Raw genomic sequence first — 57,671 nt, 5'->3', positions numbered from 1 at the left:
GTTTCTTTCACTATCAAAGAGGTCAGAGACAAAAACGGTTATCTTGACTCTTTAGGGAAACCAAGAATCGCCCAAGTCAAAAGAGATGCAGATATAGCAGAAGCGGAAGCTCTAAAAGAAACGCGTATCAAAAAAGCTCAAGCGGAAAAAGAATCACAAGCAGCTGAATTACAACGACAAACAGAGATCGCAGAATCATTAAAAGAAAAAGAACTGAAATTAGCAACCTACAAACAAGAACAAGATGTTGCTAAAGCAAAAGCAGACCAAGCCTACAATTTAGAAAGTGCCCGAGCACAACAACAAGTAATCGAACAGGAAATGCAGATCAAAATCGTAGAACGTCAAAAACAAATCGAATTGGAAGAAAAAGAAATTACACGTCGAGAAAAGCAATACGATTCGGAAGTGAAGAAAAAAGCAGATGCCGATCGGTACGCCAAAGAACAAGAAGCACAAGCTCAAAAAGTCAAAGAAGTGACTGAAGCCGAAGCAGAACGATTCCGTGTGGAAGCACTGGCAGAAGCGGAAGCCAATAAGACACGTTTAGCTGGACAAGCAGAAGCCGAAGCAGCACTAGCAAAAGGAAAAGCCGAAGCCGAAGCAAAACAAAAGATCGCCAATGCCTTCAAGGAATATGGCGAAGCAGCTGTCTTGAGTATGGTTATCGATATGCTACCGCAATTGATGCGCGAAGCAGCACAGCCACTAGGAAATATCGAAAAAATCTCTGTTGTCGATACAGGAAGCAGTTCAGGAGAAACCAGTGGAGCGAACCGAGTGACAAATTATGCCACAAATTTGCTTTCTTCTACTCAAGAAACACTAAAAGCGACAACAGGACTTGACTTGAAGGAAATCGTAGAGAATTTGTCGACACGTGGGACTACTAGCCAAGTAAATATGTATGAAGCGCCAAAAGAGGCAGAACAAAACTCGATGAAGGAAGAATAAAGTAGTATACTTCACCGTTCAATCAAAAATGGAGGAAGACTTTTTAAAGTTCTTCTCTCCATTTTTTTATTTTATTGCAAAAGAAAATTAGTCCTCGCTATTTTTCTTTTGTTTTTGGATCTTAGCTTCTATCTCTTGTAAATTTGTTCTTAGCAATCGTTCTTTCTTTTGGAGTTCGACCAAATCTTCTGATAGTTCTTCCTTCTTTTCTGTTTCAGGAGGACGAAGAAAGAAATTGATACCGATTGCAATGAATGTCCCTATAAAAGTATCTAGTACACGTTGGATAGCATACAAAGCGGATTCGCCTTGAGGGATGCTCAACGCAATCAGCAACAACGTAGCGATTGCGGAAATGATACCGGAATTATTGTTAATACCATCTGACACGACGATCACAATAATAACTAGAATAGGAAGAAAGATCAATTCTACCAAAAAATCATTGTGAAAATAGCTTTTGACAAAAAAATAAATGATAGCTAATGTACCACCTAATGTATTGCCGATGATCCTAGACTTTCCAAAAGAAACGGTTGTAGTCAAGTCCTGACGCAAAGAAAAAACAGCAGATAATGCAGCAATCATCGGGATTCCTCGTTGAGTCAAATGAAAAAACAAGATACATAAAAAAACAGCTAAGGCACTTTTGATCGTACGCATACCTAGTCGAAAACGGCCAAATTGCATAGAGATTCTCCTTTTTGGTCTTTTTACTATCATACCTAAACTTTTGTCTGATAGCTAGTTTTTCATTATTCAAGTATAATTAAAATAAAAAAAGGGGGAAGTAAATGCGTATAGGAATGCGAACAGTCAAAACAGTGATCAGTGTCTTCTTTTCGATGGTCACAGCGGGTAGCTTATCGCTGTTGTATTGGCCAGCTGCAGGGATCATTGCATTATTAAGTGTAGGAAATACCAAGCGCTCTACATTGCGTACGGGCATGAATCGAATCGCAGCCTTTATATTAGCTACGGCAACAGCACTGTTCAGTTTTTTTGCTGTTGGGTATACTATTTTTGGCTTCAGTCTTTTTTTATTCCTGTTCATCCCGCTTGCCTCTCGCTTCAAATTAACCGAAGGGATAGTAGTAAATTCGGTTTTGGTCACTCATTATTTAGTGGAGGAAAACATGTCTTGGCAGCTGATCGGCAATGAAGCGGGATTAATGGCGATTGGATTAGTATTTGCTTTGCTTGCAAATGTTTACATGCCAGATCGTACGAAGCAGCTGAAGGAAAACCAAATACAGATCGAAAAAGAATTTCGAAATATTTTGAGACAAATGGCAGAATTTCTTTTATCAGAAAATAAAGAAGATGTGCAGATCAAATGCGAACATTTACTGACATTCATTCGCGAGAGCCAAGAAGATGCCAGAGAACATCAAGAAAACTACTGGCTCAGACAGCCGCTATACTACGAAACTTACTTCTCTATGAGAAGAGCACAGGCCAATGTGATTAAAGACATGCTGGAAAATCTAGAGAGAATCCAGCAACCAGCTTATTATGGAAAACATATCTATGGTTTATTGATTTATACTGCAGAAACATTTTCAGAGTCAAATGATGGCAGACAAATTTTAGCACGTATTGAAGAAGTTTATGTATTGTATCGGCAAATGCCTCTGCCGACTAGTCGCCCTGAATTCGAGGATCGAGCAGAATTGTTCCAGTTTTTGCAGTCTTTTAAAAGTTTTATTGAAATCAAGGCAGAATTCTCCCAACAAAAAATCCAAAAATAGAGGTTGTGAATTCAGCTAATATTCAGGTCAAAAAGCTGATTTCACAACCTCTTCTTTAAACGGTGTTCTCCTGCCAACTCCTCGGTCACAAGTCACAATATTCAACAAACATGAGAAGCTGTTTTTTGAAATTGCTCCTTGTGACTCGGAGCTGAACGGCAGGCTCACGACCTCTTCCTTAAACGGTGTTCTCCTGTCAACTCCTCGGTCACAAGTCACAATATTCAACAAACATGAGAAGCTGTTTTTTGAAATTGCTCCTTGTGACTCGGAGCTGAACGGCAGGCTCACAACCTCTTTCTTAAACGGTGTTCAAAAGCTTGCCTCTGTGGTAATAAGTCCAGCCAAACGAAAAATAGGAGGAGCTATTTTTGTTTGGCTGTTCTTATTACTTGATGCAGAACAGCTTTTTCACAACCTTTTAAAATTACATATTTTTCCATAGAACTTGCATTTGATCCAAGATTTCGATGACATCTTTTGTCAAGAAGAGAGAGCGATTGGGCAAGTCACCTTCAATCATGTGTACCATATTCTTTATTTCGTAATTCATTGCTTCAGATGTATTCCCGCTTTCGATGAATTCCTTTGTACCATCTGTAAATAAGATCTCCGCACGATCAGCACGCGGGTAATCAGCAATCGTCACATAACCGTTCTCAAAGGCAACGATACCGACTTTTGGCATTTTTGCCTGAAAAGTCAAGCTGACAGCAGCAAGTTCATTTTCTTTGTTACGCAAGATAGTGACGGATTGTTCGTCCATGCCTGTTTCAAAAGGAACCATTGTAGAGGCAACTACTTCAGGTTGAGAGCTCAAAAAGAAACGAGCGAAAGATACAGCATACGTACCGATATCCAACAGAGCTCCTCCAGCTAATTCTGGATTGAAGAACCGGTTTTTAGGGTCTGGTTCTTTGTAACTGCCGAAAGGTGCTTGGATCATTTTTAAAGCCCCCAGTTTTCCTGTATCCATTATTGAGCGTAACTGCTGATAAAGTGGCATGTTGAAGATTGTCATCGCTTCTGCTAAGATCAAATTCTTTTCTTCTGCTAAGCGCATAGCGTCAGCCAGTTCTTTTTTATTCATCGTGATGGCTTTTTCACATAGAACGTGTTTGCCTGCTTCCAATGCTGCCAAGATATGGTCGATATGCTGTCTATTTGGTACAGCAATGTACACGATGTCGATTTCAGCATCGTCTAACATTTCTTGATAGCTTCCGTAAGCTTTTGGAATATTGTAACGGTGAGCGAAGTTTTCCGCTTTTTCTGAAGTTCTGGAAGCAACTGCTGTTAGTTCGCTCGTCTCTTGATTGAAGCTTTCGGCAAACTCATGTGCGATGGTACCAAGACCAACGATTCCCCATTGATATTTTTTCATCTGAAAACGCTCCTTCATAGTTGGATTGAGTTTCTTGTCTGTCTATTATTATAACAAAAATCACGAAGAATAAAGGGGAGAGGACTTGAAACATTAAAAAAAATGAAAGCAGCGATTTAAGAGGTGCTTTTTGATCAAAACTTAAGTAGAATAGTTAAAAGGAGGGGATAAACATGCATCAAGTATATATTGATCTTATTATGAGTGTATTATTAGAACAGTTTGAAACTGAAAAAAATTTTTTAGATGAATACTTGCTGATCAGTCCAGAACAATGGCAAAAATGGAAAGATGGCGAGAAAAATCTGCCATCTGAAGCGATGCAGAAAGTAAAAAATCTTTTCACTGATTATGAATGGATGCTAACGCAAAAGATTTTGCTTCAAACGATTATTTTTCCCGAAAAACGAAACGTTGCCGTTGCAGAGTACAAGCAAATCAAAACACGCATCGCGCAAAAATGGCTTAGCAGCAAAGCAGCAAAAGTCGAGCTGATCCCTTTGAAAAATAATCAGCAGGCTGGTAGATACCTTGACTTGAAAGTAAGTATTCAATATGATGAATGGGGCTATGATGATATTTTGAATTTTCGTCTGCCAGCAGATGTTCAAAAACAGATCGAAGGAGAAAAAATCGAACTTCTCGATTGGGTGAATGAAAATCTGGAAGAAACTTACGTTCATGAGGCGAATGGGGAACGTGAAGAACAACGAAAGGATTTTTCAAGTGAATAAATTTTTAGGATTTGGAGCAGTTGTGATTATGATCGCAGCAATGGGCTATGTTATTTTTAGCGATGATGATTCGCATGTTCAAGCCGGCAATCAAGCAGTCGAACGAACAAGCACCAAAACAACTGCTAGTAAAGAAAAGAACAGTCAAACAACCAGCAGCAAGGTAAAGGACAAAGAAACAAAAGATCGTACGTCCAAACAATTGTCAGATGTTAAAACAGACGATTGGAAGCTAGTTTTGGTTGGTCCAGATCACAAATTAGAAAAAGAAATCGATGAGTCTACTCAATTGGCATCATTAAGTAACGGATACTTGATCGACAAACGCATTGCTCCAGAATATGAAGCATTTGCCAAGGCTGCTGAAGCAGCTGGATTTCCATTAGTGATGGTCTCAGCTTACCGGTCTGTATCATCCCAACAACAAGTTTTCGAACAAAATGTCCAAGATGTGATGAGTCGTCAAGGTGTATCAGAAGAGGAGGCGACAAAGATTACTAAAGAAACGATTACGGAGCCAGGATACAGCGAACACCACACAGGTCTGGCAGTCGATGTCGTCGATCAAAACTGGTACAACAGTTATCCTTCTACTGTATTGGATGCAAGTTACGGAGATCAGCCTGGAGCTAAATGGATCGCAGATAATGCTGCGCAGTATGGATTTATCGTTCGTTATCCAAAAGGACACGAAGATATAACTAAGATCACATATGAACCTTGGCACTTACGTTATGTCGGTAAAGAAAATGCTGAGTATATCACCAAACACCAATTGACGCTAGAAGAATATCTGAATGAATTAAATGAAAAGTAGGAATTGATCATGGCGAAAAAAAAGTGGAAAAAGCAAAAGCGCAAGAATATCCGTTGGCCAGCAGTGGTTGCCGGTGTAGCAGTGATACTCTTAGCCTTTGTTTTTTCCTTGAAGAATCTGTCTTCTCCTTTTACTGATAATCAGCAAGAAAATGAAGCGCAATCCCATCAGCAATTTATTGAACGGCTTGTTCCGCATGCCCAAGAACTACAAGATGGTTATGGAGTGCTTCCTAGTATCATTTTAGGACAAGCTATATTAGAATCAAATTGGGGAAAAAGTACCTTGGCTAGCAAATACAATAATCTTTTCGGGATCAAGGCTTATGGGGATCAGAAGAAAGTAAGCCTGGAAACAAAGGAATTTGTTAACGAAGAATGGATAACTATCCAAGGAGACTTCAAAGTGTATGATTCATGGGAACAGTCCATGGATGACCATACACAACTGTTCGTCCAAGGAGTAGATTGGAATCCTGCGCTGTATGAAAAAGTGATTACGGCCACCAACTATCAGGAAGCCGCACAAGCATTGCAAGATGCAGGTTATGCGACAGACCCCGGTTATGCGCAAAAAATCATCCAGGTCATCGAGACGTATCAATTGAATCAGTATGACCGGAGATAGCAAAGGAGAAGTGGCTGATGGCAGAACAATTTACGCCAGAAATCATGACGGAATTGAGAAAAGATATCGTAAGAGTACCGGAAATCATTTTAGAAGCAAGCGGGATCAAGATATTTGGAAAATTGATCCGTTCGATCATCTTTACTACGGATATTGCAATCATACGTAATACAAATGCGAATGCAGTAATTGCTGTGTATCCTTTTACACCTCATCCAGCGATTACTAAAAGCATTATTGAGGCAGCTGACATTCCAGTTTTCTCCGGTGTAGGTGGTGGTTTGACACAAGGTGCTCGTTCTTCCTACATGAGCATGTTCGCAGAAGCGCAAGGTTCGTTAGGGGTCGTTTTGAACGGTCCTACGCCTTTAGAGACAGTAAAAGAAGTTTGTCGAGTAGTTGATATTCCAGTTATCAGTACGGTAACGTCGAAATATACAGAAATAGATGAAAAGTTAGCAGCTGGTATTTCGATTATCAATATCAGTGCAGGTAAAGAAACTGCAGACGCAGTACGCCATTTTCGTAAAAAATATCCTGAACTTCCTATCATTGCGACAGGTGGTCCAACGGAAGAAAGTATTGCTGAGACCATTCAAGCAGGAGCAAATGCCATCACATATACGCCACCAAGTAGCGGAGAGCTTTTTAGTCGTAAAATGGAAAAATATCGGGAAACTGAGAAAAAGAATCATGAATAACAGGTGAGAATCAAAAGACGAGGAAGAGCAGATAGTGGCTCTTCCTCGTCTTTTGTACTCCAGTACTATTTGTTCAGAATTCAAAAAAAAGAGAAATTTTTTTGTTTTTTTATCTGTAATGTACATAAGAAGAGTTAAAACCTTTTGTTATTATTAGCATTCTAACAAAAAAATGTCTTGATTTATTGAAGCGCTTTCTATAGAATGAAAAACGAATAAAAACTAAAAAAGGCACCCGACAATTTAATAGCAGCTAAATTGTCGGGGCTTGAAAAGTCAGCGGGAACTGACCAATCAAGTTGCCATAGTCAATGCTTGTGCATCGACGTGTATATTGTACCTAATTTCATACAGAATTACTAGTTATTTTTCTGTTTTTTAGGGAAGAGCGTACACGAAGAAGCATGCTTATTTAGCTATGTCAAGGACATTGGGCAGTTGTCTGATATCCTTTTTTCTTTGCGTAATTATCCTCCCATCATTGAAGCAAGAAGTGTTTTTAGCGATGAAAGAAGAATCAGCACTATCTAATTTTCCTTGAAAGTATTGAGTTGTTCATCCTAGGCAGAACGATAAGGCAAGTCTTGGTTTTTATTCCCCTTGAAAAAGATCGTTTAATAAATATGTTCTGTATAAAAATACAGTATATTGAAAAATAACAATGGAAGTAGAGGTGCAGAGAATGAAGAAAAGAATGAGAATCATCTTAGCTTTAAGTGTTATGTTATTCTTCTTGACGGCTTGTGGGCAAGAAGATGACAAAAAAATCACGCTGAACATGGCTTGGTGGGGTTCGCAAGTCCGACACGATGCAACAGTAAAAGTAATCGAGCTTTATGAAGAAAAAAATCCCCATGTGACGATCGATTATGAATTTTATGATTATGAAGGATATTACACAAAATTAGGTACACTAGCAGCATCAGATGATATCTGGGACATTTTCCAACTGAACAATCAATTTCCTCAATACATCAATCAGATTGAACCATTAGATGAATATGTGGAGCAAGGGATAATTGATATTTCTAATGCAGATGAATCCTATTTAGCAACGACGACTTACGATGGGCAATTAGTTGGACTGTCTAACGGGGTGAATTCGTTTGCGATTGCTTACAATAAAAATATATTTGAACAATTAAATATCCCTGAACCTGCTTCAAATTGGACATGGGATGAATTTGAACAAATCAGCTATCAAATCACTGAAGAATTAGGAATCTATGCTATTTCAAGATTCGAAGATTTTATAGCTGGCTGTATTATTCAAATACCACAAGTTGAGAAAGGATTGAATTTTTATAATCGGGAAGATCTATCTAACAGCTTGGGATTTGAAAATCCAGACTATCTAACAGATTTTTTCCAGCTGCGTAAAAATCTGGTAGACAAAGGTGCCCATCCGGAACCAGGTGGTGGAGCTGCAAGTACGACGGATCTGTCTTTTCAGGCGGTTAGGGATAGAGAAGCGGCAATGGTGTTTCTATCAAGTAACCAGTTGACAGAAATATTGTCAGGAGCGCCTGAAGATATGGAGATTCAGTTGATTAATCCACCTCGCAGAAAAGCAGATGGAGAATCTGGTATCCCTTTACGTTCTTCGCAAATGCTGAGTATGGCAAAAAGCTCAGCCCATAAAGAAGGAGCTGCTAAGTTTATTGATTTCTTTCAAAACAGTGAAGAAGCCAATGAAATTTTAAAAGGAGAACGTGGTGTGCCAATCATGTCGAATATTCGAGAACAGCTCGCTCGTGCAGATGATGCAACTTTGCAAGCGACATTTGACTATTTAGAAATGATTTCCGATATGGACAACGGCGAAGTGAATGTCTTTGATAGTGCTTTGAATCCGGAAATTCAAGACCAATACAATCTTTTAGTTGAAAAAGTCATTTATGAAGAAGTAACAGCAGAAGAAGCAGCAGAGAGTCTTTATGAGTTTGCGTCAAATATTCTAGGATAGCAGCAGGAGGAAGGCATGAAAAAAGAAAAACTAAAACGGTTCTTGGATCAAGACAATGTGGTCGGTTACGTATTTGCTTCTCCATTCATCCTAGGATTTCTATTGATAACAGTGATACCGATGATCTTGTCACTTTATTATTCGTTCACCGATTATCGTTTGGGAAATCCAGTCTCATGGATCGGCTTGGATAATTATATAAAGATGCTGAGTGATGCCCGTTTTTTGAACTCCATCCGAGTCACTTTTCTCTATGTATTTGCATCTGTACCTGTGAAACTGATCTTTGGTCTATTGATTGCTTATCTTTTAACGAGGAATATCAAAGGAACGACTTTCTTTCGTTCTTTGTATTATGTGCCTAGTTTGATCGGTGGCAGTATTTCTATCGCTCTAGTTTGGCGGGAGTTGTTTTCTAAAAACGGGTTAGTGAATATTTTTCTGGAACGATTAGGCGCACCTGCGCTTTCCTGGTTTAGCGATCAAAAACTGGTCATGATCCCTCTTGTTTTGATGTCTGCTTGGCAATTCGGTTCGGCAATGATCATCTTTGCTGCAGGTATCAAAGAGATCCCAGGCTCGTATTATGAAGCGGCAGAGATCGATGGAGCGAACAAATGGCAGACGTTTTACAAGATCACGTTACCTCTTCTTTCGCCGATCATTTTGTATAACTTGGTTATGCAGACAATCGCGGCGTTTATGACTTTTACGCAGGCATTTATCATTACCCAAGGTGGTCCGAATGATGCCACGAACTTTTATGCTCTTTATGTGTATAACCAAGCTTTTTCTTTTAATTCTATGGGGTATGCTAGTGCTATTTCGTGGATCATGCTGTTGATTATGGGAGCTGTCACCTTTCTGATTTTCAAATCATCAAAAAAATGGGTCGTTGTGTGAATGAGAGGAGGAAAAAATGAATAATACAGTAACGAAATGGTTTCAATACGATTTTATTTTGCTATTAGGTCTAGTCATGATTTATCCGGTCTTATGGATGATCGCAGGTTCTTTTAAAACGGATCAAGAGATTCTGAGTGGTTCGCTGAATTTGATTCCAGAGACTTTTCAATGGGAAAATTACGCAAAAGGATGGGCGGGGTTTGCTGGAATTTCATTTTTTACTTTCTTTAGGAATTCGTTTGTCATCTCTGCAGTTTCGACGATAGGGACAGTTCTGAGCTCGACTTGTATTGCTTACGCATTATCGAGAATTGATTTCAAAGGAAAAAGATTCTGGTTCGTCGTCATGTTAGTAACGATGATGATTCCTGCACAAGTGATTTTGATTCCGCAGTTTATTATTTACAATCGGCTGAATTTGGTTGGGACGTATGTGCCGCTGATTTTACCACATTTTTTTGGACAAGCATTTTTCATTTACCAGATCATGCAATTCATGGTCAGCATCCCCAAAGAGTTAGATGAATCAGCGATTATTGACGGATGCAGCAAGTATAGTGTCTTTACCAAAATTATTTTTCCTTTGCTGAAACCTTCGATCATCACGACGATCATCATCCAGTTTTATTGGAAATGGGACGACTTCATGGGACCATTGATTTATTTAAACAAGCCGAGATCTTACACGGTATCGATTGCCATCAAATTATTTGCAGATGCTGGATCTAGTACGACTTACGCGAGTATGTTTGCGATGTCTACGTTGTCGCTGCTACCGGTTTTTCTGATTTTCTTATTCTTCAATAAATATCTTGTCCAGGGGATCAGTACAAGCGGTCTGAAGGGCTGAATATGAAAAAGCCAATAGAAGAGATGTTTCTTTACAAGCTCAACTACTATTTCTGTCGGATTTTTTTAACCAGTCTTATCAGTAATGCTCTTTTCGCTTTAGTTCTAGGATGTTTGTTCACTTTAGGATTAGTGCTGTCTGCTCGTGTTGTCTATCTGATTTATTTTTTGATGATGTATCCTTCTTATTATCTATCTGTCCATTACTTGGCAGAAAAAAAGGTATGTTGGAGGAAAGAAAAAATCAAACGGATGTGTTTCATCATTACGTTGTTTCAGCTGTTTGTCATTATTTTTGCAGTTGATTGGTATTTATTAGTGGGAAAGATTGGAGCTTGGTATCTGATTCCTTTTCTATTGTGTCTGTTGCTTTTTGTATCCCATAGTTTTTTTAGTACGCTAATTGATATCTGCAAAGAAGATAAAGCAGATAGTCTTGTTTATTTGATCAAAAGGAATATCTGGCTGTTGTCAAAAAACGTCAAAGGGTTTCTGTGGTATTTATGCCTTTTGTATGGACTGTTCTGGTGTATACAGCATGATTTTTTACTCACTGCATTACTGTATCCAGGGCTGCCATTTGTCACAGTATTTTGCTTAAAAGAAAAGGAGAATGACTTTAAATGAAGAAAAAATATGTACAAGTCGGACTTGGTGGGAGAGCGCGTTTTTTTTATGAGGCAATTGCCTCTACGTATCATCAAACTTGTGAACTAGTCGGTTTTTGTGATGTATCTCAAACAAGGATGGATTATGCAAATCGGATACTTGTGAACAAGTATGGACAGAAAAAAGTAAAGACATGTATGCCATCACAATTTGAGCAACTACTGGATGACGTACGGCCGGCTGAAGTCATTATTACGTCAGTAGATCGAACGCATCATGATTATATCATTCGTGCAATGAAAAAAGGATATGATGTTATTTGCGAAAAACCTCTGACTATCGATGAGGAAAAAGCTCAAGAAATAATAACGGTCCAAAAACAGACGGGAAGAAGCCTGCGAGTCACTTTTAATTATCGTTATGCACCGTATCACACGAAGATAAAGGAACTGATAGAAAGTGATGTGATTGGTGATGTGTTTTCTATTCACTTCGAATGGCTGTTAAATACGCAACACGGGGCAGATTATTTCAGAAGATGGCATCGAAATAAGCACAATAGCGGCGGGCTTCTTGTTCATAAATCTACCCATCATTTTGATCTAGTGAATTTTTGGTTGAACAGCCGTCCCAAAAAGGTATTTGCATTCGGTGGATTAAACTTTTATGGGATGCATAATGCGGAGAAACGCGGAGTAGAAACATTTTACAGTCGATGCTATGGAAGAGAACTAGCTAAAGCTGATCCATTTGCTATAGACCTGTCAGCCAATGAGGAATTGCGAGAAATGTATTTAGAAGCAGAAAAAGACAGTGGATATATTCGTGACCGCAGTGTATTTTCCGATGATATCTCTATTGAAGATACACTAGGCGTAACGGTCAAATATGAAACTGGTGCGATTTTGACGTATTCGCTAAACGCGTATATGCCGTGGGAAGGATTCAATGTTTCTTTCAATGGCAGCAAAGGACGGATCGAAATGAAAGTGATCGAAAAGTCTTACATCAATGCAGGTGGAGATAAAAAGGATGAAGGAGCAGCCGTTCTTCAGTCCATCCATGTCTATCCGATGTTCGGTGAGCCATATGAGGTAATCGTCGAACAAGAAGCGGGCGGACATGGCGGAGGAGATACGCGTTTATTAGATGATCTATTTGGTGAAGAAAAAGAAGAAGATCCGTGGAATCGGGCAGCAACTCACGTAGATGGTATTTTGTCGATTTTGACAGGAATCGCAGCAAATCATTCTATTGCTTCAGGAAAAGCAGTAGTGATTGACGAGCTTGTCAGCTTAAAAGAATAAGAATAGATTTACGGAAATTACTTCCCGTAGTTTATAAAATCTTGCCTTATTGCCGATAGGCTGTCTTTTGAACACTATTTATTCGGAAAAAGGGGCTATGACATGCTTTTTGTCATGCCTTCTTTTTATGTGGGCTGCTTTTTTAGATAGGAGAAAATAAAAATAACTATTTAAACCCGAACAAAAAGGAATAATGCATTAAAAATCATTAGATTTTACAAAAAAATAAGTAAACCACGTTGTCAGTTTCAGAAAGTAGTGTTAGACTGTTTTCAATATTTGAAACAACATTTTTTATTCAAATATGGCAAACTGCCTTCACGTGCAAAACAGTTGCAAGAAAATGAATTTACACTATTATTAGTTTTACATACCTACTTATATATCGTCATAATATGGATGACAGTTTCTAGCCAGTACCGTAAATGCTGGACTATAAGTAAAAGATTGGCTATTTCACCCTTCTTTTCTTATGATAAAGTGGAGGGTGTTTTTCTTTAACAGAAACATAGTAGGTTTTTGCACAAAAGCGGTTATTTCGGTATTAATAAATGATAAAGGAGCAAATAAAGTGAAAGAATTAGTTGAACGTATTCAAAAAGACGGACGTATATTAGGCGAGGGCGTATTAAAAGTCGACAGCTTCGTCACTCACCAAGTAGACCCTGTATTGATGGAACAAATGGGAAAACGGTTTGCAGAAGTATTTAAAGAACAAGGAATCACGAAAGTTGTGACCATTGAAGCTTCTGGGATCGCACCAGCTTTATTTGCTGCAAAAGAATTAGATGTTCCAATGATCTTCGCTAGAAAAGCAAAAAGTTTGACGATGGATGAAGAATTATTGACAGCTTCTGTTTATTCTTTTACGAAACAAGTGACAAGTACGATTTCTATTTCTCGTAAATTCTTATCTTCAGAAGACAAAGTATTGATTATCGACGATTTCTTGGCAAACGGACAAGCGGCAAAAGGATTGATCGAATTATGCCAGCAAGCTGGAGCTCAAGTAGAAGGAATCGGGATCGTCATCGAAAAGTCTTTCCAAGATGGACGTCAGTTACTTGAAGAAATGGGATTGAGAGTCGTTTCTCTTGCGCGTATTGCTTCCTTGACGAATGGACAAGTTGAGTTTCTTGAGGAGGACGCATAATCGTGGAAAAAGAAACACAAAATGGAAAAGCTGCGGTTTTAGGGCTGCAGCATCTGCTAGCGATGTATGCAGGAGCAGTAGCGGTGCCTCTTTTGATCGGTACAGGACTAGGCTTTAATCAAGAACAGATGACTTATTTGATTTCAATTGATATCTTTATGTGTGGATTAGCGACATTATTGCAATTGACAGTTAACCGATTTTTCGGAATTGGCTTGCCTGTCGTTTTAGGATGTGCGATCCAAGCAGTAGCTCCACTGATCTTGATCGGAACCAATGAAGGAGTAGGAGCTATCTACGGATCTATTATCGCTTCTGGGATCTTTGTTGTGTTAGTTTCTGGTGTCTTTTCTAAAATTAAAAAACTATTCCCTCCTATAGTAACAGGAACGGTTATCACCGTTATTGGTTTGACTTTGATTCCTGTAGCAATCGAGAAAATGGGTGGAGGTAATGCAACAGCAGCTGATTTTGGTGACAAAACAAATCTACTACTTGCATTTGTGACGATTCTCCTAATTGTAGGCGTGCAAATGCTGGCAAAAGGGTTCATTCGTTCAATCGCGGTATTGATTGGTTTAGTCGGAGGAAGCATCTTAGCTGCTTTCATGGGAATGATTGATCTGAGCGCGATTGGAGATGCGCCGTTGTTCCATGTTCCACAACCCTTTTATTTTGGTAAACCAACTTTCGACGTATGGTCGATTTTACTAATGATCATCATTTCCATGGTCAGCATGGTAGAATCAACAGGTGTATATTTTGCACTTGGTGACATTACTGGGAAAAATGTTGGAGAAGAAGAATTGAAAAAGGGATATCGTGCAGAAGGACTTGCCGTTATCTTAGGCGGTATTTTCAATACATTCCCTTATACTGGCTTTTCTCAAAATGTCGGATTGGTTCAACTTTCGGGAATCAAAACAAGAAAACCCATCTATTTCTCTGCATTCTTCTTGATTGTTTTAGGATTATTCCCTAAAATCGGTGCGTTAGCACAAATCATCCCTGAGCCGGTACTTGGTGGAGGAATGTTAGTCATGTTCGGGATGGTGGCAGTCCAAGGAATCCGTATGCTGTTGGAAGTTGATTTCAGCAATGATAAAAATCTATTGATTGTTGCTGTTTCTGTTGGATTTGGGCTGGGTTTCAATGTTACGCCGACATTATTCAGTCAAATGCCGCAAACATTGCAAATGTTCACTGGAAATGGCATCGTAATGAGTAGCATTACGGCTATCATATTGAATTTGATCTTTAATGGATTGAAAAAAGATGAAGAAATATTGGAAGAAGCCTTCAAGAAGTAATAGAGCAAAAGAAAGGTTGTGAAATCAGCGTTTTGACCTGATTGTTAGAGAAACAAACGGAAAAATAGTTCCTCGTATTTTGCCGTTTGTTTGAGCTAATACCGAGGGTCAGCTGATTGAACACCGTTTATCCATAAAAAGGAATGTGACCTAACTTTTGTCACATTCCTTTTTTTCATCTTTAATAAACACGAACAATAAGATGTTTTTCTTTGTTAACATTCGAAATTTCTTTGACATCAAAAAATGTGATTGTTAAAATATGAATGTAGAAAAACTGGGAGGAAAAACAATGACAGCAAAAATCTCTGTGATTATGGGGAGTACTTCAGATTGGGAAACAATGAAAGAAGCATGTCAAATATTGGATGAATTCGGTGTGTCTTATGAAAAAAAGGTCGTTTCTGCTCATCGAACCCCAGATTTGATGTTTGAATATGCACAAAACGCTCGAAAAAAAGGAATCAAGATCATTATTGCAGGGGCAGGGGGAGCCGCGCATCTGCCGGGTATGGTCGCATCAAAAACAACTTTGCCGGTTATCGGTGTACCGGTCCAATCACGAACATTAAATGGTTTGGATTCGCTTCTTTCGATTGTCCAAATGCCTGGAGGAGTACCTGTAGCTACTACAGCAATCGGAAAAGCGGGAGCAATTAATGCTGGACTACTTGCGATACAGATGCTTTCCATGTATGATTTAGAATTGGAGGCTAAATTGGCTGAAAGACGTTCAATGTTGGCTAAAACTGTTATAGAAAGTAGTGATCAACTTGGTTAAACCTTTGTTGCCTGGTTCAACGATCGGGATCGTCGGTGGCGGTCAATTAGGTCGTATGATGGCGATTAGTGCAAAAGAAATGGGCTTTAAAGTAGGTGTGCTGGATCCTGTGAGCGATTGTCCAGCCGCACAAGTTGCAGATTGGCACATTGAAAGTGTCTATGATGACACCTTTGCGCTGAAAGAGCTTGCCAGAAGAACAGATGTCATTACCTATGAATTCGAAAATGTCAGTGTAGGGGCGTTAAATGCGATTTTACCCATGTCATTTATTCCTCAAGGGACAGACTTGCTTGCGATTACGCAAGACCGCCTGTTAGAAAAATCTTTTTTGGAAACGAACAACATCGTGATTGCTCCTTATGCAACGATCGTCAGTCCGACGGATATCCAAGATGCGATTGACGGGATTGGCTATCCTTGTGTTTTGAAAACCACTCGAGGCGGCTATGATGGCAAGGGGCAGTATGTTTTGAAAAGTCGGGCGGATCTAGCTCCTGCCATGGACCTTTTAAGAGAAGGAACCTGTGTTTTAGAAGCATGGATCCCGTTTGAAAAAGAGATTTCGATCATGGTGGCAGGAAATGGTCAAGGAGATTTCACGACTTTTCCGGTCGTGGAAAACATCCACCACAACAATATTCTTCATGAAACGATTGCTCCAGCCGCGATTGATCAGGATGTGATCGAGGAGGCTGAGCGTATTGCCCGTGTGATTGCAGAAGCAGTGAGCCTTTCAGGTGTTTTAGGGGTAGAAATGTTTTTAACAAAAACAGGCGGGCTATATGTGAATGAATTAGCTCCTCGTCCTCACAATTCTGGACATTATTCTATCGAAGCTTGTTCTATGAGTCAGTTCGATGCCCATATTCGAGGTATTTGCGGATGGCCATTAGGAGAAAAAGTGCGTCTGACAAGCAATGCAGTGATGGTCAATGTTTTGGGAGAACAACTGCTGGAAAGCTATCGCTTGATCGAGAATAAGCCAGACTGGCAATTTCATTTCTATGGAAAAAAACAAGCAAAAAAAGGTCGCAAGATGGGACATATCACTATCTTGACAGAAGATATCCAGCAAACGCTGGAAGAAATCAAACAAACGAATATTTGGGATTAGAGGAGAAAAAACATGTTAGAACGTTATACACGCCCTGAAATGGGGAATATCTGGACGGAAGAGAACAAATACCGTGCGTGGCTTGAAGTCGAGATTTTAGCAGATGAAGCTTGGGCAGAACTTGGTGAAATCCCGCAAGAAGATGTGAAAAAAATTCGTGAGCATGCATCATTTGATATCGATCGGATCTTGGAAATCGAAAAATCAACACGCCATGATGTCGTTGCGTTTACACGAGCGGTTTCTGAAACATTGGGAGAAGAAAGAAAATGGGTCCATTATGGTCTAACAAGTACGGATGTCGTAGATACTGCTTATGGCTATCTCATCAAGCAAGCAAATGATATTTTACGGGAAGACTTGAAACGTTTTACGGAAATCATTGGCGAAAAAGCAAAAGAACACAAATATACTGTGATGATGGGTCGGACACACGGTGTCCATGCTGAACCAACTACTTTTGGATTGAAACTTGCCACATGGTATTCAGAAATGAAACGGAACATCGAACGATTTGAACATGCGGCAAAAGGAGTAGAAGCAGGAAAAATCTCAGGAGCAGTGGGGACGTTCGCAAATATCCCGCCATTTATTGAAGAGTATGTATGTAAACAATTGGGGATCCGTCCGCAAGAAATCTCTACTCAAGTTCTCCCTCGGGATCTACATGCTGAATATTTCTCAGCGATGGCGCTTATTGCTACAAGTATTGAACGTTTTGCAACAGAGATACGCGGATTGCAAAAATCCGAAACACGTGAAGTAGAAGAATTTTTTGCGAAAGGTCAAAAAGGTTCTTCTGCTATGCCGCACAAAAGGAATCCGATCGGTTCAGAAAATATGGCTGGTCTAGCCAGAGTGGTGCGCGGACACATGGTCACTGCCTATGAAAATGTCACATTATGGCATGAAAGAGATATTTCTCATTCTTCAGCAGAACGAATCATCTTGCCTGATACCACGATTTTATTGAATTACATGTTAAATCGTTTTGGCAATATCGTTAAAAATCTAACGGTCTTTCCTGAAAACATGAAGCGGAATATGTCTGCAACATTTGGCTTGATTTATAGCCAGCGCGTTATGCTGAAATTGATCGATAAGGGAATGACAAGAGAAGAAGCTTATGATCTTGTTCAGCCAAAAACTGCGTACGCTTGGGACAACCAAGTGCAGTTCCGCCCGCTGTTAGAAGAAGATCCAACCATCACATCGGTATTATCAAAAGAAGAAATAGACGATGCCTTTGATTATCATCATCATTTGAAAAACGTTGACGTGATATTCAAACGAGTAGGTTTGGAATAAAGAAGAGTGAGTTGCAAAATTCAATTAAAATAGAATAGCAAAAATAACCAAAAAAGAAGCAGAGCCGTTAGCGGTTCTGCTTCTTTTAGTTTATTATGTTTTCTTATCAATGATAGGAACCTGACTTTAAAAGCGACATACTACTGCTTTATCGTACCTTTATCTATACAAAATGTAGGAGTCAAGCATAAATGGCTTGGCTATTATAACTAAAATGCTGGTTATGGAGATGTTGCAGCAAGTTTTCGAGAAAAGCGTATTCCATCTCTTGTCCATTGAATAAGATCTGGATACGATAATGATTTTTGAAACGCTTCTGTTCATGAATCTGACTGATTAAAAGTTCGCCTTTGTGTTCTGTCTGATAAAGAAAAGTCCTTTTACGGCATTCAGCACAGCGCTTGGTTGCTCGGCGGATTTTTCGGAATGTATAAAAACTAGTATCTTTATTGCATAAATAAACGTCTTTGATCGACAGCAAATCATTATATAGACAGGAACGTTCTTCAGCTGTTAATTCTGATAAAAAAAGCTGACCTTGTTTTATTGCATCTTCCATCGGCAAGTGCCTCCTCGAACCCATTATCCAAATTTTTAGTTAATTCTAATATACCATCATTAAGTATAAATGTAAACGCTTGTTGATGGTATAAGATTTTCGTTTCTGATAAAACACGAACATTAAAAGAATCTAATGCCTTAAATGTACATATTTTTGTTGATTTATAAAAAGATGATTGCTAAAATTTAAAGTGAAAACACGAACAAAAAACGATGTATTTGCTTTTAATGTAAATAAAAAGGAGAGACGTACATGGAGAAGAAAGAACTTTTGTATGAAGGGAAAGCCAAAAAAATATATCTTACTTCTGATGAGAACTTGATTTGGATTGAATATTTAGATCAGGCAACTGCGTTGAATGGAGCGAGGAAAGACCAGATAAGTGGAAAAGGAGAATTGAATAATCAAATCACAAGTGCAATTTTCCGTTATCTGACTCAAAGAGGAATAAAAAATCATTTTATTGAACAATTGTCTAAAACCGAACAATTAGCAAAAAAAGTACAAATTATCCCTCTGGAAGTGGTTATCCGAAATATTGCAGCAGGAAGTTTCTCAAAACGTCTAGGTGTTCCCGAAGGTAAAGAATTAGTCAAACCAATCATTGAATTCTACTATAAGGATGACCAGTTGGATGATCCATTTATCAATGAAGAGCATATCTATTTCTTACAACTTGCAAAACCGGAAGAAATCAGTGAGCTGAAAGCCCAAGCGTTGGCTATTAATGAAATTTTGACCGAATTATTTGCTAAGGTCGGTTTGGTTTTAGTAGATTTCAAGCTAGAGTTTGGCCGGTCGAATGGACAAATTTTGCTTGCGGATGAAGTAACACCGGATACTTGCCGATTATGGGATGAACGTACGAATGAACATATGGACAAAGACGTTTACCGCAGAGATCTAGGTGATTTGATCCCAGTCTATCAAGAAGTATATAACCGTCTATCGGAACTAACTGAAGAAAAGGAGCGAGTATGATGTATTTCGTAAAAGTATATGTAACCTATAAAGATTCAGTGTTAGATCCTCAAGGGGAGGCAGTAAAAAAAGCAGTCCATCGTATGGGATATGAAACAATCGAAGATATCCGAATAGGAAAATACTTTGAGATACAACTTGCTGATGCAGAAGAACCGATCGATACAGTGATTGAAACGATTTGTGACAAGCTGCTTGCAAATGTAAATATGGAAACATATCGATATGAAATCAAAAAAATGGAGGAAGTATAACATGAAATTTGCGGTCATCGTTTTTCCAGGTTCAAATTGTGACGCAGATATGTTATGGGCAGTTCGCGAGATCATGGGCGCTGATGCCGAATTTGTACGGCATGATGAGTCCTCTTTAGAAGGATTTGATGGGGTTTTACTGCCGGGAGGATTCTCATATGGAGACTATTTAAGATGTGGCGCGATTGCCCGGTTTTCTACAATCATGGAAGAAGTGATTCGTTTTGCTGAAGAAGGGAAACCAGTATTCGGTACATGCAATGGATTCCAGATATTGACAGAAGCAGGACTTTTGCCAGGTGTACTGAGACGAAATGAGTCTTTGCATTTTATTTGCAAAACTGTACCATTGAAAGTCAACCCTAAGACGGCCTTTACTTCAGAGTATGAAGCCGACGAAATAATCTATCTTCCAGTTGCTCACGGGGAAGGAAATTATTTCTGTGACGAAGAAACACTTCAAGAACTAAAAAAAAATAATCAGATTGCCTTTACTTATAATGACAACATCAACGGCAGCGTGGAAAACATTGCAGGGATTACGAACAAAGCAGGGAATGTGTTAGGAATGATGCCTCATCCAGAACGTGCAGTAGAAGACTTGCTAGGATCAGAAGATGGGAAACGGTTCTTTGCTTCCATTTTAAAAAACTTCGGAAAGGTGACCGTATAGATGAAAACATTGAAAGAACCGACAGCTGAAGAGATCAAGAAAAAAAGAATCTATGCCGAATGGGGATTGACTGATGAAGAATATCGAATGATCGAAGAAGATATCTTAGGAAGAATGCCTAATTATACGGAAACTGGACTGTTTTCTGTTATGTGGAGCGAACATTGTTCCTATAAAAATTCTAAACCGGTTCTACGCAAATTTCCTACTAGTGGACCTCATGTGTTGCAAGGCCCTGGAGAAGGCGCAGGCATCGTCGACATCGGTGATGGACTAGCAGTTGTCTTCAAAGCAGAAAGTCACAATCATCCTTCAGCCGTGGAGCCTTATGAAGGAGCTGCGACAGGAGTTGGCGGAATCATCAGAGATATTTTCAGCATGGGGGCTCGTCCAATTGCGTTGCTAGATTCATTGAGGTTCGGCGAATTAGATAATCCAAGAACGAAATATTTACTAGAAGAAGTAGTTGCAGGTATCGGCGGATACGGCAATTGTATCGGCATACCGACTGTAGGCGGCGAAATTGCATTTGATCCTTGTTATGAAGGAAACCCATTAGTCAATGCAATGTGCGTAGGTTTGATTGAACACAAACATATCCAGAAAGGGCAAGCCGCTGGCGTCGGTAATTCGATCATGTATGTAGGTGCAAAAACAGGTCGCGACGGTATCCACGGAGCAACTTTTGCCTCAGAAGAATTTAATCAAGAAGAAGAACAGCAACGTTCTGCTGTACAAGTAGGCGATCCTTTTATGGAAAAGCTGCTGCTTGAAGCGTGTTTGGAATTAATCTTGCATCATTCGGATTCTCTAATAGGTATACAGGATATGGGAGCAGCAGGACTTGTTTCATCTAGTGCGGAAATGGCTTCAAAAGCTGGCTCAGGACTTATATTGACATTAGATGAAGTCCCACAAAGAGAAACTGGGATGACACCTTATGAAATGATGCTATCGGAATCACAAGAACGGATGTTGATTTGTGTCAAATCAGGAGAGGAAGAAAAAATCCAAGAACTATTTCAGAAGTATGATCTAGATGCAGTCACTATCGGTAAAGTAACAGACGACGGGCAATATCGGCTATATCATCAAGGAGAAGAAGTAGCAAATCTGCCAGTCGATGCATTAGCTGAAGATGCACCAGTTTATCATAAAGAAATGAAAGAACCAGCTCGAATCGTAGAATTTCAGCAGTTAGCTCCTTATCAGCCAGTTATCGAAGAACCTGGACAAGTATTGCTTGATCTGCTGCAGCAACCGACGATTGCTTCAAAACGTTCAATCTACGAAACTTATGATTCACAAGTACAAACAAATACAGTTGTCCGTCCAGGAAGCGATGCTGCTGTGATGAGGGTTAGAGGGACGAATAAAGCATTAGCGATGACCACAGACTGCAACGCTCGCTATCTCTATTTGGATCCAAAAATCGGAGGACAAATAGCAGTGGCAGAAGCTGCTAGAAATATTATTGCTAGCGGTGGCAAGCCCTTGGCGATCACCGACTGCCTGAACTATGGTTCTCCTGATAAACCAGAAGTTTTTTGGGAATTATCGACTTCAGCTGATGGAATTGCTGCTGCGTGTGAAACGTTAGGAACTCCTGTTATTTCAGGAAATGTCTCTTTATATAATGAAACGGATGGTCAAGCAATCTATCCAACACCAATGATTGGTATGGTCGGATTGATTGAGGATCATAAACATATCACTACTCAGGAATTCAAAAAATCAGGGGATCTAATCTATATATTAGGTAAGACGTTTGCAGATTTTGATGGCAGTGAATTACAAAAGATGCAGCTTGGAAGAATCGAAGGTGTGATCCGAAACTTTGATCTATCCATTGAAAAGAGAAACCAAGAGTTAGTATTGACAGCCATCCAAAACGGATTGATTGAAAGTGCTCATGACTGTTCAGAAGGTGGCTTGGCAATTGCACTGGCAGAATCAGCTTTCAAACATCAGCTAGGGATATCTGTACAGTTTGAATTGTCCTCTGCTCAATTATTTGCAGAAACTCAATCAAGATTTGTGTTGACAGTCGCACCGGAAAATAAGACACGATTCGAAGAAATGATGGGTGATTCTGCTATTTTAGCAGGAAAAGTGACGGAAGAAGCGATGATCGAAATTTCAGCAACTGACGGTCAGATCAAAATAGAAACTGCAGTAGCAAGAAAGTGCTGGGAGGATGCAATCGTATGTCTTATGAAGTGAAGAGTTTAAATGAAGAATGCGGGATCTTCGGCGTTTGGGGTCATCCGGATGCCGCTAGTGTGGCATACTTCGGGCTCCATAGTCTTCAGCATCGAGGACAAGAAGGTGCGGGCATCGTGTCCAATGATCGAGGAAAGCTTATGGGTCATCGAGATCTGGGGCTGCTTTCTGAGGTATTCAAAGATCAAAGAAAACTGCAGCAGTTAACAGGAGAAGCTGCAATCGGACATGTACGTTATGCAACAGCAGGCAATGGAAGTGTGGACAATATTCAGCCTTTTCTATTCAAATTTCATGATCAGTCGATCGGCTTAGCGCATAACGGCAATTTGATCAATGCTCGTTCACTTAGAAAAGAGTTAGAGGAAAATGGGGCGATCTTCCATTCTAACTCCGATACGGAGATATTGATGCATTTGATCCGACGAAGTGAAGAAACAGATTTTTTAAATAAATTGAAAAGTGCTTTAAATGAAGTCAAAGGTGGATTTGCCTATTTATTAATGACAGAAACGGCAATGATTGCCGCTTTGGACCCAAATGGTTTTCGTCCATTAGCAATCGGACAAATGAAAAACGGAGCATACGTGATTGCCTCGGAAACTTGTGCATTAGAAGTTATCGGGGCACGTTTTATAAGAGATGTCCAGCCTGGAGAGATAGTGATTATCAATGACGAAGGAATCCAGATTGATTGCTTTACGAAGAATACGCAGCTTTCCATTTGTTCGATGGAATATATCTATTTTGCCAGACCAGATTCAAACATCGCAGGGATCAATGTGCATACTGCACGGAAAAATATGGGACGGAATTTAGCGAAAGAATCGCCAGTAAAAGCAGATATGGTCGTCGGCGTACCTAATTCTTCTTTGTCAGCCGCAAGCGGTTATGCGGAAGCTAGTGGAATCCCTTATGAAATCGGATTAGTAAAAAATCAATACATTGCCCGAACATTTATCCAGCCAACGCCTGAGCTAAGAGAGCAAGGTGTTCGAATGAAATTATCTGCTGTACGAGGAGTGGTGGAAGGTAAAAAGGTGATTATGGTCGATGATTCAATTGTTCGGGGTACGACAAGCAGACGGATCGTCCATCTTTTGAAAGAAGCAGGAGCAAAAGAAGTCCATGTGAGGATTGCTTCTCCTCCTTTGAAATATCCATGTTTTTACGGGATTGATATTCAAACGCGTAAAGAACTCATTGCGGCAAATCACACGATTGATGAAATCAAAGAATGTATCGGTGCAGATTCTTTAGGATTTTTAAGTGAAGAGGGTCTGATCGAATCGATTGGACTGAAAAAGGATGGCCCGTATTCAGGATTGTGTATGGCTTATTTCAACGGAGATTATCCAACGCCGTTATATGACTATGAAGAAAAGTATCAGGAATCGCTAAAAGAAAAAGTATCGTTCTTTTAAAAGCAGACCAAGAAGGGAGTATATGAATTCAATGGCAAATGCATACGCAAAAGCTGGCGTAGATGTCGAAGCTGGATATGAAGTAGTAGAACGGATCAAGAAGCATGTCAAAAAAACGGAACGTTTAGGTATGATGGGCGCTATAGGAGGATTCGGCGGTTGTTTTGATTTATCGGTCTTTCAATTAAAAGAGCCAGTCCTTGTCTCGGGGACCGATGGTGTGGGGACAAAATTAGCAGTGGCAATCGAAGCAGACAAACACGATACAATCGGGATCGACTGCGTAGCGATGTGTGTCAATGATATCTTAGCACAAGGCGCAGAGCCGTTATATTTCTTAGACTACTTAGCAACGGGGAAAAATGATCCGATACGTTTGGAAAATGTAGTAAAAGGTGTAGCAGATGGATGTGTTCAAGGAAATATGGCGCTGATTGGCGGAGAAACAGCTGAAATGCCTGGTATGTACTCAGGTAATGATTATGATCTAGCCGGATTTGCTGTAGGGATAGCTGAAAAATCTCAATTATTGACAGGAGAAACGATCAACCCAGGAGATGTGTTGCTTGGAATAGCATCTAGCGGGATTCATTCAAATGGGTACTCTCTTGTTCGCAAAATTTTCTTTGAGCAGCAGCAGTTTTCTTTATCATCAAAACTGCCAGAATTGAAAAAAACACTTGGCGAAGAATTGCTTGAGCCAACGAAAATCTATGTTTCTTCTTTGCTTCCGCTGATCAAAGAAAAGAAAATAAAAGGAGCTGCACATATCACTGGTGGAGGGTTTGTAGAAAATATCCCGCGAATGTTACCAGAATCTATGGCTGCACAAATCAAACTTGGCTCATGGCCGATTCTTCCAATATTCGGCTGTTTACAAAAATATGGTGAAATTCCTGAGATGGAGATGTATGAAATCTTCAATATGGGCATCGGCATGGTCCTGGCAGTCGAAGAATCGAAAGTAAAAGAAATAGTACACGAAATTGAGCAAGCTGGCGAAAAAGTTTATGAAATCGGGAAAGTGATCGCCAAAGAAAAACATCGTGTGGTGTTTATAGGAGAAGAACGATGAGAATCGCTGTTTTTGCTTCTGGAAACGGAAGCAACTTTCAAGCGCTAGCCGATTATCTATCGAAAAAAGGATTGGAATCTTCGATTGACTGGTTGTTTTGTGATCAGCCTGAAGCATATGTTTTGAAACGTGCAACTGCGTTGAGTGTACCGGCAGATTGTTTTTCACCTAAAGAATTTGATTCAAAAAAAGAGTATGAAGAAGCAATTTTGCATAAATTGAAAGAAAAAAAGATCGATTTGATCGTATTAGCTGGATATATGCGAATCATTGGACCGGTATTGCTGAAAAATTATGATAAAAGAATCATCAATATCCATCCGTCTCTTTTACCTGCCTTCCCTGGTTTGCATGGCATACGTGATGCCTTTGAAGCTGGAGTAAAAGAAACGGGTGTCACAATTCATTATATCGACCAAGGTGTAGATACTGGACCAATCATCCGGCAGGAAAAAGTGAGAATTGAACAGGAGGACACGTTCGATTCTTTAGAAGAAAAAATCCATAGAGTAGAGCATCGAATCTATCCAGAAGTGATTAGTGAAATTATTGAAAATGGAGGCTATCTGAAATGACAAGAGCATTGATCAGTGTATCAGATAAAACTGGGATTGTAGCATTTGCCCAAGGTTTGATTGAACAAGGAGTAGAAATCATTTCAACAGGAGGAACAAAGCATGCGTTGGATAAAGCTGGGATCAAAACGCTTTCGATCGAAGAAGTGACAGGGTTTCCTGAAATGATGGATGGCCGTGTCAAAACACTTCATCCTAAAATCCATGGTGGTCTTTTAGGAAGACGCGATCTCCCTAGCCATATGGAGGCAATGGAAACGGAAAATATCCAACCAATCGACTTTGTTTGTGTCAATTTATATCCTTTCAAAGAAACGATTATGAAACCAGATGTCGAAATAGCAGAAGCTATTGAAAACATTGATATCGGTGGTCCTAGTATGCTCCGTAGTGCAGCAAAAAACCATGAATTTGTCACCTCTGTTGTTGATCCATCTGACTATGAAGAAGTACTTTCAGAATTACGTCAGTATGGGCATACTTCACTTTCTTTCAGACAAAAACTAGCGGCAAAAGTCTTTCGTCATACTGCGGCATATGATGCACTGATCGCTCAATACTTAACGGATTGGGTGGAAGAAAAAGAACCGGAAAAATTGACACTTACGTATGAACGAAAACAAACGCTTCGTTACGGTGAAAATAGCCATCAAGCCGCTGCCTTTTATCAGTCCGCTCTTCTGGAAAAATATTCGATCGCAGCAGCAAAACAACTCCATGGGAAAGAACTTTCTTATAATAATATCCGAGATGCAGATGCTGCGCTACGGATCATGAAGGAATATGACGAGCCAACGGTAGTCGCCTTGAAACACATGAATCCTTGTGGTATTGGGACAGCATCTACGATTTTAGAAGCGTGGGAAGCAGCGTATGAAGCAGATCCTGTTTCAATCTTTGGTGGGATCATCGTTTTGAATCGAGAAGTAGATCTGCCAACAGCAGAACAGATGCATAAGCTGTTTCTAGAAATCATCATTGCCCCTTCTTATACACAAGAAGCTTTGGAATTACTGCAAAAAAAGAAAAACATCCGATTACTGACAATAGACTTTGCGCAGGAAGAAAATCAAAATCGAGAAGAAACGGTCTCAGTCTTAGGTGGACTTCTTGTACAAGATCAAGATCTGGCAATAGAAAATGAAGAAGAGTGGAAAGTCGTGACAAAACGTAAGCCGACTCCAGCAGAAGCAAAAGCATTGGTGTTTGCTTGGAAAGCTGTCAAACATGTGAAATCTAATGCGATCGTACTGGCAAACGAACGTCAGACAGTAGGAATCGGAGCCGGGCAGATGAATCGAGTCGGTTCAGTAAAAATTGCGATTGAACAAGCGAAAGAGAAAATGGAAGGTGCAGTTTTAGCTAGCGATGCTTATTTTCCAATGGATGATTCGGTTGAATATGCAGCCAAACATGGTATAAAAGCAATCATTCAGCCAGGAGGAAGCATCAAAGACCAAGATTCTATTGATATGGCGAATAAATACGATCTAGCAATGGTCTTTACTGATGTTCGGCATTTTAGACATTAGAGAGGAGTCGGATAAATGAACGTTTTGGTAATCGGTGCAGGTGGTCGTGAACATGCAATAAGTAAAAAACTTTTAGCCAGTCCGAAGGTGGATACGGTGTATTGTGCGCCAGGAAATCCGGGGATGACAAAAGATGGTATCAATTGTGTCGCTATCAGTGAGCGAGATCATTCAGCGTTAATCCATTTTGTTAAGAAAGAGGCTATTGATTGGAGTATCGTTGGTCCTGAAGTTCCTTTGTTAAATGGGATCGTCGATGATTTTATGGCGGAAGGATTGAAAATCTTCGGTCCGACAAAAGCAGCAGCTCTGATCGAAGGTTCGAAAAGTTTTGCTAAACAATTAATGGATACTTATCAAATCCCGACAGCTAAATCCAGAAGTTTTGAATGTTACGAAAAAGCAGCAGCGTATATCAAAGAAAATGGTGCGCCAATCGTAGTGAAAGCGGACGGCTTAGCAGCTGGGAAAGGTGTAGTCGTGGCTACCACAGTGAAGGAAGCGCTGGATGCGGCAGAACAAATGTTGAACCAGCATCGATTTGGGGATAGCAGCAAAAAAATCGTCGTAGAAGAGTTTTTGGCAGGAGAAGAATTCTCCCTTTTGGCGTTTGTCCGTGATACCAAGGTGTATCCGATGGTCATTTCGCAAGATCATAAGCGGGCATTTGATAACGATAAAGGGCCAAATACAGGCGGAATGGGTGCTTATTCACCAGTACCGCAAATTTCAAAAAAGATGATTGAAAAAGCTATGGAAGAAGTTTTAAAACCAGCGGCTTTGGGAATGAAAGAACTAGGACGCTCTTTCACGGGTGTTTTATATGCGGGTTTGATTGCTACGAAGGAAGGACCAAAAGTGATCGAATTCAATGCGCGTTTCGGTGATCCTGAAACGCAAGTCGTTCTTTCTCGGTTGAAGAGTGACTTTGCGCAAGTAATCGATGATTTATTAGAGAATCGTACAGTAGAGTTAAAGTGGCAGCAAGAAGGATACAATGTAGGCGTTGTGGTTGCAGCTGCCGGTTACCCCGAAGAATATGAGACAGGAATGGTTCTACCAGATTTTCCGGAAGAAGAGCTTTCTGTTTACTATGCTGGAGTTTCCTCAAATAACGGCAAACTAGTTGGAGCAGGAGGACGTCTTTATTTAGTAGAAGCATACGGTGAGACGATCAAAGAAGCACAGAAAAAAATCTACACCGCGTTAATGGATAAAACGACAGATAGAACATTTTATCGTACAGATATTGGAGAAAAAGCTGCCAATAGCGAACTGATCGTGAAGTAAATCAGCTGCTTCCATTTATAAAAAATACAACAAACATAATCGGAAGCGCCGATTTTAGTGAAGCCTTTTCATAAAGAGTGTGGTACACTTTTGTTGTGTATATAAATAAGGAGGAGTTCAGATGAAAAAAATTCAATTAGGTACTTCTGATCAGAAAGCAGCTGCAGTGATCTTAGGCTGTATGCGTATCAACAATGCGGAAGATCCAGTAAAAGTGATTGAGACAGCTTATGAAAACGGCATTGATTTTTTTGACCATGCAGATATTTATGGAAACGGTGAATATGAAGAAATCTTTGCAGATGCTCTAGCAAAAACATCAATCAAACGAGAAGATCTTTTTATTCAAACAAAATGTGGAATCGTTCCAGGTGTGATGTTTGATTTTTCTAAAAAACATATCATTGAATCTGTAGAAAAAAGTTTGACCCGTCTGAAAATGGATTATGTGGATGCTTTACTTCTTCATCGTCCAGATACATTGGTAGAACCAGAGGAAGTAGCTGAAGCGTTTGATGAATTGGAACGGTCAGGAAAAGTTCGTTATTTTGGCGTCAGCAATCAAAAACCAATGCAAATCGAATTGCTGAAAAAATATGTTCGTCAACCATTAGTAGCTAATCAGCTGCAATTTGGCTTGAAACATACTGGAATGATCGATCAAGGGATTCATGTCAATATGACAGATGAAGCAAGTATCGATCATGACGGTAGTGTACTTGATTATTCCCGATTGCATGATATGACGATCCAAGCATGGTCACCATACCAGTATGGATTTTTTGAAGGTGTATTTATCGGGAACGAAAAATTCCCTGAATTAAACCAAACATTAGAAGAACTAGCAGCTAAATATCAAACGACACCAACTGGCTTGGCTTCTGCTTGGATTTTGCGCCATCCAGCCAATATGCAAGTGATCGCCGGTACGATGAACATAGGGCGAATCAAGGAAATCGCTCAAGCTTCAGAAATTAATATGTCTCGGGAAGATTGGTACGAATTGTACCGTGCTGCTGGAAACATTTTACCTTAAAGATTGTCATAAGCAGGTCAAAAGGGCTATAAATTAAAAAGACAGAATAACTTGAAAGCTGTTTTCAGCTTCGAGATATTCTGTCTTTTTTAATTGCAAATGGAAAGAGTATCATTGTACGGATTTCGTTTATTGGTTATTTTTGTTTTTAAGGAAAAGCTGTGTCCGATATTCTTTTGGAGAAATCCCTTGTTTTTTCTTAAATAAATAACTGAAATAGTTAGGGTCATTATAACCAATTTCAAAAGCAATATCTGAAATACGATAGTCTGATTGCTGCAATAATTTTTTTGCTAATTCGATTCTTTGTTCTGTCAGATAATCGATGAATGTTTGGTTAAACGATTGAGAAAAAATCGTACTGAAATGAGAGGGACTTAATGCAACTTGTTGAGCGACCCAAGTTAAGGACATATCTGGATCGGTAAAATTTTCTTTGATAAAATCCAATGCATGGTTCAAAATTGGCTGATATTTGTTCCTTGAAGGCTGTGAGGGCAGAGCAGTTAAGAAAGAAATGAACATATAAACTGTCGAACGGTAAAGCGAGTCGTCGGCGCTGATTGCTAAGCGTTGACTGGTGGATGTGCAATGAACCATTTCTTGCGGGATTTTCTTTTCTTTCAGGCAGACATGCTGGAGTAGCTTAGTCAAGACAAATAAACGATATAATCGTGTTCGAGTTGGTGTGCCTTGTGGTTTCGTCAAGTGTTCGATGTACTTAGATACTTCGTTTTTCGATAATGAAGACAAATCAAGTGAGAGGTCAAAGTAAAAGACAGAATCAACTGGAAGTTTCGCTTCTTGAATCAAATCCTCATAGCTGATAATTTGTTCTTTAAGGGAACTGGCGGTTTCAAGTATCATCTGCGTGATCTCAAAAGATGCAGGTAATTCGCTGATTCTTTCTGCGACAGGACCAATGGCGACAGAAAAATTATTTTTTTGTCCCTTTTCTAATTCATGGACCAACGTTTGGGCTACCTGATAACTGGTCTCGATCACATTTTCTTCAAGAGAATCAACTATTAAAAATTTGATGAATCGAGAGGAAACAGCAGAGAAGATCACTTGTTGATTCTCCCTAAATAAAAACTTCAAATAATCACTGAGATGAGCGTAATCTTCAAAGTCTGTACTGACTTGGTTTGCTGCTAATAATACGGTCATTTTTTTCCCTGCTAAAGAGCGATTGAAAGATTCAGCAAGTTTCAATGTTTCACTGATAGTAAGTGAGCCTTTGAACAAACCGTTCAAGAAATGATTTTTTTTCAATTCGAAAACAAGATCAGAAGAAGTGTGCGTTTCTTTTTGCTGCAAATCTAAAGCAGTTACTGCTTTTTCTATTGCTTGTTTCAATTCGTTACTTTTAATCGGTTTAAGCAGATAATCATCTGCCTGTACCTGGATTGCTCCTTTCATATAATCGAAATCGTCGAATCCACTAATAAATATGAGACGAGTCCAAGGAAGTAGTTTCCTTGCTTCTTTTGAAAAAGTCAACCCGTCCATGAAAGGCATTTGGATATCAGTCAGAATGATGTCGGGCTGTAAGTCGATAATTGAAGACAGTGCCATCTCACCATCTCCAGCTTCGCCGACATAAGTGATTGGATAATAAGAACCAAGGACAGTTATTTGTTCCCGCAAGTTATTGCGAATGAGGTATTCGTCTTCGATGATAAAAACTTTATACATGTTTGTTTCCTCCAATTGTTTTGGGAGATAGAGGGATCATCAGTGTGACAGTTGTTCCTTCTCGGTATTTGCTGTCAATCGTGATAGGTTTTTGATCATTTCCGTAATAAAGAAGGAGACGCTTGTTTACGTTGTAAAGTCCGTAGCCGATACTGAAATCTGAATCGATACCTTTGGCTAACTCTTTACGTATTTCTGCCAGTTTTTCTGCAGGGATGCCAATCCCGTTGTCTGTGACTTTGAATTGGATCATCTCATCGATTTTGCATGCGGTAATACGAATAAATCCTTTGTGACGGACGTACTTCGTTCCATGGTATACAGCATTTTCAATCAATGGCTGCAAGATCATTTTTAAAATAGAAACAGGAAAAAGTGTTTCTGGTATATCGATCTTATAGTCAAGCATATGGCCGTATCTTATTTTTAAGATGACTAGATAATCATTGATATGGCTAATTTCTTTTTCAAGAGGAATCCAGTCTTGTCCTTTGCTTAAAGACGTACGAAAAAAGCCGGAAAGTGCATGGGTCATAGTCAGAGCTTCTTCAAAGCAGTCTTGTTCGATCAAAGAAATAATGGCATCCAAACTGTTATAAATAAAATGGGGAGTAATCTGAGCTTGCAATACACGAACTTCACTTTGTGCTAAATGGTATTGTTTCAAAGCGTTCTCCCGTAAAGACTGGTTTAGATCTTCCGCCATTTTATTCATGCTAGCGGTAAGTGTTTGTAATTCCAGTGTTTCCGGCAGGGTTAAACGAAAGCCAAGGTTCCCTGAAGAAAGTTGTTCTGACATCTCGATCAGCTGATTGATCGGTTCTTGGACCTTTCTCTCTAAAAAGCGACGATTCTTTTTCGCATAGAAAAAAATGGTACTAAGAACTCCAAGTTCCACTATTGTTAATAGAATGAGCGAGCGGACAAGTGTCGTATTTTTTTTGCTTGCTAAGTCGATCTCCACACGAACAAAATCTTGTAAGATATCTGACAGCAGTTGAGTGACAGAATCTACCTGATTGATGATCTCTTCATTGGTATCCATAAAATCTTTTGCCAAGATATTATTGATCAGCTCGTTTTGATAATCTTCCAGTGTATCGATCGTACGTAGCGATACATCTAACGTACTAATTTCTTTAAGTGTATTTGTATTATTTTTGATCTCTCGAATATCATTCCTAAGTTCTTCTAGGATATTTTCCTCATTGAACTCATCTACGGTTACTTGGCCAGAAATCAAGTCCCACATACTTTCCAAAACTTTTTGATCAACCTTCAAAGCAATTGCATCTGCTTTTTGGATATTTGCGATCGTCTGTTGATAAATCAAAAGCTGTTGCGAATATAACAGTATGCTCAGTAGCAAAGGGATAACAGCAAATAGAAGCATGGCTTTGTTTGCTTGGGCAAAAATCTGTTTTATGCTTAAATTTTTTGTCATGATACTTCTCCAGTCAATAATTTCTGGTTGGAATATTAGTCATATTCTGTTGGGAAAAGACAGTCTCGGAAATAAAAATATCTTTAGGTAATGTTTTTCCTGTTTGAATATTTCCAAAATAACGAGTAACGGTATTGGCTACATACCAGCCGACATCAGGTTTACACTCGACTACGCAATTGACGATTCCTGACCGCAGCTTCTCGATCATATCTTCTTGTCCATCAATCGTTACAATAATCAAATCTTTTCCAGGTTTAACCGATGTTTCTTTTATCGCAGCTAAAGCACCGTGGGTCATTTCATCACTATGGCTGTATAATACATCGATTTCGGATAAATCATTTGTTTCTAAATATCGTTTCATCTGGTCTTTTCCTTTCATCCGAATAAAATCACCGACAATTCGGTGAACAATAGTCATTGGAGGTTTATGGTCGATGGTTCCATCTTTTTTTAGGGTTGGTTTACGATTGATTGATTCCAAAAATCCTTCGGAGCGTAGCTTGGTCGGTGTGGAGTTCTCTGAACCAGCAAGTTCTAGGATTCTGATTTCCTGTTTCTTTGAATTTGTGAAGTGATTGCTGACAAATAAACCCGCCCGATTTCCTTCTGCTTTGAAACTGGGGCCAATGTGGGTGACGAAAAGCTCGGGATCATTCGTTTGAATATGTCTGTCGACAAGTATGACAGGGATCCCTGCTCGCTTTGCTTCTTTTAATACAGAGTCCCACCCGGATTCTTGCAAAGGAGTAAAAATGATCATATCCACTTTATAGGCAATGAACGTCCGTATATCTTGGATTTGCCGTTCCTGATTCATGTAGCCATTTCGGTAGAGAACTTGGTAATCTTCTTTTTCAAGCGCAGTGATAATTGATTCAGTATGCTTTTTCCGCCAGCTACTCTCCGTTCCTGATTGCGAAAAACCAACGACTAGTGGGTCAGGTGCATCCTTTGTATTAAGTGTACACCCCATCATTTGGTAAGCGATTACAACAAGGGCTAAAAAAAATAAAACACGTTTCACTTTAAATCACTCCATCTGGACTTGTTAGTACTATCTTATCAGATAAAAGGGAAAATCAAAGTCAAAAGGAATCAATCGAAAAAAATCCAAGAAACTTAAAAAAATCCAAGACAAAAAAAGTACACCTAAAAAATTTAAAGTAAATCCCATAAAAAAATCAATGTTAACGCTTTCTTTATTAGCTATACTCGGTGTATCAATTGAAATGGGGGATAAAAAATGAAAAACAAATTTAGAAAGATTGTTGGGAGTATCGTTATTTTGACCGCAAGCATTCTATTAAGTGCGTGTGGCAATTCAGGATCTGCAGATGATAGTACGGGGTATGTAGGAATCGCTATGCCGACCAAATCAGCAGAAAGATGGATCGCTGATGGGAACAACATGGTCTCGGAATTAGAAAAACTGGGTTATAAAACAGATCTTCAATATGGAGAAGATAAAGTAGAAAATCAAGTAGCACAAATCGAAAATATGATTACAAAAGGGGTAGATACACTTGTGATTGCTTCTATCGATGGTTCGGCTTTAACTGATGTGTTAGCTAAAGCAAAAGAAGCAGATATCAAGGTGATCGCCTATGATCGTTTACTGATGAATTCAGAAAATGTCGATTATTACGCGACTTTTGATAATTTTGGAGTAGGTGTATCGCAAGCAGCTTATATTGAAGAGCACTTAGGATTGAAAGAAGGAAAAGGACCATTCACGATTGAATTATTTGGTGGCTCGCCTGACGACAACAATGCACTAATTAATTACAACGGAGTGATGTCTGTTTTACAACCATATATGGACAACGGTCAGTTGGTTGTGCCATCTGGACAGACGAGTTTCAGTCAAATCGCTACGCTTCGCTGGGATGGTTCTACGGCGCAAGCAAGGATGGATAATCTGTTAAGCGCAAATTATACTGACCAAACATTGGATGCTGTTTTGTCGCCATATGATCCAATAAGTTTAGGGATCATTTCGTCATTAAAAGGCGTGGGGTATGGGAGTGAAAGTAAACCTTTACCTGTGATTACTGGACAAGATGCGACAGTTGCTGGCGTTAAATCGATCATTGCCGGGGAACAAACACAAACGATCTTTAAAGACACACGTATCTTAGCAAAAAATACGATTGAAATGATCAAAGCAATCAGTGATGGAGAAGAGGTCCCGGTCAACGATACTGAAACTTATGATAATGGGGTGAAAACTGTCCCTACGTATTTAGCAAATACAGTATCTGTCGATAAAGATAATTATCAAGCAGAGCTGATCGACACAGATTATTATAAAGAATCCGATCTGAAAAATTAAGAGGAACCAAACAAGGAACTAAAGAGATCTAAGTCAGAGAGAGGATAAGAATTATGGCGGATTGTATTTTAAAAATGGCAGATATCACCAAAAAATTTTCTGGAATCCGAGCGTTAGATTGCGTGAATCTGATGATTGAACGTGGGGAAATCCATGCATTGTGCGGAGAAAACGGAGCGGGAAAATCAACATTGATGAATGTCTTGAGCGGCTTGTATCCATATGGCTCCTATGACGGGGAAATCTTTTATGATGGAAAGCTGTGTCAATTCAAAGATTTGAAAGATAGTGAAGAAAAAGGCATCGTCATCATTCATCAAGAATTAGCACTAAGTCCTTATCTTTCAATAAAAGAGAATATTTTTCTCGGAAATGAACAAGCAGAAAGAGGCGTGATTGATTGGGAACTGACAGAAAAGAAAACGTATGAACTGCTGAATAAAGTCGGTTTATCTATCGACCCGAATCTTCTAGTATCCCAGATTGGCGTAGGGCAACAGCAATTAGTTGAAATAGCTAAAGCATTATCAAAATCCGTCCGTCTGTTGATTTTGGATGAGCCTACCGCTGCATTGAATGAAGAAGAAAGCGCGAATTTGCTGAGATTGATCCGAGAGTTGAAAGAGCAAGGTGTAACCTCCATCATTATTTCACATAAGCTGAATGAAATTGTGGATATCGCAGATCGAATCACCATTTTACGGGATGGACAGACGATTGAGACGCTAGAAAATGAAATGATCAGCGAAGAGCATATTATTCGCGGGATGGTGGGCAGAGATTTAGTTGATCGTTATCCTGAAAGAAAACCGGATATTGGAGAAGTTTATTTTAAAGTAGAAGACTGGACGGTCTATCACCCTCTTGATCATGAGCGAATCATAAACGACCACATCAACTTGTATTTGAAAAAAGGAGAGATTGTAGGAATAGCTGGACTGATGGGAGCGGGCAGAACTGAATTCGCTATGAGTCTATTTGGACATTCTTATGGAAGCAAGATATCCGGACGTATATTAAAGGAAGGGGCAGAGATATCAGTTAAGACCGTTCCTTCAGCCATTGCAAACGGACTCGCTTATGTCTCGGAGGACCGAAAATCTTTAGGACTGAATCTGCTGATGGATATTCGGGAAAACGTGACGCTGAGCAGTTTGGATAAAATAAGTCAAAAAGGAGTATTAGATAAAGAAAAAGAAGTAACTGAGGCAGAAAATTTCCGGAAAAAGATGCGTATAAAAACAAACTCCATCCATCAAATTGTCAGTAGTCTTAGTGGTGGGAATCAACAAAAAGTCGTTTTATCCAAGTGGCTGATGACACAACCCGATATTCTTTTTTTGGATGAGCCAACCCGTGGGATAGATGTTGGGGCAAAATATGAGATCTACACGATTATCGAAGAAATGGCAGCAAATGGCAAAGCTGTCTGTCTTATCTCTTCTGAACTTCCTGAAATATTAGGGATGTGTGATCGAATCTATACGATGAACGAAGGACGTATTACAGGAGAAGTCTCGCGAGAAGATGCAGATCAGGAAGTCTTGATGAAATTAATGACGAAAGAAGAGGTGGGTTAAGTTGGAACAGGCAAAAAATCTTACGGATAAAAAAGAGAAAAAACTAAATTTGAAAAGTAGAGCAGCTGATCTTTTTGGTCGCTACAGCATGGTGATCATTTTAGCGGGACTACTTATTGCGTTTCAATTGATGACGGATGGTATTTTCTGGCGTCCATTGAATATAACTAACCTTGTTCTGCAAAATAGCCATATATTAGTACTAGCTGCAGGGATGTTATTAGTTGTGCTCTTAGGTCATGTGGATTTGTCGGTAGGGTCAGTGATGGCGTTTGTTGGTGCAATTGCGGGCATGATGATGGTCAATCGCCAAATGAACCCGTGGATGACAGTTATCGCATGTCTTGCAGTAGGCGGGCTGATCGGCGCATGGCAAGGTTTTTGGGTAGCTTATGCAGGGATACCGGCGTTTATCGTGACTTTAGCAGGATTGCTGATGTTTCGTGGACTGACACAAGTTGTTCTAGGAGGCCAATCTCTAGCACCTTTTCCAGCTGTTTTCCAAAAAATGTCTACGGGTTATTTACCAGACTTAAGCGAAGGAAGCAGCCTTCACTTCTTGACATTGATTTTAGGAATGATCATCACGATCGTGTTAGTTGTTGGTCAATGGCGAACAAGAAATCGTCGGAAAAATCATTTATTTGAAGTGGAATCTCCAGCAGCTTTCTTGGTAAAGGCGGTATTTACAGCAGTCGTTGTACTAGGAATAACTTATATCTTTGCCTCTTATCAAGGGTATCCGATTATTTTGATCATTCTTGGTTTGATCGTTGCAGCATATGGGTTTTTGACAAATAAAACAGTAGCAGGTCGACAGATTTATGCGACGGGCGGAAATCGAAAAGCGGCTGAACTATCAGGGATCAAAACAAAGCGAATCACGTTCTGGGTATTCGTCAACATGGGAGTCATGGCAGCTTTAGCTGGATTAGTTTTAGCTGCTCGATTGAATGCGGCAACACCTCAAGCAGGTACATCGATGGAACTGGATGCAATGGCGGCAGTATATTTTGGTGGTGCTTCGACTTCCGGCGGCATTGGAACAATCATGGGTGCGATTGTCGGTGGCTTGGTCATGGGTGTATTGAACAATGGCATGTCGATTTTAGGCGTCGGGGTAGACTGGCAGCAGGCAATCAAAGGATTGATCTTGCTTTTAGCCGTTGTGCTAGACTTGTATAATAAGAAAAAACGAACAACGTAGGAGAACGCCGGTTATCCAGAAAAAAGACTGTGACAAGACATTTGTCACAGTCTTTTTTTCGCTAAAAGCGAACATTTGTCACTTTGTTAAAGTAGATTAAAAATAATATTTGTTTTTTTATTATTCGTATAATTTGTCTTTTTTTCTCTTGATTTTTTCGCTTAATTGAGTTAAATTACATAGGGCGCTAAAAAAAGCCTTGATTAAATTAATAATGTTCGTGTTTTGCTGGATGTGAACATCAGGAGGATAATGTAATGAAAGTATTTGATTACGAAGATATTCAATTAATTCCTAATAAATGTATCGTAAATAGCCGTTCTGAATGTGATACAACGGTCACATTAGGTAAACATACATTCAAAATGCCAGTAGTGCCTGCCAACATGCAGACGATTATTGATGAAACAATCGCAGAATTCTTAGCGGAAAATGGTTATTTCTATATCATGCATCGGTTTGATGAAGCAGCTCGAATTCCGTTTATCAAAAAAATGAAAAAGCGTGGATTGATTACCTCAATCAGTGTTGGCGTCAAGAAAGAGGAATATTCCTTTATAGAGAAGTTGGCAGAAGAATCGCTAAATCCTGATTATATCACTATCGACATCGCACATGGACATGCTAACTCAGTTATTGATATGATTCAGCATATTAAAAAATATTTGCCTGAAACTTTTGTGATTGCCGGTAATGTTGGTACACCGGAAGCCGTCCGTGAATTGGAAAATGCGGGCGCAGATGCAACAAAAATCGGGATTGGTCCAGGAAAAGTATGTATTACAAAAATCAAGACAGGCTTTGGGACTGGAGGCTGGCAACTGGCAGCTCTTAGATGGTGTGCGAAAGCAGCTCGCAAGCCGATCATCGCTGACGGTGGGATCAGAACACATGGCGATATTGCAAAATCTGTCCGTTTTGGTGCGACAATGGTCATGATTGGTTCATTGTTTGCCGGTCACGAGGAATCTCCTGGCGAAACAAAAGTCGAAAATGGAATCGTGTATAAAGAATACTTTGGTTCTGCTTCAGAATTCCAAAAAGGCGAAAAACGAAATGTTGAAGGAAAGAAAATCTGGATCCAGCATAAAGGATCTTTGAAAGATACACTAGTGGAAATGCAACAAGACCTTCAATCATCTATTTCTTATGCTGGAGGAAGAGATCTGGAAGCCATTCGAAAAGTTGACTATGTCATCGTGAAAAATTCGATTTTTAATGGAGACACAATCTAAAAAATAAATAAAATATTAGGATGTTGTGAAAAAGTTGTCCTGCATTAAGTAATAAGAACAGCCAAACAAAAATAGTTCTTTATATGTTTTGTTTGGCTGGACTTATTATCGCAGATACAAGCTTTTGAACATCATTATTCAGAATAAGGGACTGTGATAAGATTTTTGTCACAGTCCCTTATGTTTTGCAAAAAAAGTTTTTCTTTTTTCTCGTAAATTCGGTAAAATCAAAAGAAAAAATAGACAATAGAAAAGAGAAGCTTATGTGGGAAAAAGTAGAGAAAAAACAAGGACCGATTTATCGTCAAATCATGGAACAGATTATGAGAGAAATCGAAAACGGAAGGATCAATCCTGGAAGTCAACTTGAATCAGAACGAAAACTAGGGCAACTTTTTGGTGTGAATCGTTCCACCGTTGTCCATGCATTGGAAGAGCTTAGGGAGCTTGGGGTACTAACGAGCAAACGTGGCAGCGGATGGTTTGTTAATCAGACTGAATGGGGGAAATTCGCTGTTCCAAGAATCGATTGGCGGCAAATGATCTCTCCTCGTTATGAGCAGACGGACTGGTATGAGCAAAAAATAAGAGAAGCAAAGCAGATCCAAAAAACATCGTTTCTTGATTTATACGCTAGCGAGATGCCAGATGAGCTTTTGCCGAATTTTGAGTTTCCTTCTTATTCTCTTGAAGAAATCTTAGCGGAAGAAAAAGAAATGGATCTTTTAGGCTATACTCCGTTACGTAACAAAATCAAACGGTATTTGGAAAGTAAATTTGAATTGGCATTTTCCCCCAACCAGCTTCTTGTGACTGGTGGCGGTCAGCAAGCAATCTTTTTGATTTTACAAACGATTCTTTCAGCTGGAGAGGGGATAGCTGTAGAGTCACCTTCTTTTTTTTACCGATTACCTCTTTTCAAAGCTTCAGGAACGCGTTTATTTGGGATACCGATGGATGAAGAAGGGATCGACTTAGAAAAACTGAAAGAATCGATCCATAAAAATAAATTGAAAGCAGTGCTTATCAACCCGAATTTTCAAAACCCTACAGGAAAAGTGATGAGTCAAAAACGACGAGAAAAGCTAGTAGAATTGTGTCGACAGTATCGGCTTCCAATTATTGAAGACGATGTATTTACGGATCTTTCATTTCTAAACCAAGAAGAAGTCCTTCCTATACGAACGATTGATCCGGATAATGTGTTATACGTCGGTTCGTTATCTAGGGTTTTAGGAAAAACAACAAAAATCGGTTGGGTGATAGGACCTGAGACTTTTATCTCGCAACTAGCTCAAGCGCAAGAAATGATGGAGTTTTCGATGAATATCCTTACACAAATCACAGTGGCTAATGTATTTAATGAAGCAATTGATTTGAAAATGCAAGATGTAAGAAAAAAGTTGAAAGAAAAAAGCCGACTGATAAGCGCTTGGGGAGATTCACAATCGTTTTTCAAGCTTCATTCAATTTTAGGTGGTTACTATTCCTGGATTACTTGGGATGGGAAAAAACTAGACCCCGAACTAGCAGAAAAAGTAGTAGATATGGGTCTTGGAATTGCACCAAGTCTACTTTTTGGGCAAGATATAAATGGAATCAGAATCAATTACAGTAGGCTGGATGAAAACCAAATACCGTTGTTTTATTCAAAGATGAAAATTCTAGAAAAGTGGTTAACAGAATAATTTCACAAAGTAAATAGATTTAAGAATATAACAGCTTGGATTTAAATTTCAAGCTGTTTCTTTTTTTTTCGGAAAAAGAATACGATATAAAGAAACTAAAAAAAAACCATTATTTGTACGTCCGTTCACGATGTGTAAATAAAATAAATATTTGCAACAAAACTGTATAACACCAACGTTTCTAAATAGAAACAGATGGTTGTAAGTTTGATTAGAAAATAGAAAAAATGCAGATGAAATATAAAACGCTTTCCTTATTGTGATTTTATTCACTAATACTGTTAATATGCGGATTGGCATAATTTCCTTTCATCGTGAAAATTTGTGCTTTTAGCTTGTATTTCTCATAAATCCATGATAATTTATTAATGAAGACGGTTAAATAGTGATACAGTTTTATTCGCTGTTTCAATCGCAGAATGAAGAGATTTTCTTATAGATGAGAGAGGAATGTGTGACAAATGGCAAACAAAAAAGCACCGATCGACTTCCAAGCACTGCTAGATGAAGTCAATGCAGATTTCCCAGTATATCAAGCACTTGATCAAGATGGAAACGTAGTTAACAAAGATTTAGTACCTGATTTATCCGATGATGAACTCGTTGAATTAATGACTCATATGGTATGGTCTCGTGTATTAGACCAACGTTCAACAGCGCTGAACCGCCAAGGACGCCTAGGCTTTTTTGCACCAACTGCTGGACAAGAGGCAAGTCAGCTGGCTAGTGCTTACGCATTTGATAAAGAAGATGTTCTTCTTCCAGGTTATCGGGATGTACCTCAACTAGTAAAACATGGTTTACCTTTATCTCAAGCTTTTTTATGGTCTAGAGGACATGCTGCAGGTAATTCTTATCCGGAAGAATTGAAAGCTCTACCACCACAAATCATCATCGGTGCACAATATGTACAAGCAGCCGGTGTTGCATTAGGTTTGAAGAAACGAAACAAGAAAAATGTCGTCTTCACTTATACTGGTGATGGCGGTTCATCACAAGGTGATTTTTACGAAGCAATCAATTTCGCTGGCGCTTACCATGCAAATGCCGTATTTTATATCCAAAACAACGGGTATGCGATCTCTACACCTCGTGAAAAACAAACTGCAGCAAAAACACTTGCACAAAAAGCTGTCGCAGCTGGGATTCCTGGTATTCAAGTCGATGGAATGGATCCGCTTGCAGTATATACTGTATCTAAAATGGCACGGGAATGGGCGATCAGTGGAAATGGACCAGTCCTAATCGAAACACTGACTTATCGTTATGGACCACATACACTATCTGGTGACGATCCAACCCGCTACCGTACAAAAGACACAGATGACGATTGGCAGAAAAAAGATCCATTGATCCGCTTCCGTAAATATTTGACGGAAAAAGGACTTTGGTCTGAAGAAAAAGAAGAACAAGTCATCGAAGCAACTAAAGAAGAAATCAAAGCAGCTATTGCTGAAGCCGACAAAGTACCAAAACAAAAGGTTTCAGATTTCTTGAAAAACATGTTCGAAGTATCTCCACAATCAATCAAAGAACAAATTGCAATTTATGAAGCGAAGGAGTCGAAATAATCATGGCACAAAAAACAATGATCCAAGCAATCACAGATGCCTTAGCACTTGAACTAGAAAATGACGAGAATGTCGTTGTTTTTGGTGAAGATGTTGGGAAAAACGGAGGAGTTTTCCGGGCAACTGAAGGATTGCAGGAAAAGTTCGGAGAAGACCGAGTATTCGATACTCCTTTAGCTGAATCTGGAATCGCAGGATTGAGTTTCGGTCTTGCGTTAGAAGGATTTCGTCCAGTTCCTGAAATCCAATTCTTTGGTTTTATTTTCGAAGCAATGGACGAAGTAGTAGCTCAAATGGCCCGTACAAGATATCGAATGAGCGGCACTAGAAATCTACCCATCACAATTCGTTCGCCATTTGGTGGCGGTGTTCATACACCAGAATTGCATTCGGATAATTTAGAAGGTTTGATCGCTCAGTCTCCTGGTATTCGAGTAGTGATTCCTTCCAACCCTTATGATGCAAAAGGACTATTGATTTCTTCTATTAGAAGTAACGATCCGGTTGTTTTCCTAGAACACATGAAACTATATCGCTCATTCCGAGAAGAAGTGCCGGATGAAGCTTACGAAGTTCCTTTGGATAAAGCAGCAGTTACTCGTGAGGGAACAGATGTATCTATTATCACATACGGGGCAATGGTGCGTGAAGCAATCAAAGCAGCAGACAATCTTGCAAAAGAAAATATCTCTGTTGAAATCATTGATCTTCGTACAGTTGCGCCATTAGATGTAGAAACGATCATTCAATCCGTGGAAAAAACTGGTCGCGTAGTTGTTGTCCAAGAAGCACAACGACAAGCGGGCGTTGCCGCGCAAGTAGTTTCTGAGATCTCAGAACGCGCTATCCTTTCATTAGAAGCCCCAATCGGACGAGTTTCTGCACCTGATACAGTCTTCCCATTTGGACAAGCAGAAAATGTCTGGTTGCCAAATGCAAAAGATATCGAAGACAAAGTAAAAGAAATCGCGGAATTTTAAGAAAAGAAGGGACGAAACAAAGTCATGGCTTATCAATTTAAATTGCCGGATATCGGTGAAGGAATCGCAGAAGGTGAAATCGTCAAATGGTTCGTCAAACCAGGAGATACGATCAATGAAGATGATACATTACTAGAAGTTCAAAATGACAAATCAGTAGAAGAAATCCCGTCACCTGTTACAGGAACGGTTAAAAATGTGATTGTTCCAGAAGGTACCGTAGCAAATGTTGGGGATGTATTAGTAGAAATCGATGCACCAGGACACGAAGACAATGAAGGGGACAGTGGTGTAGCCGCAGAATCCCAAACTCCAGCTAAACCGGCTGCTGAACCCACTGTTGATACAGAATCAGCTGGATCGTCAAGCGAAGGAGTCTTCCAATTTAAGTTACCGGATATCGGTGAAGGAATCGCAGAAGGTGAAATCGTCAAATGGTTCGTCAAACCAGGAGATACGATCAATGAAGATGATACATTACTAGAAGTTCAAAATGACAAATCAGTAGAAGAAATTCCGTCACCTGTCACAGGGACAGTTAAAAACGTGATTGTTCCAGAAGGCACTGTAGCAAATGTTGGGGATGTATTAGTAGAAATCGATGCTCCTGGACACAATAGTGCACCGTCAACTAGTGCGCCATCAGCTGAAGCACCAAAAGAAAAAGTGGAAACATCAGGTTCAGCAAGTGTCGTTGAAGTTGCCGATCCAAATAAACGTGTATTGGCTATGCCATCTGTTCGTCAATTTGCCCGCGAAAAAGATGTAGATATCTCACAAGTAACTGCAACTGGAAAGGGTGGCAGAGTAACAAAAGAGGACATCGAAAACTTCTTGGCAGGAGCTCCAAGCAGCGCACCAGCGAAATCAGAAGCGCCAGAAGCGGCAACTCCGAAAGAAGCAGCTCCTGCAGCAGAAAGCAAACCCGCTGAACCAGCAAAACCATTCAAGTCCAACTTAGGAGATTTGGAAGAGCGTGTAGCAATGACACCAACACGTAAAGCTATTGCTAAAGCAATGGTCAATAGTAAGCATACAGCTCCACACGTGACATTGCATGATGAAGTAGAAGTGTCTAAACTATGGGATAATCGGAAACGATTCAAAGAAATAGCTGCTGCAAATGGTACGAAACTTACTTTCTTGCCATATGTCGTGAAAGCTTTAACAGCGACTGTTAAGAAATACCCAGTATTAAATGCATCTATTGACGATGCAAACCAAGAAATCGTTTATAAACATTACTACAATATCGGCATTGCAACAGATACGGATCACGGATTATATGTACCAAATGTAAAAGATGCAGACCGCAAAGGAATGTTTGCTATTGCAGACGAAATCAATGAGAAAGCAAAATTAGCTCATGACGGCAAACTATCTGCAGAAGATATGCGCAATGGAACAATTACGATCAGCAATATCGGATCTGTAGGTGGCGGTTGGTTTACACCAGTCATCAACTATCCAGAAGTAGCTATTTTAGGTGTAGGAACGATTGCGCAACAACCAATCGTAAACGCTGAAGGCGAAATCGTTGTCGGTCGTGTGATGAAACTATCACTAAGTTTTGATCACCGTATCGTAGATGGAGCAACTGCGCAACAAGCAATGAACAATATCAAACGTCTTTTAGCTGATCCAGAGCTATTAATGATGGAAGGATGATAAACAAATGGTAGTTGGAGATTTTGCTGTAGAATTAGATACAGTTGTAATCGGTGCGGGACCTGGCGGCTATGTAGCTGCCATCCGTGCTGCTGAAATGGGACAAAAAGTAGCAATCATTGAAAGAGAGTATATTGGCGGTGTTTGTTTGAACGTCGGCTGTATTCCTTCAAAAGCATTGATAGCTGCGGGACACCATTATCAAGAGTCACTAGATTCCGAAATGTTTGGAGTAACTAGCGAAAATGTCAAACTAGATTTTGCGAAAACACAAGAATGGAAAGAAAACAAAGTTGTCCATACGTTGACTTCTGGTGTTGGTTTTCTATTAAAAAAACATAAGGTTGAAACAATCGAAGGCGAAGCGTTCTTCGTAGATGATCACACACTACGCGTCATTCATCCAGATTCAGCTCAAACTTATTCGTTCAATAACGCAATCATCGCAACAGGTTCCCGTCCAATCGAGATTCCAGGATTTAAATTCGGCGGACGTGTGTTAGATTCTACTGGCGGATTAGCATTGAAAGAAGTACCTAAGAAATTTGTGATCATCGGTGGCGGTGTGATTGGTGCCGAATTGGGCGGAGCGTACGCAAACTTAGGAGCAGAAGTAACGATTCTTGAAGGCTCACCACAAATTTTACCAACTTACGAAAAAGATCTCGTAAAATTAGTAGAAGATGATTTCAAGAAAAAAGGTGTAACAGTCGTAACGAATGCGATGGCAAAAGAAGCAGTCGATAACGGTGACAGTGTGACAGTGAAATATGCAGTGGACGGGAAAGAAGAATCTGTTACTGCTGACTATGTGATGGTCACTGTAGGACGTCGTCCAAATACGGATGATATGGGCTTAGAACAAGCGGGTGTCGAAGTAGGAGAACGTGGATTGATCACAGTAGATAAACAAGGACGTACGAACGTACCTAATATCTATGCCATCGGTGATATCGTTCCAGGGGCGGCATTAGCGCATAAAGCTAGTTACGAAGCAAAAATCGCTGCTGAAGCAATCTCTGGCAAAAAAGTAGCTGTAGATTATAAAGCAATGCCAGCAGTTGCCTTTACTGATCCGGAATTGGCTTCTGTAGGTATGACAATCAAAGAAGCAAAAGACGCAGGTATCGAAGCGAAAGCATATAAATTTCCATTCTCAGGGAACGGTCGAGCATTATCGCTAGGTAAAACGGAAGGATTCATCCGTTTAGTCACGACGATCGAAGATAACGTGCTTATTGGCGCGCAAATCGGTGGAGTCGGCGCAAGTGATATGGTCTCTGAATTAGCTTTAGCAATCGAATCAGGAATGAATGCTGAAGATATCGCCTTGACGATTCATCCTCATCCATCTCTTGGCGAAATCGTCATGGATGCTTCGGAATTAGCATTAGGTTTACCAATCCATATTTGATTTGAATAATACAAGCGAAACGCAACTGGAAAATCAGTTGCGTTTTGTTTTTTAGAATTATCAATAATATTATTATGTAAACTTAAAAATATGACAACTTCTTGGTTTATTACCACTTCCTATGCTACACTGAAGAGGAATATGAAATAGGAGAGTTGAAGATGCAAGAATATCAGTATCCACTTGATTTAGATTGGACAACAGACAAAATGGTCATTGTAATGAAGATGTGGGAAGATCTGGAACGTGCGAATGAAAAAGGGATAAACAATGAAGCTTTTTTGAAGACTTATCAGCAGTTTAAAACTGTTGTCAAATCCATTGGTGAGGAAAAACGATTGGGACGGGAATTTGAAAAAGCTTCCGGTTATTCTTTATATCGTACAGTGCAGCAAGCAAAAAAAAATCCAAACAAAACTTTGAGAATGAACGGGTGAGATAAATGGAACAGATGATTGATCATATCAAGTCCTGGCTTGAAGAAGCTGGTGAGAAAATCAAATCTTCTCAACAAACATTAACAATCTCGCAAAAATCAAATCGAACGGATCTAGTAACAAACGTCGATCGAAACATCCAGAATTTTCTAATCGAAAAAATCCATTCCTTTGATCCAGAGGCGAAAATATTGGCAGAAGAAGAAGGGTGTAATCAATTATCGGATCTCGATGGAAGAGTCTTTATCATCGATCCTATTGATGGCACCTTGAATTTTGTGATTGAAGGGGAAAATTTTTGTATTATGCTCGCTGTTTATGAATCCGGCGTTGGAAAGCTTGGTTTCATTTATGACGTGATGAGAAATGAACTTTTTTGGGGTGGAAAAGGAATAGGCGTGTATAAAAATGATGAGCCATTGCCTAGACCAGCAAATAAATCCTTATCGGAAGGCTTACTTGGTGTGAATAGTTATCTTTTCGGTCATAATAAATATGGAATCCGAGAAATTGCGGAAAGCAGCATGGGGACACGTATGTACGGATGCGCTGGTCTTGAACTAGTGGCAATCTTGAAAGGAAACCACATTGCTTATATTTCAAACCTTAGCCCTTGGGATTATGCAGCGGGAAATGTCTTATTGGAAGAGTTTGGTATGGTAACAAGCGGTCTTTTTGGTACTCCTTTGACATTTGAAAAAAGGGAATACTATTTAGCAGGGACTTCTTGTGCATATGCAGAAATCGCAGACCTTTTGAAAAAAGAAGGCTGAAAAAAGGTAGAAATCATTCACAAAAATGATAAAAACGGGCAAAAGATTAATTTTCTCGAAAAAATGAAAACATTTTACTATATTTCATGAAAAAAGTCTGCTATAATTAGCAGTCGAGTAAAATTTGCCCTGTCATAAAGAACCAATAAAAAAGGAGTTAGTTACATTGAATTATAGAAACGATATCCGTAACGTCGCAATTATTGCCCACGTTGACCACGGAAAAACAACATTAGTTGATGAACTATTAAAACAATCAGATACATTAGACGCACATACGCAATTGCAAGAACGTGCGATGGACTCAAATGCGCTAGAAAAAGAACGTGGTATCACGATTTTAGCCAAAAACACAGCTGTAGACTATAAAGGAATTCGCGTAAACATCATGGATACTCCAGGACACGCGGACTTCGGTGGCGAAGTAGAACGGATCATGAAAATGGTTGACGGCGTTGTGTTGGTCGTAGATGCGTATGAAGGAACAATGCCTCAAACACGTTTTGTATTGAAAAAAGCACTGGAACAACATATCACACCAATCGTTGTCGTAAACAAGATTGATAAACCTTCTGCTCGTCCTGAGCATGTCGTAGATGAAGTTCTTGAACTATTCATCGAATTAGGAGCAGATGATGATCAGTTAGACTTTCCTGTGATTTATGCATCTGCACTAAATGGTACGTCAAGCTTGTCAGATGATCCAGCAGATCAAGAACCAACCATGGCACCTATTTTTGATACAATTATTGAAAAAATCCCTGCTCCTGTCGATAACAGCGACGAACCATTACAATTCCAAGTTTCATTACTTGACTACAACGATTATGTAGGTCGTATCGGAATCGGACGTGTATTTAGAGGAACAATCAAAGTAGGAGACCAAGTAGCATTAATTAAATTAGACGGAACAGTTAAGAAATTCCGTGTAACGAAATTATTTGGTTTCTTTGGACTAAAACGTCTAGAGATTCAAGAAGCAAAAGCTGGAGACTTGATTGCTGTCTCAGGTATGGAAGATATCTTTGTCGGTGAAACAGTTACTCCTGTGGATCATCAAGATGCGTTACCTATCCTTCACATTGACGAACCAACATTGCAAATGACTTTCTTAGTTAATAATTCACCATTTGCCGGTCGAGAAGGTAAATTCGTAACCGCTCGTAAGATTGAAGAACGTTTGATGGCAGAACTTCAAACAGATGTATCTTTACGAGTTGAACCAACAAACTCTCCAGATGCATGGACAGTTTCTGGTCGTGGAGAATTGCATTTGTCTATCTTGATTGAAAACATGCGCCGTGAGGGATACGAATTGCAAGTATCTCGTCCAGAAGTTATTGAAAAAGAAATCGACGGTGTAAAATGCGAACCGTTTGAACGCGTGCAAATCGATACACCAGAAGAATATATGGGTAGTGTTATCGAGTCCTTGAGCTTACGTAAAGGTGAAATGCAAGATATGGTCCATACAGGAAACGGACAAATCCGTTTGACATTCTTAACACCTGCCCGCGGTTTGATTGGTTATTCAACTGAATTCCTTTCAATGACACGTGGTTACGGAATCATGAACCATACTTTTGACCAATATCTGCCAATGCTTCCTGGTCAAATTGGCGGACGTCACCAAGGGGCGCTTGTTTCGATCGATACAGGAAAAGCAACGACTTATTCTATCATGAGTATCGAAGAACGCGGTACAGTCTTCGTAGAACCAGGTACAGAAGTATATGAAGGAATGATTATCGGGGAAAACAGCCGTGATAATGATTTGACTGTCAACATCACGAAAGCAAAACAAATGACAAACGTACGGTCTGCTACTAAAGACCAAACATCTGTCATCAAAAAACCAAAACAATTGACGTTGGAAGAATCTTTGGAATTCTTGAATGATGATGAATATTGCGAAGTAACACCAGAAAGCATTCGCTTGAGAAAACAAATTTTAGAGAAAAATGCTCGTGAAAAAGCATCTAAAAAGAAAAAATAATCTGTAAAAGGATGAAGAGAGAAACCAGCTTGTTATAAAAAATAGCTGGTTTCTTTTTTTGTCCAACTCTTTTCTGTGGAGAAGTCATCTTTGTCAATGGACATAAATTCAGAAAATACGCCAAAAGACGTTTAAAAGACGTTTAAAAAACTTATTTCTAGAGAGCTTTTGTTTCATAATAAGATAATGTTTCACGAAAGGAGATCAACTTGTCCTTCGAAGAAAATCGAAGTAAAATGGCAAGAGAAAGGAGCGGGAAGATGAACGACTTATTAAAACAATACTTTGGCTATGATGAGTTTAGACCTGGTCAAAAAGAAATTATCCAGAAAGTCATTGATCAGGAAAATGTATTAGGAATCATGCCTACCGGAAGTGGGAAATCAATCTGTTACCAGCTTCCAGCTTTACTATTAGATGGGCTTACTGTGGTTGTGTCCCCTTTAATCTCTTTGATGAAGGATCAGGTGGACGCGGCGAATCAATTAGGTATACCCGCCACTTTTATCAATAGCTCGTTAGATGGTTACGAAACAGCTAGACGCTTCCAAGAAATCGATAGACAGCAGTACCGTTTACTTTATATCGCTCCTGAACGTTTTATCATGCCAGATTTTATCCAAGCAATGAAGCGATGGAACGTCCGTATGATCGCTATTGACGAGGCACATTGTATCTCTCAGTGGGGGCATGATTTCCGCCCAAGTTATTTACAGATGGCGAACCAGCTAGATCAACTGCCAAATCGTCCTGTAATTGTTGCTTTGACAGCTACAGCGACTGTGCAAGTAGCTGCTGACATAAAAAGACTTTTAAAAATTCCAGAAAACAACCATATTCAGACTGGTTTTGAACGAGAAAATCTACGATTTCAAGTAATTAAAGATCAAAAAAAAGAACAATATCTAATCGAATATTTAAAGATCAACAAAAATCAATCTGGTATCATTTATGCAGCAACGAGAAAAGAAGTAGACCGTCTCTATCATTTGCTTAAAAAATTCGATTTTTCCGTGGGTAGATATCATGGTGGTCTAAATGAGAATGAGCGAACAGAAATGCAAGAAGCCTTTTTATACGATCGCTTGCAGCTGATTGTAGCGACAAATGCATTTGGTATGGGTATAAATAAAAGCAATGTCCGTTTTGTTATCCATTATCAAATTCCTGGCTCTCTAGAAGCATACTATCAGGAAGCTGGTCGGGCGGGAAGAGATGGTCTTTCCAGTGAAGCCATCCTGCTTTTCTCTCCTCAAGATATCCAAGTCCAAAAGTTTTTTATCCAGCAGTCCCAAAGAGAAGAAGGGCAAAAGCAAAAAGAATATGAAAAATTAAAAGCGATGACAGAATACGTGTATATTGAGTCCTGTCTTCAGCAATACATCCTAAACTATTTTGGCGAGACAAGCAGTCCGTGCAACCGTTGTGGTAACTGTTTAGATGACAGAGAAATAGTAGAAGTAACGACAGAAGCACAGATGGTTCTTTCTTGCTTAAAACGTATGGGTGAGAACTATGGTAAACAAATGCTGATGAAAGTCTTAGCAGGATTGAAAGAACAAAAGCTGCAAGCTTTAGGTTTTGGACATTTATCTACCTATGGACTGATGAAAAACCAATCGCAAAAAGAAACGATGCAGTTAATTGAATATTTGATATCGAATGGCTATCTTCTGACCATCAATGGTGAGTATCCTGTTTTGAAAGTAACAGAAAGAGGGATACAAGTATTGAAAGGACAAGAATCTGTTTATCGAAAGGAACCCAAGAAAGTCCAGCAGCTATCGGATGAAGAAACCGATACACTATTTGAAGTGCTGCGGGAACTGCGAACGGATCTAGCATCAGAAGCAGGCGTTCCCCCGTATGTCGTATTTTCAGATTCCACATTGAAAGAAATGAGCCGAATACGTCCATCAAGCAGATTGGAGATGCTTCAGATAAAAGGAGTTGGGCAAAGCAAGCTTGATAAATATGGCGAAGCCTTTTTATCTCGGATAAAAAATGCGGACTCTAACGTTCTGGATAAGTAGAAAGAACGAATACGTAAAAATGAATAAAAACAACTGGTTAAATCTGTTTTTTTTGCTCCTTATGAAAATCAAATATGTTATAATTAAGGAATTAGAATGGGAGGTAAGCACAGATGGATTCTTTGTCGAAAAAACTTGCGATCCAAGTATTAAATGATGAAGCAGAACGGATCAAACGATTAATCCGAAATCAAAACAACAGTCTCTGTATCTCACAATGCAAAGCCTTCGAAGAAGTGGTAGATACACAGATGTACGGCTTTTCCCGGCAAGTCGGTTTTGCTGTCCGTATAGGAGTAATCGGAAAGAACGAGGGCCAGCTGATGTTAAGTGAGCTAGAACGAGAATTGAATCAGTTATATAGTGAGGTTTACCAAGAAAATTATGATAAAAAAGAAGTTGGCAAGGAGGAATAGACTTGCCTAAGAAAGTGAAAAAAAGGCATCTATTAGACTATAGCATCTTGATTCCCTATTTAATTTTATGTGTATTGGGATTGATCATGGTATATAGTTCTACGTCGTATCTATTATTAGAAAACGGACAAAATCCGTCCGCATCAGTCATTAACCAGAGTATTTTTTGGGTGCTTAGCTTGATTGCTATCGCACTACTTTATAAAATGAAAACAGATGTTTTGAAAAACCAGCGTTTGATCATGGCAGCCATCGCAGTTTTGACGATTTTGCTGCTGATTGTTGTGTTTTTTGGTAAGGAGATCAATGGGGCGAAAGGTTGGCTGCAAATTGCAGGATTCTCGATCCAACCTGCCGAATACCTAAAAATCATTTCTATCTGGTACCTGTCTCTGACTTTATCTAAAAGACAAAACAGTGTACAAAAAGATTTTCTTGGGACTGTGAAACGTCCACTTGCAATGGTTATCGGACTTACTGCATTAGTCGCTATTCTTCCCGATTTTGGTAATGCGGCAGTTATCTTTTTGATTATTTTGTTTCTGCTTTTAGCCAGCGGAGTCAATTATGTGTATACTTTGATTGTAGGAGTAGGAGGCTTTTGTCTAAGTACTTTTACGATCTGGCTGATCAATATCACAAATGGAAAGATCTTACCTGGACGTTTACAGTATATCTATAATCGATTTGCTATTTACCAAAATCCTTTCTCAGACGAATTAAATAAAGGGCATCAACTAGTCAACGGCTACTATGCCATGTTCAACGGAGGACTATTTGGCAGGGGATTAGGTAACAGTATCCAGAAAAAAGGATTTTTACAAGAAGCACAAACCGATTTTATTTATGCAATCGTAGTGGAAGAACTGGGAGTGATTATGGGGATTTTGATATTAGCGTTGCTATTCTTTATGATTGTGCGCATTGTCCTTGTAGGTATCCGTTCAAAAGATCCGTTCAATTCGCTTTTGTGCATTGGGATCGGTGCAATGTTTTTGATCCAAGTATTTGTCAATCTTGGAGGAATTACTGGTGTTATTCCTTTGACAGGGATCACGTTCCCATTTTTAAGTCAAGGAGGCTCCAGTTTGCTGATGCTTTCGATTTGTGTCGGCTTTGTCCTCAACATCAGTGCGGATGAAAAACGCAAGAGCTTAGGTTTATAATAAAAAAAGATGTAGGAGTGGTTCGATGAAAAAAGTTTTAGTTGCTAACAGGGGTGAAATCGCTGTACGTGTATTTCGTGCTTGTACAGAATTAGGAATTAAAACTGTTGGAATCTATGCAGAAGAAGATGAATATTCCGTACACCGTTTCAAAGCGGATGAAGCATATTTAGTAGGACAAGGAAAAAAACCGATTGATGCGTATCTAGATATTGAAGGGATCATTTCTATCGCGAAAGAATGCGGAGCTGACGCTATTCATCCGGGTTACGGTCTTTTGTCGGAAAACTTGAATTTTGCGCAACGGTGCGAAGAAGAAGGCATCATTTTTGTTGGACCCAAACTGCATCATTTAGATATTTTTGGAGATAAAATCAAAGCAAAAGCTGCAGCTATCGAAGCGGGGATTGCTTCGATTCCAGGCACAGATGGACCAATCGCTTCTATAGACGATGCCTTGGAGTTTGCGAAACAATACGGTTATCCGATTATGATCAAGGCAGCTCTAGGCGGCGGCGGACGCGGCATGCGTGTAGCTCACGATGAAAAGAGTGCAAGAGAGGGCTACGAACGTGCGAAAAGCGAAGCAAAAGCAGCCTTTGGTAGTGATGAAGTGTATGTTGAAAAATACATCGCTAATCCTAAACATATCGAAGTACAGATTCTCGGGGATACGCATGGAAACGTCATCCATCTTTTTGAAAGAGATTGTTCTGTTCAGCGCCGTCACCAAAAAGTAGTAGAAGTAGCGCCTTGTGTCTCTATGAATGAACAGCAACGTCAAAAAATCTGCCAGGCAGCTGTCCAATTGATGAAATATGTCGGGTATGTCAACGCAGGTACAGTAGAATTTCTTGTTGAAGGAGATGATTTTTACTTTATCGAAGTCAACCCTCGCGTCCAAGTGGAACATACGATCACAGAAATGATTACAGATATTGATATCGTAACAACGCAACTGTTGATTGCTCAAGGTTTGGATCTGCATAAAGAAATCGGATTGCCTCAGCAAGAAGGAATTAAATTAAATGGTTCAGCCATTCAATGCCGAATCACTACAGAAGACCCGTTGAATAACTTTTTACCAGACACAGGGAAAATCGATACGTATCGTTCACCTGGTGGTTTTGGCGTACGTCTGGATGTCGGAAATGCTTACGCGGGCTATGTAGTGACACCGTATTTTGATTCATTGCTAGTAAAAGTATGTACGCATGGTGCTACTTTTGAAACAGCCATTCAGAAAATGGAACGTTGCTTGAAAGAATTTAGAATCCGTGGAGTGAAAACAAACATTCCATTTATGCTCAATGTCATCACACATCCTGAATTCCAATCAGGAAATGCAAAAACAACCTTCATTGATAGTACAGCAACATTATTTGAATTTCCTCGACTACGAGACCGCGGAAACAAAACGATGAAATATATCGGTGAAATTACTGTGAATGGTTTTCCAGGTATCGAAAGTGGCGAAAAACCATTTTATGAAGAACCACGTATGCCTAAAGATCTAATCACAAGAACTGATTACGTAACGGCTAAGAATGTATTAGATGCGAAGGGTGCCGATGCTTTGGTCGAATGGATCAAAGGACAGGAAAATTTGTTGTTGACGGATACGACATTTAGAGACGCCCATCAAAGTCTGCTAGCAACTCGTGTTCGGACAAAGGATTTCAAGCAGATTGCACATTTGACTGGAGAAGGTCTTCCTGAACTCTTTTCAAGTGAGATGTGGGGGGGAGCAACATTTGATGTGGCTTACCGCTTTTTGAATGAAGATCCTTGGCAACGGTTGAGAAAAATTCGTTCTTTAATGCCTAATACGTTGCTGCAAATGCTTTTCAGAGGTTCAAATGCCGTTGGGTATTCTAATTATCCTGACAATGTATTGGTGGAATTTGTCAAAGAAGCAGCAGCGCAAGGAATCGATGTATTTCGAATCTTTGATAGTTTGAACTGGACTCCACAAATGGAAAAAAGTATCCAAGCTGTACGGGATACTGGTAAAATCGCAGAGGCAGCTATTTGCTATACTGGCGATATCAACGATCCAAGTCGGGCAAAATACAATGTTCAGTATTATAAAGACATGGCAAAGGAACTAGAACAACTGGGTGCGCATATCATTGCAATCAAAGATATGGCTGGGCTGCTTAAACCGCAGGCAGCTTATCGTTTGATTAGTGAATTGAAAGAAACGACAGATCTGCCAATCCATCTGCATACTCATGACACCAGCGGGAATGGAATCATCACTTATTCTGCTGCTTCAAAAGCAGGAGTAGACATCGTTGACGTGGCAATGAGTGCAATGAGTGGGAATACTAGTCAGCCTAGCATGAGCAGCTTGTATTATGCACTGGTCAATGGTCCACGGCTGCCAGAAATCACGATTGAAAATGCACAGAAATTAAACCATTATTGGGAAGATGTGCGCATGTATTACAAACCGTTTGAAAACGGCTTGAATGCTCCTGAAACAGAAGTATATATGCATGAAATGCCAGGAGGACAGTATTCGAATCTACAGCAACAGGCAAAAGCTGTCGGATTAGGTCATCGCTGGGATGAAATCAAACAAATGTATCATACTGTCAACTTGATGTTTGGCGATATCGTTAAAGTAACTCCATCATCTAAAGTAGTTGGAGATATGGCACTATTTATGGTCCAAAATGATCTTACAGAAGAAGATATTTATGAAAAAGGCGAAACACTAAGTTTCCCTGAATCTGTTGTGACTTTCTTCCAAGGAGAACTAGGGCAACCCGTTGGCGGATTTCCTAAAAAATTGCAAAAGATTATTCTTAAAGGCAGACCTGCATTGAATGAACGTCCAGGTCTTTTGGCTGAATCAGTCGACTTCAACGAAGTAAAAAAAGAATTGGCAGAAAAAATTGGCTATGAACCAAAACAAGACGAAGTATTAAGCTATTTGATGTATCCGCAAGTCTTTTTGGACTATCAAAAAGCATATAATCAATTTGGCGATGTTACATTACTGGACACACCAACATTTTTCCAAGGTATACGTTTGGGTGAAACAATCAATGTACAAATCGAACGCGGAAAAACGCTTATCATTCGTTTAGATGAAATCGGAGAACCCGATATCGAAGGGAATCGCGTACTGTTCTTCAATTTGAATGGACAAAGACGTGAAATCACTATCAAAGATAATTCGATCATCAGTACGGTCCAAACCCGATTGAAAGCTGAACCGACAAACCGAGAACAAATTGGAGCAACGATGTCTGGTTCTGTTTTGGATGTATTAGTGAAAAAAGGCGATAACGTTAAAAAAGGTGATACGTTGATGATTACTGAAGCGATGAAGATGGAAACGGCCATCGAAGCACGTTTTGACGGAGAAGTCGCACATGTATATGTGTCTTCAGGAGACACTATTTCATCTGGTGACCTTTTGATTGAAGTGACTGAGAAATAATAAGCGAAAGGTGGGGAAACATGAAAAGACTGGGTTTGTTTTGGCTGATTCTGCTATTAGTTATTGTGGCATTCTACATGGAACCAGTCTTGTTTCCGCCAAAACTTGAAGTGAAGGAAAACTCTGATCAACAAATAGCAAACCAAATGACAACGTGGAAATACCAGGAGCTTAAAGCAACTGGTTTTTCTACTTATATCGGAAAACCGATCGATCAGCTGGAAAAGGATTTTGGCCAAGCCTATGATCGATTAACTAGCGGATTTGGTTTTGAAACAAGATATTATGAAAATAAAGCTAGTCATCTCACATTTGAAGCGAACATCCAAGACAGCAGAGTCACAACTGTTAAAGTACTGCAAACAGGGCCTGCTGATATCGCGCCGTTTTATTTAGGGATGACGATGCAAGACCTTACGAAAATCACTACTATCTATACTAATTTCACTTTTGAGTACCATGATACAGAAGTTGGAATCGAACTAATGGAAGAGGATATGAATTACCGTCCGCTAATTGCTTTTGATAACGACACTTTTGCTATTTTATTTTTTGATCAAACAACAAACGGCCTATTTTCAGTTGTGTATTTAGATAAAGATAGTCTTTTGAAACTATTGCCATATCAAGTGTTTGGTGAAGGCCTTCCACATTATCAAGCAGATAAATCGGCT

At 39.5% G+C, this 57,671-nt stretch carries 49 protein-coding genes and 1 riboswitch (2 of these 50 running past the window's edge); of the genes, 43 read left to right on the top strand and 6 right to left on the bottom strand.

The window, feature by feature from the left end:
• On the top strand, positions 1-954 hold the 3' portion of the coding sequence (locus tag MKX69_RS07355) for a flotillin family protein (protein WP_002297122.1). 546 nt of this gene lie to the left of the window's left edge; 954 of the gene's 1,500 nt are visible here — the last part of the coding sequence; the start codon falls outside the window, past its left edge; its stop codon occupies positions 952-954.
• Between the two features lie 87 nt (positions 955-1,041).
• Here MKX69_RS07355 and MKX69_RS07350 read toward each other — a convergent pair whose 3' ends face one another.
• Positions 1,042-1,644: an FUSC family protein gene (locus MKX69_RS07350; protein ID WP_002339383.1), complete on the bottom strand. Its 603-nt coding sequence runs from the start codon at positions 1,642-1,644 to the stop codon at positions 1,042-1,044.
• A gap of 104 nt (positions 1,645-1,748) precedes the next feature.
• Between MKX69_RS07350 and MKX69_RS07345 the strand changes: the two genes are divergently transcribed.
• The gene (locus MKX69_RS07345; RefSeq protein WP_002295453.1) at positions 1,749-2,705 is read left to right on the top strand and encodes an aromatic acid exporter family protein; all 957 of its coding nucleotides are present in this window, start codon (positions 1,749-1,751) and stop codon (positions 2,703-2,705) included.
• A 427-nt stretch (positions 2,706-3,132) separates the two neighbouring features.
• Here the strand turns inward: MKX69_RS07345 and MKX69_RS07340 are convergent, their stop codons facing one another.
• The gene (locus MKX69_RS07340) at positions 3,133-4,089 is read right to left on the bottom strand and encodes a Gfo/Idh/MocA family protein (protein ID WP_002339381.1); all 957 of its coding nucleotides are present in this window, start codon (positions 4,087-4,089) and stop codon (positions 3,133-3,135) included.
• Between the two features lie 173 nt (positions 4,090-4,262).
• Between MKX69_RS07340 and MKX69_RS07335 the strand changes: the two genes are divergently transcribed.
• From MKX69_RS07335 to purB, 14 genes are all read left to right on the top strand, one after another.
• Positions 4,263-4,823 (top strand): hypothetical protein, encoded by a 561-nt coding sequence (locus MKX69_RS07335; protein WP_341009562.1) that lies wholly within the window; start codon positions 4,263-4,265, stop codon positions 4,821-4,823.
• The gene (locus MKX69_RS07330; RefSeq protein WP_341009560.1) at positions 4,816-5,640 is read left to right on the top strand and encodes a M15 family metallopeptidase; all 825 of its coding nucleotides are present in this window, start codon (positions 4,816-4,818) and stop codon (positions 5,638-5,640) included. The genes MKX69_RS07335 and MKX69_RS07330 overlap by 8 nt, the downstream gene beginning before the upstream one ends.
• Positions 5,641-5,649: 9 nt before the next feature.
• The gene (locus tag MKX69_RS07325; RefSeq protein ID WP_002295461.1) at positions 5,650-6,267 is read left to right on the top strand and encodes a glycoside hydrolase family 73 protein; all 618 of its coding nucleotides are present in this window, start codon (positions 5,650-5,652) and stop codon (positions 6,265-6,267) included.
• A gap of 17 nt (positions 6,268-6,284) precedes the next feature.
• Entirely contained in the window at positions 6,285-6,968 is a 684-nt protein-coding gene (locus MKX69_RS07320) for a hydrolase (RefSeq protein WP_002331840.1), read from the top strand.
• A gap of 682 nt (positions 6,969-7,650) precedes the next feature.
• Positions 7,651-8,934, top strand: coding sequence for an ABC transporter substrate-binding protein (locus tag MKX69_RS07315; RefSeq protein WP_341009557.1), 1,284 nt, complete (start codon positions 7,651-7,653; stop codon positions 8,932-8,934).
• 15 nt (positions 8,935-8,949) lie between these two features.
• On the top strand, positions 8,950-9,837 hold the full coding sequence (locus MKX69_RS07310) for a carbohydrate ABC transporter permease (RefSeq protein WP_002295465.1): 888 nt from the start codon (positions 8,950-8,952) through the stop codon (positions 9,835-9,837).
• Between the two features lie 16 nt (positions 9,838-9,853).
• A complete protein-coding gene (locus tag MKX69_RS07305) occupies positions 9,854-10,690 on the top strand; it encodes a carbohydrate ABC transporter permease (RefSeq protein ID WP_341009554.1) in 837 nt (278 codons plus the stop codon).
• A gap of 2 nt (positions 10,691-10,692) precedes the next feature.
• The gene (locus MKX69_RS07300; RefSeq protein WP_002324684.1) at positions 10,693-11,316 is read left to right on the top strand and encodes a hypothetical protein; all 624 of its coding nucleotides are present in this window, start codon (positions 10,693-10,695) and stop codon (positions 11,314-11,316) included.
• Entirely contained in the window at positions 11,313-12,605 is a 1,293-nt protein-coding gene (locus MKX69_RS07295; RefSeq protein WP_341009552.1) for a Gfo/Idh/MocA family protein, read from the top strand. Before MKX69_RS07300 ends, MKX69_RS07295 begins: the two co-directional genes overlap by 4 nt.
• A 358-nt stretch (positions 12,606-12,963) precedes the next feature.
• Positions 12,964-13,061, top strand: a riboswitch (purine riboswitch).
• A 115-nt stretch (positions 13,062-13,176) separates the two neighbouring features.
• Positions 13,177-13,758 (top strand): xanthine phosphoribosyltransferase, encoded by a 582-nt coding sequence (locus MKX69_RS07290; RefSeq protein ID WP_002306871.1) that lies wholly within the window; start codon positions 13,177-13,179, stop codon positions 13,756-13,758.
• A gap of 2 nt (positions 13,759-13,760) precedes the next feature.
• Positions 13,761-15,068, top strand: coding sequence for a nucleobase:cation symporter-2 family protein (locus MKX69_RS07285; protein WP_002295470.1), 1,308 nt, complete (start codon positions 13,761-13,763; stop codon positions 15,066-15,068).
• A 292-nt stretch (positions 15,069-15,360) separates the two neighbouring features.
• Positions 15,361-15,849 (top strand): 5-(carboxyamino)imidazole ribonucleotide mutase, encoded by a 489-nt coding sequence (purE, locus tag MKX69_RS07280; protein ID WP_002303771.1) that lies wholly within the window; start codon positions 15,361-15,363, stop codon positions 15,847-15,849.
• On the top strand, positions 15,842-16,966 hold the full coding sequence (gene purK / locus MKX69_RS07275) for a 5-(carboxyamino)imidazole ribonucleotide synthase (RefSeq protein WP_341009548.1): 1,125 nt from the start codon (positions 15,842-15,844) through the stop codon (positions 16,964-16,966). Before purE ends, purK begins: the two co-directional genes overlap by 8 nt.
• A gap of 12 nt (positions 16,967-16,978) precedes the next feature.
• Positions 16,979-18,274, top strand: coding sequence for an adenylosuccinate lyase (purB, locus tag MKX69_RS07270; RefSeq protein ID WP_002306865.1), 1,296 nt, complete (start codon positions 16,979-16,981; stop codon positions 18,272-18,274).
• A gap of 181 nt (positions 18,275-18,455) precedes the next feature.
• Here the strand turns inward: purB and MKX69_RS07265 are convergent, their stop codons facing one another.
• Positions 18,456-18,833: a hypothetical protein gene (locus MKX69_RS07265; RefSeq protein ID WP_002339376.1), complete on the bottom strand. Its 378-nt coding sequence runs from the start codon at positions 18,831-18,833 to the stop codon at positions 18,456-18,458.
• A gap of 255 nt (positions 18,834-19,088) precedes the next feature.
• On the opposite strand from MKX69_RS07265, the gene purC reads away from it, so the two are divergent.
• The 10 genes from purC (at position 19,089) to MKX69_RS07215 (ending at position 29,899) form a co-directional block, all read left to right on the top strand.
• Positions 19,089-19,817 carry a phosphoribosylaminoimidazolesuccinocarboxamide synthase gene (gene purC, locus MKX69_RS07260; protein ID WP_010723933.1) on the top strand — a complete coding sequence of 243 codons (729 nt, stop codon included), beginning with the start codon at positions 19,089-19,091 and terminating at the stop codon, positions 19,815-19,817.
• Positions 19,817-20,071 (top strand): phosphoribosylformylglycinamidine synthase subunit PurS, encoded by a 255-nt coding sequence (gene purS, locus MKX69_RS07255; RefSeq protein WP_002295474.1) that lies wholly within the window; start codon positions 19,817-19,819, stop codon positions 20,069-20,071. Before purC ends, purS begins: the two co-directional genes overlap by 1 nt.
• Position 20,072: 1 nt before the next feature.
• The gene (purQ, locus tag MKX69_RS07250; RefSeq protein ID WP_002288017.1) at positions 20,073-20,744 is read left to right on the top strand and encodes a phosphoribosylformylglycinamidine synthase subunit PurQ; all 672 of its coding nucleotides are present in this window, start codon (positions 20,073-20,075) and stop codon (positions 20,742-20,744) included.
• Positions 20,745-22,967, top strand: coding sequence for a phosphoribosylformylglycinamidine synthase subunit PurL (gene purL / locus MKX69_RS07245; RefSeq protein WP_002339372.1), 2,223 nt, complete (start codon positions 20,745-20,747; stop codon positions 22,965-22,967).
• Complete coding sequence (gene purF / locus MKX69_RS07240; protein WP_002299010.1) at positions 22,952-24,391, top strand: amidophosphoribosyltransferase; 1,440 nt, start codon at positions 22,952-22,954, stop codon at positions 24,389-24,391. The genes purL and purF overlap by 16 nt, the downstream gene beginning before the upstream one ends.
• 22 nt (positions 24,392-24,413) lie before the next feature.
• A complete protein-coding gene (gene purM, locus MKX69_RS07235; protein WP_002323447.1) occupies positions 24,414-25,466 on the top strand; it encodes a phosphoribosylformylglycinamidine cyclo-ligase in 1,053 nt (350 codons plus the stop codon).
• Entirely contained in the window at positions 25,463-26,041 is a 579-nt protein-coding gene (gene purN / locus MKX69_RS07230; protein WP_002288010.1) for a phosphoribosylglycinamide formyltransferase, read from the top strand. Before purM ends, purN begins: the two co-directional genes overlap by 4 nt.
• The gene (purH, locus tag MKX69_RS07225) at positions 26,038-27,573 is read left to right on the top strand and encodes a bifunctional phosphoribosylaminoimidazolecarboxamide formyltransferase/IMP cyclohydrolase (RefSeq protein ID WP_341009541.1); all 1,536 of its coding nucleotides are present in this window, start codon (positions 26,038-26,040) and stop codon (positions 27,571-27,573) included. Before purN ends, purH begins: the two co-directional genes overlap by 4 nt.
• A 15-nt stretch (positions 27,574-27,588) precedes the next feature.
• The gene (gene purD, locus MKX69_RS07220; protein ID WP_341009538.1) at positions 27,589-28,863 is read left to right on the top strand and encodes a phosphoribosylamine--glycine ligase; all 1,275 of its coding nucleotides are present in this window, start codon (positions 27,589-27,591) and stop codon (positions 28,861-28,863) included.
• A gap of 121 nt (positions 28,864-28,984) precedes the next feature.
• Entirely contained in the window at positions 28,985-29,899 is a 915-nt protein-coding gene (locus tag MKX69_RS07215; protein ID WP_002339367.1) for an aldo/keto reductase, read from the top strand.
• Positions 29,900-30,028: 129 nt separating this feature from the next.
• Here the strand turns inward: MKX69_RS07215 and MKX69_RS07210 are convergent, their stop codons facing one another.
• The 3 genes from MKX69_RS07210 to MKX69_RS07200 are packed head-to-tail and all read right to left on the bottom strand — an operon-like array spanning position 30,029 to position 34,071.
• Positions 30,029-31,597, bottom strand: a complete 1,569-nt coding sequence (locus tag MKX69_RS07210; protein WP_002299000.1) for a response regulator transcription factor — start codon at positions 31,595-31,597, stop codon at positions 30,029-30,031.
• Entirely contained in the window at positions 31,590-33,041 is a 1,452-nt protein-coding gene (locus MKX69_RS07205; RefSeq protein WP_010724004.1) for a sensor histidine kinase, read from the bottom strand. The genes MKX69_RS07210 and MKX69_RS07205 overlap by 8 nt, the downstream gene beginning before the upstream one ends.
• A gap of 13 nt (positions 33,042-33,054) precedes the next feature.
• On the bottom strand, positions 33,055-34,071 hold the full coding sequence (locus tag MKX69_RS07200) for an ABC transporter substrate-binding protein (protein ID WP_002339365.1): 1,017 nt from the start codon (positions 34,069-34,071) through the stop codon (positions 33,055-33,057).
• A gap of 219 nt (positions 34,072-34,290) precedes the next feature.
• Between MKX69_RS07200 and chvE the strand changes: the two genes are divergently transcribed.
• The 17 genes from chvE to MKX69_RS07115 all read left to right on the top strand — a co-directional run.
• Positions 34,291-35,379, top strand: a complete 1,089-nt coding sequence (gene chvE / locus MKX69_RS07195; protein WP_002339364.1) for a multiple monosaccharide ABC transporter substrate-binding protein — start codon at positions 34,291-34,293, stop codon at positions 35,377-35,379.
• Between the two features lie 53 nt (positions 35,380-35,432).
• Positions 35,433-36,959, top strand: a complete 1,527-nt coding sequence (mmsA, locus tag MKX69_RS07190) for a multiple monosaccharide ABC transporter ATP-binding protein (RefSeq protein WP_341009534.1) — start codon at positions 35,433-35,435, stop codon at positions 36,957-36,959.
• Between the two features lies 1 nt (position 36,960).
• Positions 36,961-38,166 carry a multiple monosaccharide ABC transporter permease gene (gene mmsB / locus MKX69_RS07185; protein ID WP_002298996.1) on the top strand — a complete coding sequence of 402 codons (1,206 nt, stop codon included), beginning with the start codon at positions 36,961-36,963 and terminating at the stop codon, positions 38,164-38,166.
• Positions 38,167-38,423: 257 nt separating this feature from the next.
• On the top strand, positions 38,424-39,401 hold the full coding sequence (guaC, locus tag MKX69_RS07180) for a GMP reductase (protein ID WP_010724007.1): 978 nt from the start codon (positions 38,424-38,426) through the stop codon (positions 39,399-39,401).
• 263 nt (positions 39,402-39,664) lie between these two features.
• A complete protein-coding gene (locus MKX69_RS07175) occupies positions 39,665-41,089 on the top strand; it encodes an aminotransferase-like domain-containing protein (protein WP_341009531.1) in 1,425 nt (474 codons plus the stop codon).
• A 461-nt stretch (positions 41,090-41,550) separates the two neighbouring features.
• Complete coding sequence (gene pdhA / locus MKX69_RS07170) at positions 41,551-42,660, top strand: pyruvate dehydrogenase (acetyl-transferring) E1 component subunit alpha (RefSeq protein WP_002289692.1); 1,110 nt, start codon at positions 41,551-41,553, stop codon at positions 42,658-42,660.
• A gap of 2 nt (positions 42,661-42,662) precedes the next feature.
• The gene (locus MKX69_RS07165) at positions 42,663-43,640 is read left to right on the top strand and encodes an alpha-ketoacid dehydrogenase subunit beta (RefSeq protein ID WP_002289688.1); all 978 of its coding nucleotides are present in this window, start codon (positions 42,663-42,665) and stop codon (positions 43,638-43,640) included.
• A 24-nt stretch (positions 43,641-43,664) separates the two neighbouring features.
• Positions 43,665-45,308, top strand: coding sequence for a dihydrolipoyllysine-residue acetyltransferase (locus MKX69_RS07160; RefSeq protein ID WP_029485606.1), 1,644 nt, complete (start codon positions 43,665-43,667; stop codon positions 45,306-45,308).
• 7 nt (positions 45,309-45,315) lie between these two features.
• Entirely contained in the window at positions 45,316-46,722 is a 1,407-nt protein-coding gene (gene lpdA / locus MKX69_RS07155) for a dihydrolipoyl dehydrogenase (protein WP_002289686.1), read from the top strand.
• 161 nt (positions 46,723-46,883) lie between these two features.
• A complete protein-coding gene (locus MKX69_RS07150; protein ID WP_341009527.1) occupies positions 46,884-47,159 on the top strand; it encodes a UPF0223 family protein in 276 nt (91 codons plus the stop codon).
• A gap of 5 nt (positions 47,160-47,164) precedes the next feature.
• Positions 47,165-47,932 (top strand): inositol monophosphatase family protein, encoded by a 768-nt coding sequence (locus tag MKX69_RS07145; protein ID WP_002295483.1) that lies wholly within the window; start codon positions 47,165-47,167, stop codon positions 47,930-47,932.
• Between the two features lie 166 nt (positions 47,933-48,098).
• Positions 48,099-49,928 carry a translational GTPase TypA gene (gene typA / locus MKX69_RS07140; protein ID WP_002288735.1) on the top strand — a complete coding sequence of 610 codons (1,830 nt, stop codon included), beginning with the start codon at positions 48,099-48,101 and terminating at the stop codon, positions 49,926-49,928.
• A gap of 260 nt (positions 49,929-50,188) precedes the next feature.
• Positions 50,189-51,961, top strand: coding sequence for a DNA helicase RecQ (recQ, locus tag MKX69_RS07135; RefSeq protein WP_341009524.1), 1,773 nt, complete (start codon positions 50,189-50,191; stop codon positions 51,959-51,961).
• Positions 51,962-52,074: 113 nt separating this feature from the next.
• A complete protein-coding gene (locus MKX69_RS07130) occupies positions 52,075-52,377 on the top strand; it encodes a YlaN family protein (RefSeq protein WP_002298990.1) in 303 nt (100 codons plus the stop codon).
• 2 nt (positions 52,378-52,379) lie between these two features.
• The gene (locus tag MKX69_RS07125; RefSeq protein ID WP_341009522.1) at positions 52,380-53,543 is read left to right on the top strand and encodes an FtsW/RodA/SpoVE family cell cycle protein; all 1,164 of its coding nucleotides are present in this window, start codon (positions 52,380-52,382) and stop codon (positions 53,541-53,543) included.
• Positions 53,544-53,568: 25 nt separating this feature from the next.
• Complete coding sequence (locus MKX69_RS07120; RefSeq protein ID WP_010724011.1) at positions 53,569-56,997, top strand: pyruvate carboxylase; 3,429 nt, start codon at positions 53,569-53,571, stop codon at positions 56,995-56,997.
• A 20-nt stretch (positions 56,998-57,017) separates the two neighbouring features.
• Positions 57,018-57,671, top strand: partial view of a CAP-associated domain-containing protein gene (locus MKX69_RS07115; protein ID WP_002298986.1) — the 5' portion only. 471 nt of this gene lie beyond the right edge of the window; only the first 654 of its 1,125 coding nucleotides appear in the window; its start codon is at positions 57,018-57,020; the stop codon falls past the right edge of the window.

This window comes from Enterococcus sp. FSL R5-0957 (assembly GCF_038008005.1).
GTDB classification, from domain to species: domain Bacteria; phylum Bacillota; class Bacilli; order Lactobacillales; family Enterococcaceae; genus Enterococcus_B; species Enterococcus_B faecium.
This window is presented reverse-complemented; position numbering and strand designations above follow the sequence as displayed.

Excerpts from the sequence above, each read along its gene's own strand:
- MKX69_RS07160 (WP_029485606.1), top strand. The coding sequence starts at position 43,665 with ATGGCTTATCAATTTAAATTGCCGGATATCGGTGAAGGAATCGCAGAA.
- lpdA (WP_002289686.1), top strand. The coding sequence starts at position 45,316 with ATGGTAGTTGGAGATTTTGCTGTAGAATTAGATACAGTTGTAATCGGT.
- MKX69_RS07215 (WP_002339367.1), top strand. The coding sequence starts at position 28,985 with ATGAAAAAAATTCAATTAGGTACTTCTGATCAGAAAGCAGCTGCAGTG.
- MKX69_RS07205 (WP_010724004.1), bottom strand. The coding sequence starts at position 33,041 with ATGACAAAAAATTTAAGCATAAAACAGATTTTTGCCCAAGCAAACAAA.
- purQ (WP_002288017.1), top strand. The coding sequence starts at position 20,073 with ATGAAATTTGCGGTCATCGTTTTTCCAGGTTCAAATTGTGACGCAGAT.
- MKX69_RS07295 (WP_341009552.1), top strand. The coding sequence starts at position 11,313 with ATGAAGAAAAAATATGTACAAGTCGGACTTGGTGGGAGAGCGCGTTTT.
- purL (WP_002339372.1), top strand. The coding sequence starts at position 20,745 with ATGAAAACATTGAAAGAACCGACAGCTGAAGAGATCAAGAAAAAAAGA.
- MKX69_RS07335 (WP_341009562.1), top strand. The coding sequence starts at position 4,263 with ATGCATCAAGTATATATTGATCTTATTATGAGTGTATTATTAGAACAG.
- chvE (WP_002339364.1), top strand. The coding sequence starts at position 34,291 with ATGAAAAACAAATTTAGAAAGATTGTTGGGAGTATCGTTATTTTGACC.
- mmsA (WP_341009534.1), top strand. The coding sequence starts at position 35,433 with ATGGCGGATTGTATTTTAAAAATGGCAGATATCACCAAAAAATTTTCT.
- MKX69_RS07305 (WP_341009554.1), top strand. The coding sequence starts at position 9,854 with ATGAATAATACAGTAACGAAATGGTTTCAATACGATTTTATTTTGCTA.
- MKX69_RS07300 (WP_002324684.1), top strand. The coding sequence starts at position 10,693 with ATGAAAAAGCCAATAGAAGAGATGTTTCTTTACAAGCTCAACTACTAT.
- MKX69_RS07165 (WP_002289688.1), top strand. The coding sequence starts at position 42,663 with ATGGCACAAAAAACAATGATCCAAGCAATCACAGATGCCTTAGCACTT.
- purS (WP_002295474.1), top strand. The coding sequence starts at position 19,817 with ATGTATTTCGTAAAAGTATATGTAACCTATAAAGATTCAGTGTTAGAT.
- MKX69_RS07145 (WP_002295483.1), top strand. The coding sequence starts at position 47,165 with ATGGAACAGATGATTGATCATATCAAGTCCTGGCTTGAAGAAGCTGGT.
- purM (WP_002323447.1), top strand. The coding sequence starts at position 24,414 with ATGAATTCAATGGCAAATGCATACGCAAAAGCTGGCGTAGATGTCGAA.
- MKX69_RS07310 (WP_002295465.1), top strand. The coding sequence starts at position 8,950 with ATGAAAAAAGAAAAACTAAAACGGTTCTTGGATCAAGACAATGTGGTC.
- MKX69_RS07120 (WP_010724011.1), top strand. The coding sequence starts at position 53,569 with ATGAAAAAAGTTTTAGTTGCTAACAGGGGTGAAATCGCTGTACGTGTA.
- MKX69_RS07345 (WP_002295453.1), top strand. The coding sequence starts at position 1,749 with ATGCGTATAGGAATGCGAACAGTCAAAACAGTGATCAGTGTCTTCTTT.
- purF (WP_002299010.1), top strand. The coding sequence starts at position 22,952 with ATGTCTTATGAAGTGAAGAGTTTAAATGAAGAATGCGGGATCTTCGGC.
- purN (WP_002288010.1), top strand. The coding sequence starts at position 25,463 with ATGAGAATCGCTGTTTTTGCTTCTGGAAACGGAAGCAACTTTCAAGCG.
- MKX69_RS07340 (WP_002339381.1), bottom strand. The coding sequence starts at position 4,089 with ATGAAAAAATATCAATGGGGAATCGTTGGTCTTGGTACCATCGCACAT.
- guaC (WP_010724007.1), top strand. The coding sequence starts at position 38,424 with ATGAAAGTATTTGATTACGAAGATATTCAATTAATTCCTAATAAATGT.
- MKX69_RS07325 (WP_002295461.1), top strand. The coding sequence starts at position 5,650 with ATGGCGAAAAAAAAGTGGAAAAAGCAAAAGCGCAAGAATATCCGTTGG.
- MKX69_RS07175 (WP_341009531.1), top strand. The coding sequence starts at position 39,665 with ATGTGGGAAAAAGTAGAGAAAAAACAAGGACCGATTTATCGTCAAATC.
- purE (WP_002303771.1), top strand. The coding sequence starts at position 15,361 with ATGACAGCAAAAATCTCTGTGATTATGGGGAGTACTTCAGATTGGGAA.
- MKX69_RS07210 (WP_002299000.1), bottom strand. The coding sequence starts at position 31,597 with ATGTATAAAGTTTTTATCATCGAAGACGAATACCTCATTCGCAATAAC.
- purH (WP_341009541.1), top strand. The coding sequence starts at position 26,038 with ATGACAAGAGCATTGATCAGTGTATCAGATAAAACTGGGATTGTAGCA.
- MKX69_RS07150 (WP_341009527.1), top strand. The coding sequence starts at position 46,884 with ATGCAAGAATATCAGTATCCACTTGATTTAGATTGGACAACAGACAAA.
- MKX69_RS07265 (WP_002339376.1), bottom strand. The coding sequence starts at position 18,833 with ATGGAAGATGCAATAAAACAAGGTCAGCTTTTTTTATCAGAATTAACA.
- purB (WP_002306865.1), top strand. The coding sequence starts at position 16,979 with ATGTTAGAACGTTATACACGCCCTGAAATGGGGAATATCTGGACGGAA.
- MKX69_RS07130 (WP_002298990.1), top strand. The coding sequence starts at position 52,075 with ATGGATTCTTTGTCGAAAAAACTTGCGATCCAAGTATTAAATGATGAA.
- purD (WP_341009538.1), top strand. The coding sequence starts at position 27,589 with ATGAACGTTTTGGTAATCGGTGCAGGTGGTCGTGAACATGCAATAAGT.
- MKX69_RS07315 (WP_341009557.1), top strand. The coding sequence starts at position 7,651 with ATGAAGAAAAGAATGAGAATCATCTTAGCTTTAAGTGTTATGTTATTC.
- recQ (WP_341009524.1), top strand. The coding sequence starts at position 50,189 with ATGAACGACTTATTAAAACAATACTTTGGCTATGATGAGTTTAGACCT.
- pdhA (WP_002289692.1), top strand. The coding sequence starts at position 41,551 with ATGGCAAACAAAAAAGCACCGATCGACTTCCAAGCACTGCTAGATGAA.
- MKX69_RS07350 (WP_002339383.1), bottom strand. The coding sequence starts at position 1,644 with ATGCAATTTGGCCGTTTTCGACTAGGTATGCGTACGATCAAAAGTGCC.
- MKX69_RS07320 (WP_002331840.1), top strand. The coding sequence starts at position 6,285 with ATGGCAGAACAATTTACGCCAGAAATCATGACGGAATTGAGAAAAGAT.
- purC (WP_010723933.1), top strand. The coding sequence starts at position 19,089 with ATGGAGAAGAAAGAACTTTTGTATGAAGGGAAAGCCAAAAAAATATAT.